The 57,671-nt window shown below is 68.6% G+C and carries 41 protein-coding genes and 1 pseudogene (2 of these 42 cut by a window edge); 22 read left to right on the forward strand and 20 right to left on the reverse strand.

Annotated features, from left to right (window positions below; genetic code table 11):
* The 3 genes in view from AC5Y7V_RS15635 to AC5Y7V_RS15645 are tightly spaced (at most 10 nt apart) and all read right to left on the reverse strand, a layout consistent with a single transcriptional unit that may run on beyond the window.
* A protein-coding gene (locus AC5Y7V_RS15635) for a 3-isopropylmalate dehydratase large subunit (protein WP_499880932.1) crosses the window boundary here: on the reverse strand, nt 1–518 show its beginning. The gene continues 730 nt to the left of window position 1, outside the view; the window shows 518 of its 1,248 coding nt (coding positions 1–518); the start codon lies at nt 516–518; the stop codon falls past the left edge of the window.
* Nucleotides 509–1,396 (reverse strand): isocitrate lyase/PEP mutase family protein, encoded by an 888-nt coding sequence (locus AC5Y7V_RS15640; RefSeq protein ID WP_499880933.1) that lies wholly within the window; start codon nt 1,394–1,396, stop codon nt 509–511. Before AC5Y7V_RS15640 ends, AC5Y7V_RS15635 begins: the two co-directional genes overlap by 10 nt.
* A gap of 10 nt (nt 1,397–1,406) precedes the next feature.
* Entirely contained in the window at nt 1,407–2,837 is a 1,431-nt protein-coding gene (locus tag AC5Y7V_RS15645) for an MmgE/PrpD family protein (protein ID WP_499880934.1), read from the reverse strand.
* Between the two features lie 70 nt (nt 2,838–2,907).
* Here AC5Y7V_RS15645 and AC5Y7V_RS15650 point away from each other — a divergent pair, with 70 nt between their 5' ends.
* Entirely contained in the window at nt 2,908–3,726 is an 819-nt protein-coding gene (locus AC5Y7V_RS15650) for a GntR family transcriptional regulator (protein ID WP_499880935.1), read from the forward strand.
* Here AC5Y7V_RS15650 and AC5Y7V_RS15655 read toward each other — a convergent pair.
* Together AC5Y7V_RS15655 and AC5Y7V_RS15660 are read right to left on the reverse strand one after the other, a co-directional pair.
* Nucleotides 3,723–4,340 (reverse strand): methyltransferase family protein, encoded by a 618-nt coding sequence (locus tag AC5Y7V_RS15655; RefSeq protein ID WP_499880936.1) that lies wholly within the window; start codon nt 4,338–4,340, stop codon nt 3,723–3,725. The two genes, AC5Y7V_RS15650 and AC5Y7V_RS15655, sit on opposite strands and share 4 nt — an antisense overlap.
* A 39-nt stretch (nt 4,341–4,379) precedes the next feature.
* Complete coding sequence (locus tag AC5Y7V_RS15660) at nt 4,380–5,279, reverse strand: ribokinase (protein ID WP_499880937.1); 900 nt, start codon at nt 5,277–5,279, stop codon at nt 4,380–4,382.
* 133 nt (nt 5,280–5,412) lie between these two features.
* Here AC5Y7V_RS15660 and AC5Y7V_RS15665 point away from each other — a divergent pair, with 133 nt between their 5' ends.
* The 10 genes from AC5Y7V_RS15665 (at nt 5,413) to AC5Y7V_RS15710 (ending at nt 16,044) form a co-directional block, all read left to right on the forward strand.
* A complete protein-coding gene (locus tag AC5Y7V_RS15665; RefSeq protein ID WP_499880938.1) occupies nt 5,413–7,632 on the forward strand; it encodes an adenylate/guanylate cyclase domain-containing protein in 2,220 nt (739 codons plus the stop codon).
* Nucleotides 7,632–9,035 (forward strand): mechanosensitive ion channel family protein, encoded by a 1,404-nt coding sequence (locus AC5Y7V_RS15670; protein ID WP_499880939.1) that lies wholly within the window; start codon nt 7,632–7,634, stop codon nt 9,033–9,035. The genes AC5Y7V_RS15665 and AC5Y7V_RS15670 overlap by 1 nt, the downstream gene beginning before the upstream one ends.
* A gap of 46 nt (nt 9,036–9,081) precedes the next feature.
* Entirely contained in the window at nt 9,082–10,329 is a 1,248-nt protein-coding gene (locus AC5Y7V_RS15675; RefSeq protein WP_499880940.1) for a glutamate-5-semialdehyde dehydrogenase, read from the forward strand.
* Nucleotides 10,330–10,357: 28 nt separating this feature from the next.
* Entirely contained in the window at nt 10,358–11,233 is an 876-nt protein-coding gene (locus AC5Y7V_RS15680; RefSeq protein WP_499880941.1) for an AAA family ATPase, read from the forward strand.
* On the forward strand, nt 11,233–12,678 hold the full coding sequence (locus AC5Y7V_RS15685; RefSeq protein WP_499880942.1) for a vWA domain-containing protein: 1,446 nt from the start codon (nt 11,233–11,235) through the stop codon (nt 12,676–12,678). Before AC5Y7V_RS15680 ends, AC5Y7V_RS15685 begins: the two co-directional genes overlap by 1 nt.
* 65 nt (nt 12,679–12,743) lie before the next feature.
* Nucleotides 12,744–13,403, forward strand: coding sequence for a nicotinate-nucleotide adenylyltransferase (gene nadD / locus AC5Y7V_RS15690; RefSeq protein ID WP_499880943.1), 660 nt, complete (start codon nt 12,744–12,746; stop codon nt 13,401–13,403).
* Nucleotides 13,400–13,807, forward strand: coding sequence for a ribosome silencing factor (gene rsfS, locus AC5Y7V_RS15695; protein WP_499880944.1), 408 nt, complete (start codon nt 13,400–13,402; stop codon nt 13,805–13,807). The genes nadD and rsfS overlap by 4 nt, the downstream gene beginning before the upstream one ends.
* Nucleotides 13,804–14,478 carry a glucosyl-3-phosphoglycerate phosphatase gene (gene gpgP / locus AC5Y7V_RS15700; protein ID WP_499880945.1) on the forward strand — a complete coding sequence of 225 codons (675 nt, stop codon included), beginning with the start codon at nt 13,804–13,806 and terminating at the stop codon, nt 14,476–14,478. The genes rsfS and gpgP overlap by 4 nt, the downstream gene beginning before the upstream one ends.
* The gene (gene octT, locus AC5Y7V_RS15705; protein WP_499880946.1) at nt 14,468–15,211 is read left to right on the forward strand and encodes a diglucosylglycerate octanoyltransferase; all 744 of its coding nucleotides are present in this window, start codon (nt 14,468–14,470) and stop codon (nt 15,209–15,211) included. The genes gpgP and octT overlap by 11 nt, the downstream gene beginning before the upstream one ends.
* The gene (locus tag AC5Y7V_RS15710) at nt 15,208–16,044 is read left to right on the forward strand and encodes a DegV family protein (protein WP_499880947.1); all 837 of its coding nucleotides are present in this window, start codon (nt 15,208–15,210) and stop codon (nt 16,042–16,044) included. Before octT ends, AC5Y7V_RS15710 begins: the two co-directional genes overlap by 4 nt.
* Here AC5Y7V_RS15710 and AC5Y7V_RS15715 read toward each other — a convergent pair.
* The 7 genes from AC5Y7V_RS15715 to AC5Y7V_RS15745 all read right to left on the reverse strand — a co-directional run bounded on the left by AC5Y7V_RS15715 (nt 16,027) and on the right by AC5Y7V_RS15745 (nt 28,178).
* Nucleotides 16,027–18,963 (reverse strand): MMPL/RND family transporter, encoded by a 2,937-nt coding sequence (locus tag AC5Y7V_RS15715; RefSeq protein ID WP_499880948.1) that lies wholly within the window; start codon nt 18,961–18,963, stop codon nt 16,027–16,029. The genes AC5Y7V_RS15710 and AC5Y7V_RS15715 overlap by 18 nt on opposite strands.
* Nucleotides 18,960–19,400, reverse strand: coding sequence for an MmpS family transport accessory protein (locus AC5Y7V_RS15720; protein ID WP_499880949.1), 441 nt, complete (start codon nt 19,398–19,400; stop codon nt 18,960–18,962). Before AC5Y7V_RS15720 ends, AC5Y7V_RS15715 begins: the two co-directional genes overlap by 4 nt.
* A gap of 141 nt (nt 19,401–19,541) precedes the next feature.
* On the reverse strand, nt 19,542–20,600 hold the full coding sequence (locus tag AC5Y7V_RS15725) for an NAD(P)H-dependent amine dehydrogenase family protein (RefSeq protein ID WP_499880950.1): 1,059 nt from the start codon (nt 20,598–20,600) through the stop codon (nt 19,542–19,544).
* Between the two features lie 95 nt (nt 20,601–20,695).
* The gene (locus AC5Y7V_RS15730) at nt 20,696–22,450 is read right to left on the reverse strand and encodes an AMP-binding protein (RefSeq protein ID WP_499880951.1); all 1,755 of its coding nucleotides are present in this window, start codon (nt 22,448–22,450) and stop codon (nt 20,696–20,698) included.
* Nucleotides 22,451–22,496: 46 nt separating this feature from the next.
* Entirely contained in the window at nt 22,497–23,624 is a 1,128-nt protein-coding gene (gene pe, locus AC5Y7V_RS15735; protein WP_499880952.1) for an acyltransferase PE, read from the reverse strand.
* A 53-nt stretch (nt 23,625–23,677) separates the two neighbouring features.
* A complete protein-coding gene (locus AC5Y7V_RS15740; RefSeq protein ID WP_499880953.1) occupies nt 23,678–26,689 on the reverse strand; it encodes an MMPL/RND family transporter in 3,012 nt (1,003 codons plus the stop codon).
* Nucleotides 26,690–26,756: 67 nt separating this feature from the next.
* Nucleotides 26,757–28,178 carry a condensation domain-containing protein gene (locus AC5Y7V_RS15745; protein ID WP_499881035.1) on the reverse strand — a complete coding sequence of 474 codons (1,422 nt, stop codon included), beginning with the start codon at nt 28,176–28,178 and terminating at the stop codon, nt 26,757–26,759.
* A 452-nt stretch (nt 28,179–28,630) separates the two neighbouring features.
* Here AC5Y7V_RS15745 and AC5Y7V_RS15750 point away from each other — a divergent pair, with 452 nt between their 5' ends.
* Nucleotides 28,631–39,808 (forward strand): SDR family NAD(P)-dependent oxidoreductase, encoded by an 11,178-nt coding sequence (locus tag AC5Y7V_RS15750; RefSeq protein WP_499880954.1) that lies wholly within the window; start codon nt 28,631–28,633, stop codon nt 39,806–39,808.
* A 10-nt stretch (nt 39,809–39,818) separates the two neighbouring features.
* Here AC5Y7V_RS15750 and AC5Y7V_RS15755 read toward each other — a convergent pair whose 3' ends face one another.
* Genes AC5Y7V_RS15755 through AC5Y7V_RS15765 form a run of 3 tightly spaced genes read right to left on the reverse strand, consistent with a single transcriptional unit; the run spans nt 39,819 to nt 42,519 of the window.
* Nucleotides 39,819–40,241 carry a PPOX class F420-dependent oxidoreductase gene (locus AC5Y7V_RS15755; protein ID WP_499880955.1) on the reverse strand — a complete coding sequence of 141 codons (423 nt, stop codon included), beginning with the start codon at nt 40,239–40,241 and terminating at the stop codon, nt 39,819–39,821.
* A 3-nt stretch (nt 40,242–40,244) separates the two neighbouring features.
* On the reverse strand, nt 40,245–41,351 hold the full coding sequence (locus AC5Y7V_RS15760) for an acyl-CoA dehydrogenase family protein (protein WP_499880956.1): 1,107 nt from the start codon (nt 41,349–41,351) through the stop codon (nt 40,245–40,247).
* Between the two features lie 7 nt (nt 41,352–41,358).
* Nucleotides 41,359–42,519 carry an acyl-CoA dehydrogenase family protein gene (locus AC5Y7V_RS15765; protein WP_499880957.1) on the reverse strand — a complete coding sequence of 387 codons (1,161 nt, stop codon included), beginning with the start codon at nt 42,517–42,519 and terminating at the stop codon, nt 41,359–41,361.
* A 154-nt stretch (nt 42,520–42,673) separates the two neighbouring features.
* Here AC5Y7V_RS15765 and AC5Y7V_RS15770 point away from each other — a divergent pair, with 154 nt between their 5' ends.
* The 3 genes from AC5Y7V_RS15770 (at nt 42,674) to holA (ending at nt 46,107) form a co-directional block, all read left to right on the forward strand.
* Nucleotides 42,674–43,546: a ComEA family DNA-binding protein gene (locus AC5Y7V_RS15770; RefSeq protein WP_499880958.1), complete on the forward strand. Its 873-nt coding sequence runs from the start codon at nt 42,674–42,676 to the stop codon at nt 43,544–43,546.
* 83 nt (nt 43,547–43,629) lie between these two features.
* Nucleotides 43,630–45,126, forward strand: a complete 1,497-nt coding sequence (locus tag AC5Y7V_RS15775) for a ComEC/Rec2 family competence protein (protein WP_499881036.1) — start codon at nt 43,630–43,632, stop codon at nt 45,124–45,126.
* Nucleotides 45,127–45,138: 12 nt separating this feature from the next.
* On the forward strand, nt 45,139–46,107 hold the full coding sequence (gene holA, locus AC5Y7V_RS15780; RefSeq protein WP_499880959.1) for a DNA polymerase III subunit delta: 969 nt from the start codon (nt 45,139–45,141) through the stop codon (nt 46,105–46,107).
* Nucleotides 46,108–46,131: 24 nt separating this feature from the next.
* Here holA and rpsT read toward each other — a convergent pair whose 3' ends face one another.
* Complete coding sequence (gene rpsT / locus AC5Y7V_RS15785; protein WP_066930353.1) at nt 46,132–46,392, reverse strand: 30S ribosomal protein S20; 261 nt, start codon at nt 46,390–46,392, stop codon at nt 46,132–46,134.
* Between the two features lie 154 nt (nt 46,393–46,546).
* On the opposite strand from rpsT, the gene AC5Y7V_RS15790 reads away from it, so the two are divergent.
* The 3 genes from AC5Y7V_RS15790 to AC5Y7V_RS15800 are packed head-to-tail and all read left to right on the forward strand — an operon-like array spanning nt 46,547 to nt 50,066.
* Nucleotides 46,547–48,250: a circularly permuted type 2 ATP-grasp protein gene (locus tag AC5Y7V_RS15790; protein ID WP_499880960.1), complete on the forward strand. Its 1,704-nt coding sequence runs from the start codon at nt 46,547–46,549 to the stop codon at nt 48,248–48,250.
* A complete protein-coding gene (locus AC5Y7V_RS15795) occupies nt 48,250–49,227 on the forward strand; it encodes an alpha-E domain-containing protein (RefSeq protein WP_499880961.1) in 978 nt (325 codons plus the stop codon). Before AC5Y7V_RS15790 ends, AC5Y7V_RS15795 begins: the two co-directional genes overlap by 1 nt.
* A complete protein-coding gene (locus tag AC5Y7V_RS15800) occupies nt 49,227–50,066 on the forward strand; it encodes a transglutaminase family protein (RefSeq protein WP_499880962.1) in 840 nt (279 codons plus the stop codon). Before AC5Y7V_RS15795 ends, AC5Y7V_RS15800 begins: the two co-directional genes overlap by 1 nt.
* A gap of 16 nt (nt 50,067–50,082) precedes the next feature.
* On the opposite strand, the gene AC5Y7V_RS15805 is transcribed toward AC5Y7V_RS15800, so the two are convergent.
* Nucleotides 50,083–51,582: a PE family protein gene (locus AC5Y7V_RS15805; protein WP_499880963.1), complete on the reverse strand. Its 1,500-nt coding sequence runs from the start codon at nt 51,580–51,582 to the stop codon at nt 50,083–50,085.
* Nucleotides 51,583–51,640: 58 nt separating this feature from the next.
* The gene (locus tag AC5Y7V_RS15810) at nt 51,641–52,135 is read right to left on the reverse strand and encodes a MarR family winged helix-turn-helix transcriptional regulator (protein ID WP_499880964.1); all 495 of its coding nucleotides are present in this window, start codon (nt 52,133–52,135) and stop codon (nt 51,641–51,643) included.
* A gap of 87 nt (nt 52,136–52,222) precedes the next feature.
* Between AC5Y7V_RS15810 and AC5Y7V_RS15815 the strand changes: the two genes are divergently transcribed.
* A complete protein-coding gene (locus AC5Y7V_RS15815) occupies nt 52,223–52,948 on the forward strand; it encodes a hypothetical protein (protein WP_499880965.1) in 726 nt (241 codons plus the stop codon).
* Here the strand turns inward: AC5Y7V_RS15815 and AC5Y7V_RS15820 are convergent.
* Nucleotides 52,932–53,774, reverse strand: a complete 843-nt coding sequence (locus tag AC5Y7V_RS15820) for a ribonuclease Z (protein WP_499880966.1) — start codon at nt 53,772–53,774, stop codon at nt 52,932–52,934. The genes AC5Y7V_RS15815 and AC5Y7V_RS15820 overlap by 17 nt on opposite strands.
* Nucleotides 53,775–53,948: 174 nt before the next feature.
* Here AC5Y7V_RS15820 and AC5Y7V_RS15825 point away from each other — a divergent pair, with 174 nt between their 5' ends.
* Nucleotides 53,949–54,377, forward strand: coding sequence for a CBS domain-containing protein (locus AC5Y7V_RS15825; protein ID WP_499881037.1), 429 nt, complete (start codon nt 53,949–53,951; stop codon nt 54,375–54,377).
* Between the two features lie 123 nt (nt 54,378–54,500).
* Here the strand turns inward: AC5Y7V_RS15825 and AC5Y7V_RS15830 are convergent, their stop codons facing one another.
* Nucleotides 54,501–55,079 carry a type II toxin-antitoxin system PemK/MazF family toxin gene (locus AC5Y7V_RS15830; protein WP_499880967.1) on the reverse strand — a complete coding sequence of 193 codons (579 nt, stop codon included), beginning with the start codon at nt 55,077–55,079 and terminating at the stop codon, nt 54,501–54,503.
* Between AC5Y7V_RS15830 and lepA the strand changes: the two are divergent.
* A pseudogene (lepA, locus tag AC5Y7V_RS15835) lies at nt 55,061–57,056 on the forward strand (translation elongation factor 4). The gene AC5Y7V_RS15830 and the pseudogene lepA sit on opposite strands and share 19 nt — an antisense overlap.
* 2 nt (nt 57,057–57,058) lie before the next feature.
* Nucleotides 57,059–57,671 carry the 5' portion of a sensor domain-containing protein gene (locus AC5Y7V_RS15840; RefSeq protein WP_499880968.1) on the forward strand. It continues 155 nt past the right edge of the window, so only the first 613 of its 768 coding nucleotides appear in the window; its start codon is at nt 57,059–57,061; its stop codon lies beyond the right edge, outside the window.

The raw sequence follows: 57,671 nt of genomic DNA on the forward strand, positions 1-57,671 counted from the left end.
ATGTCCTTGCCGCTCACCGTGTTCGGTTTGACGCCGTCGAGTTCGTAGCGGATCGTCGGCGCCACCTGAAACCACGTCGTGCCGGTGCACATGATCGAGTACACCTCGGCGGGGCCCAGGCCCCGCGCCGCGGTGTTGTAGGCGCCCGCGGCGCACGTGTGAGAGTCGGTGCAGGCCAGGATCTCTCCCGGGCGCGCCAGCCCGTTCTCGGCGATCACCTGGTGGCAGATGCCGTGCCGGCCCACATCATAAAAACGCTCGATGCCGAAGTCGGCGACGAACTTTCGGGCGTGCCCGCCGCCGGCGGCATCCTTGATCGTCGGCGCGGGAACGGCGTGGTCCATGACGACCGCCAGCTTGTCGGGGTCGTGGATCCGGTTGGGCGGTATCCACATGGTGGCGAACTGCAGGTCGATCAGGACGGTCATGTCGACGTCGACCACGACGGTGTCGCCCGGGGCCACCGAGTCCAGCCCGGCCTTGCGGGCGAAGATCTTTTCGACGACGGTCATGCCCATGAGCGGTCCTCGGTGTGTGCGTACTTGTCGTCGAGGGCGAGCCACTCCGCCATGCCGACCAGGTTGAAGAAGTCTCCGGGACTGTTCGGCAGATGGGCTGCGGCGTCCGCGCCGTTGAGTTCGCAAAGGCTTTGCAGCATGCCCAATGTCGCCTGAATCAGCAGATTGCTCGGATGGATGGCGATCGCGTAACCCAGCTCCTGCAGCCGCGAAGCGGACTGCAGCGGCGTCATGCCGCCCAGCACGAGATTGATCAGCAGGGGAGCCTCGACTTCGCGTGCGATGCGGTCGATCTCGTCGGCGTCCTGCGGCGCTTCGACGAAGATGATGTCGGCGCCAGCTTGCGCGTACCGGTTGGCGCGCTCGATCGCGGCGGCCAGGCCGAGCGGGGCGCGCGCGTCGGTGCGGGCCACCACCAGCAGGGCGTCATCGGACCGGGCGTCCAGGGCGGCGGCGAGCGTCTGCTCGAACACCGCGGCGTCGACGACCTGCTTGTCCGGCAAGTGACCGCACCGCTTGGGAAACACCTGGTCTTCCAGCTGGATAGCCGCCACTCCGGCCGCGTCGTAGGAGCGGACCGTGCGCACCACGTTCATGGGCGCGCCGTAGCCGGTGTCGGCGTCGGCAATCAGCGGAACGTCGCCCAGCGCGCCGGTGATCATCCGGACCCGGTCGGCCATTTCGGTCGCGGTGACCAGTCCGATGTCGGGCAGGCCAAAACCCGACGCCGCGACGCCGGCACCGGTCATGTAGGCAGCGACGTGGCCCGTCCGTTTGGTCAGCCGCGCGGAGATCCCGTCGAAAACGCCTGGTGCGACGATGAGTTCGCGCATGGCAAGCAGCTCTTTCAGCCGCCGGCGGGCCGATGTCGTGGCCATATCCGTCCTTTCAGTCCAGTGCCCCCGCGACGGGGGCGGCGAGTAGGTCGACCAACAGGCCGATGTCGTCGAGGTCGTCCAGCCCGATCACCGCGCGCTCGATCGCGTCGGCGCGCCCGCGGCCGGTGACCCGGTCGGCGAGCGCGTGGAACTTCGCCACCAGCTCGCCGTTGGTGACGGGTTCGTTGGGCGCGCCGTGCGGCAGGTCCACGCGGGCGCGATGCACGGCGCCGTCGCGAGTGGTCACCGCGACCTCGGTGCGGAACTTCTCGGTGATGCCGGCGTGGGCCAACGACTCGTCGAGGTGCACTGTCGTCGCGGCGATCAGCGACCAGATGTCATCGGAATCGAGGCGGGCAGGCGTGAATTGCTCCGGCAGGACGTCGCCGTCGAGCAGCGCCGCCGCGGTCGCGTATCCGATGTTCATCTGGGCGCCGATCGGGGTGAGCGGCCGCCGGGGCCGCCACCAACCGTGCTTGAAGATGGTCTCGCCGACGGTGATGTCGATCGTTGAAATGTCCTCCGGTGCAACCGAAGTGCGCAGCCGCCGGGCGGCGTCGATCGCGCCGTGCAGCCCGCCCATCGCGGCGTAGGACTTGACCATGATGACGGTGGTTTCCCAGCGCTGGCCGAGCTGCCCGGTGAGCAGCGAGGCGTCGGGATCGTGGCCCTCGCCGAAAACGCTGAGAAACCCGCCGTATTCGCGCTCGAACACCCGCTTGATGCCGGTATAGCCGGCCGCCGCTAGGCCCGCGGCGTAGAAGCCGTTGCGCGCCGCCAGGCCGTGATGCATGCGCTTGCTCATGGCCTCGTACTGCGCGGCCATCAACCCCGCGGACTGGGTGCCGGCCAGGCCGAGGGCGTCCTCCAGCTGCGCCGGCGACAGGCCGCGCAGCTTGCCGGATGCCACGGCCGCCGAGTGGGTCCCGAAGACCGAGCCGGAGTGCCAGCCGCGGTCCAGCATCTGGGTGCCGTGCAGCGTGTAGCCGACGCGGGGGCCGACCTCGAACCCGGCGATCGCCGCCAGCAGAAGGTCGGCGCCCCTCGTGCCCATCGGCCGCGCCGACGCCGTCGACAGCAGTGCCGGGATGAGCAGCGAGCAGCTGTGCAGCGGCGCCAGGGGATGGAAGTCGTCGAGCTCGAAGCCCTGGATGAAGGTGCCATTGAGGACCGCCGCCGCCGGCGGCCCGGCCGTGCGACCGGTGCCGATCACGGGGGTGTCGCCGGGGCCCTCCATGGCGAACACCGCCTCGGTGGCGACGCGAGACCAGGGCAATTGAGCCCCGACCAGTGCGCAACCGAGGCCGTCCAACATCAGGTGTTTGGCCCGCTCCACCACGCTCGGCGGGACGTCGTCGAGCGTGAGGTCGGCGACCCAGGTGGCCAGCCGGCCTGTCGGCCCCGCCGGATCGGTGGCGGGTTGCTGTTGCACCGCGGTCATCGTTTCTCCCCCGAGATGGCAAGTTGTTATATACATATAACAACTGATGCCCAGGCGCAAGTGAGGTGGTGTGGAAACATTGACGACCGTGCGGCAGAGCGGGGACAGGGTGGGACAGGTGTCCACCGCCGCGGGGGTGCCCTTGCATCGGCAGCTGTTCCTGGTGCTGCACGACGAGATCGACCGCGGCGCCATCGCCCCGGGCGAGGCGTTGCCCACCGAGCAGACGCTCTGCGATCAGTTCGGGGTGTCCCGCATCACGGTCCGCCGGGCGCTGGCGGACCTCGTTGCGCAGGGATACATCGAACGCAGGCACGGCGTCGGATCGTTTGTGCGCGAGCACAGTCCGTCGGACCTGCCGGCGGGCGGCTCGTACCTGGAAGGGCTGCGCCAGACCCAATTCGAAACCGAGGTCGACGTGGTCGAGGTCGGGACGCGGCGCCCGCCGCGGGCCATCGCCGAGGCGCTCCGGGCGTCCGGCGAGCTGCTGCAGATCGCGCGGGTGCGCCGGCAACGCCGCACCGGCGAGCCGTTGATGGTCACCGACGCCTGGCTGCCGGTGGATCTCGCCGGCGCCCTGACCGAGCCCGCGCTGCGCCAAGCGCCGCTGTATGAGTTGCTCTCGGATGCCGGGATCGTCGTGGATCGCATCCGGCACGAAATCACCGCCGAAATCGCCGGCCCGCGCAACGCGCGCCTGTTGGACACCGCGATCGGCGCCGCGCTGCTGCGCGTCAACCGGCTGGCGTTCGTGGCGGACGCGCCGCATCACCACTTGTCGGTGCTGTTATCGCCCAGCCGCAGCCGCGTGCTGCTCAGCCAGACGGCGGACGAATTGGAAACGGGCGATGGCTTGACAATCGCCCACGACGTGGCGGCGCCGCGCTAGCGAACGAGCCCGACCCCGGGGACGAACCGACCCACCCTGGCGGCGTAGGCGCGGTAGGCGTCACCGTGCGTCCGCAACAGGTACGGCTCCTCGACGCGACGGACCTGCAGCTCGATCGTTGCGACCAGCAAGATAAGACCCGCGAACGCAACAACATTGGGCGTCACCAGCACGATGCCGAAGCCGAAGGTGAACATCGCGGTGTAGATGGGGTTGCGGATCTGGCCGAACACGCCGGTGTGCAGCAGCGTCGTCGTCTCCCTCGGGTCCACCCCGATCCGCCAGGAATCACCCATCTCCAGTTGCGCGTACACCGTCGCGGCGATGCCGGCCGTCGCCACCACGATGCCCACGGTCTGGATCCAGGCCTCGTCGAGCCAGCCGACGGGTTCAACGACCCTGGCCTCCTGCACGATTGGGGCGCTGACCGCCACCGCGAGCGCGGCGACGAAGCCGACGCCGGCCAGGCGTTCCAACACGCCACCGGTACGGATGCCGCGAAAACCGGTCGAGCCGGTCCGCCGATACTGCAGCCAACTGCGCCAGCCGAATCCGAGGATTCCGAATATCGCGAAGAGCACCAAGGCCATGTCGGCGGCGGCTGTCGCCGGCATGCAAGCTCCCAAAACCGCAGGCATCGCAGCGAGGGTACATCAATCGGTTTGGTCAGGAAAAGCGTCCCGCACCGCGGTGTCGATCGCGGCTGCGCGCGGGGCGCAGTCACCGGCGCCGGGCACCAGGGTCGCCAGCGCGCCCGCGGCGCAGGCGCGCTGCAGCGCGGCCAATCGCCCTGCCCTCGAAGCCGGATGCGGGCAGTCGCCGCGCGGCCAACTCGCGGCCAGCACCCCGGCGAACACGTCGCCCGCGCCGGTGGTGTCAACGGCTTTGACCTTCGGCGCCGGTACGGCGAAATCGCCGTCTTCGCCGACGTAGTGCGCGCCGCGCGCCCCCAGGGTGATCACAAAGTGGGCCGGCCGCCACGGCCAGCATTCGGCCTCGGCTTCGTTGGCGATCACCACGTCCGTGGCGGCCGCCAGTTCGGCCAATTGGCCTTGGTCCTGCCCGGCCGGTGAGGCGTTGACGACGACCACCGCCCCCGCCGAGCGGGCTTTGCGCGCCGCCGCCGCGGCCGTCGGCACCGGAATCTCCAACTGCGTCAAGAGAACATCGCAGGTGCCGACCGCCCGGCAAGCGTCGGCCGGTGTCAGCCGCCCGTTGGCCCCCGGCGCGACGACGATGGTGTTCTCGGCCCCGGTGTCGACCACGACGACGGCGGTACCGCTCGGCCCCGAAACCTCGACCGACCCGTCGAGCCCAACACCGTTCGCCCGCAGGTGGGCCCGCAACCGCGCGCCGGCCGCGTCGTCGCCGAGCGCGCCGACGAACCGCACGCGCGCGCCCGCGCGGGCCGCCGCCACCGCCTGGTTGGCGCCCTTGCCGCCGGGAGCGGAGTTCAGCGACGAGGCCAACACCGTCTCGCCCGACCGCGGCAGGGCATCGACGTCGAACGTCAGGTCCATGTTCACGCTGCCGACCACGCAGACCCGCGCCATGACGGCGACGTTAGTCGGGCCGCTCCGGTATTTTGCGCTAATCGTTCGCGGCATTCGCCAATATCGTGATGTCCGCGCGTTAGTCTGCAGCGTGATCGGTATCAATCCGGTCGGAAGGAAGGGGGAAAGGCGAATGACGTTGACCGAGCCGAAAATGGCCGAACCGGCGTCTGAAAACACGCCGGAAACCGCCCCTGAATCCGTGTCGCCCGAAAAGCCGCGCCGGGGTGCGCGCCGGCCGCTGGTGTGGCACCGCTTCCGCTTCGGCATCCAGTCCAAGATCCTCATCGCGATGCTCCTCTCGGGCATCCTCGGTGTGTCCGTGATCGGGCTGATCGGCGCGATATCAGGCCGCAACGCGCTGCGGCAGGTCGAGTCCGAGCGGCTGATCGAGTTGCGCGAGTCGCAGAAGAGGCAGGTCCAGGCGCTGTTCCGGGAAGTGACGAATTCCCTGATCGTCTACAGCAGCGGATTCAGCATCAACGAGGCCACCGCGGCGTTGACGGCGGGCTTCAACCAATTGGGAAATTCGACGATCACCCCCGCCCAACAGCAGGAGCTCGTCAACTACTACCAGAACCAGATGATCGCGCCGATCAAACGGATCAACGGCAACGAGATCGACCTCAACGCGGTGCTGCCGACTTCCCCGTCGCAGAAATACATTCAGGCGTATTACACCGCGCCGCCGAGGCCGACGCCCGACTCGTTGCCCGTCGAGGACGCGGGTGACGGCAGCGCATGGTCGGCGGCCAACGCGCGCTTCGATTTCTACATGCGCTCCATCGTCACCCGCTTCGATTATCGCGACGCGCTGTTGCTCGACATGCAGGGCAACGTCGTCTACTCCGTCCGGAAGGGCCCCGACCTAGGGACCAACATCCTCACCGGGCCCTATCGCGAATCGAAGTTGCATGACGCGTACGACAAGGCGCTGCGCTCCAACGACGTGGACTTCGTCTGGATCACCGACTTTCAGCCCTATCAGCCGGCACTCGACGCGCCCACGGCGTGGGTGGTCTCGCCGGTCGGCATGAACGGCAAGATGGACGGTGTCATGGCCCTTCCGGTGCCGATCGCGAAGATCAACAACATCATGACCGCCAACAGGCACTGGCAAGCCGCCGGCATGGGCGCCGCGACCGAGACCTATCTGGCCGGCGCCGACGGCCTGATGCGTTCGGACTCACGGGAATTCCTGGAAAACCCACAGCAATACAAGCGAGACGCCATCGACGCCGGCACGGCGCCCGACGTCGTCGAAAGGGCGATCCGGCTGGGCGGCACGACGCTGGTGCAGCCGGTCGACACCGCGGGTCTTCGCGCCGCCAAGCGCGGGGAGAGCGGCACGATGAGCTCCGTCGACTACACCGGCAACAAGGAATTGGAGGCCTATGCCCCACTGGACATTCCCAATTCCGACCTGCACTGGTCGATCCTGGCCACGCGGGACGACTCGGACGCATTTGCGCGGCTGGGCAGGTTCAGCAAGACACTCGTGATTGCGGTCACCGCGCTGGTGTTCGTGATCAGCGTCGCCTCGATGGTGATCGCCGGGACGGCGATGCGGCCGGTCCGGCGCCTGGAGGAGGGCACGCGAAAGATCAGCTCCGGCGACTACGACGTCAACATTCCGGTCATGGCGCGCGACGAAATCGGCGACCTCACAGCGGCTTTCAATGAGATGAGCCGCAACCTCGCGATCAAGGAAGAGCTGCTCAACGAGCAGCGCAACGAAAACAACCGCCTGCTGCTGGCGCTGATGCCGGAGTCGATCGTCCAGCGGTACCGCGAGGGCGAGGCGACCATCGCCCAGAAGCACCAGGACGTCGCCATCATCTTCGCCGACATCGCCGGGCTGGACGAGCTCTCCAACGACCTGCCGGGCGACGAGCTGGTGGGGATCGTCGACGAGCTGTTCCGGCAGTTCGATTCCGCCGCGGAAACCCTTGGCGTCGAACGGATCCGCACCTTCCACAACGGCTACCTCGCCACCTGCGGGGTGATCACCCCGCGATTGGACAGCATTCACCGGACCGTCGACTTCGCCATCGAGATGCGCCGCATCATCGAGCGGTTCAACAGCCAGACCGGCCACGAGTTGGGCCTTCGGGTCGGGATCAACACCGGCAACGTCATCAGCGGGCTGGTGGGCCGATCGAGCCTCGTCTACGACATGTGGGGCGCCGCGGTCAGCCTCGCCTCCCAGATGCACAGGGGCGCAACGCAACCCGGCATCTATGTCAGCGCTCCGGTGTACGAGGCGATGCGTGACGTGCGGCAGTTCACGCCCGCCGGCACCATTTCGGTGGGCGGAACCGATCAGCCCATGTACAGGTTGTCGGAGCGGTGATGAACACCTGGAGCTCCTCCTGGTTCTACTGGGCGATCGGGATCGCGATCGGTTTCCCGGTCGGGCTGATCTTTCTGACCGAACTGCACCACACGCTGGTCCGCCGAAATAGCCGCGTGGCCAGGCAGGTTGGCCTGCTGCGCAATTACCTGCTGCCCCTGGTCGCGCTCTTGTTGCTGCTCGTCAAGGCGTCGCAGATTCCCGCCGGGGAGGTGCCGGTGCGGCTCCTCACCACGGTGTTCGGCTTCCTGGTGCTGGTGCTGATGCTGTCCGGCCTCAACGCCACGGTGTTCGAAGGCGCGCCCGAAGAGAGCTGGCGGGCGCGCATGCCCGCCATCTTCCTCGACGTCGCGCGGTTCGCGCTGATCGGCGTCGGGCTGGTGCTGATCCTGTCGTACATCTGGGGCGTGCGGGTCGGCGGCCTGTTCACCGCGCTGGGCGTCACCTCGGTCGTCATCGGCCTGATGTTGCAGAACTCCGTCGGCCAGATCGTGTCGGGCTTGTTCATGCTCTTCGAGCAGCCGTTCCGGATCAACGACTGGCTGGACACCGGGACCGCGAAGGGACGCGTCGTCGAGGTGAACTGGCGGGCGGTCCACATCGACACCGGCAGCGGAATGCGGGTGACGCCGAACTCGGTGCTGGCCACCACGGCGTTCACCAACCTGAGTCGCCCGGCGGGCACCCACAAACTGACGATGACGACTACGTTTTCGCCCGCCGACCCGCCCGATCAAGTTTGCGCAATGCTGTCGCGGGTTGCCCTCGGGCTGCCGCAGCTCAAGGCGGATAGCGCGCCCCGGTCGGTGCCCCTCGGCGCCGGCGAATACCGCACCTCCATCGGGCTGACCTCACCCGCCGACGACGGCGCCGCGAAAGCAACCTTCCTGCGCTGGATCTGGTACGCCGCACGGCGCGAGGGCCTGCACCTGGACAACAGCGACGACGACTACTCGACCCCGGAACGGGTGGAGAAAGCGCTGCGCACCGTGGTGGCGCCGGCATTGCGGCTGAACGCCGACGAACAGCGGTCGCTGCATTCCTGCGCGAAACTCGTCCGATACGGTGCCGACGAGACCGTGGAATACGCCGGTCAGATTCCGAGCGGCATGACGTTTCTGGTCGAGGGCCGCGTGCAGCTGACCGCGCTGGCCGACGATGGATCGATCATCCCGATCAGCACGCTGCTCGAGGGTTCGTTCCTGGGGTTGACCGCACTGACCCGGCAGCCGAACATGGCGAGCGCGTACGCGCTCGACGAGGTGACCGCGCTGGAGATCGATCGCGAACACGTCGAGCACCTGGTGATGCGTGAACCGTTGCTGCTACAGAACTTCGGCCACATCCTCGACGAGCGGCAGAGCAAAGTGCGGCAGGCGCGGCGGGGCGAGCGGGTTGCCTGAGGCTCCCGCTCTGACCTGGCCCGCAACGGACCGTTACCCTTAATAAATGAGTCTGCAAGCCCCAACGCGCCCTGACTTGCGCCGGGAGGTCCACGACGCCGCGCGCCGCGCCCGGGTCGCCGCCCGCGCGCTGGCGTTGTTGCCGACCGTCGCCAAGGACGCGGCGCTGCAGTCGGCGGCCGACGCGATCGGCGCCCACACCGAGCGGATCCTGGCGGCCAACGCCGAAGACCTCGACGCCGCCCGGGCCGCCGGCACGCCGGCCGCGATGCTCGACCGGTTGGCCCTGGACCGCAAGCGCGTCGACGGAATCGCCGCCGGCCTGCGCCAGGTCGCCGGGTTGCCGGACCCGGTCGGGGAGGTGCTGCGGGGCTACACCCTGCCCAACGGGCTGCACCTGCGCCAGCAGCGGGTTCCGCTCGGCGTGGTCGGCATGATCTACGAGGGCCGGCCCAACGTCACCGTCGACGCGTTCGGGCTGGCGCTCAAGTCCGGCAACGCGGTGCTGCTGCGCGGCAGCTCGTCGGCCGCGAAGTCCAACCAGGCGCTCGTCGACGTGTTGCGCGGGTCGCTGATCAGCGAGGACCTGCCCGCCGACGCGGTTCAGCTGCTCTCAGCCGCCGATCGATCCACGGTCACCCACCTCATCCAGGCGCGCGGCCTGGTCGACGTGGTGATCCCGCGCGGGGGAGCGAGCCTGATCGACGCGGTCGTGCGCGACGCCCGGGTCCCGACCATCGAGACCGGAGTCGGCAACTGCCACGTGTACGTGCACGAGTCCGCCGACCTGGACGTGGCGGAACGGATCCTGCTGAACTCCAAGACCCGTCGGCCCAGCGTCTGCAACGCCGCCGAGACGCTGCTGGTCGATTCCGCGATCGCCGGGGCAGCCATGCCCAGGCTGGTCGGCGCCCTGCAGGACGCCGGGGTGACGGTGCATCTCGACGCGGATGAATCCGACCTGCGCCGCGAATACCTGTCGATGGACATCGCGGTGGCCGTCGTCGACGACGTCGACGCTGCGATCGCCCACATCAACGAGTACGGCACCGGGCACACCGAGGCGATCGTGACAACGAATATGGCCGCGGCGCAACGCTTTAGCGACGGAGTCGACGCTGCCGCGGTGATGATCAACGCCTCGACGGCGTTCACCGACGGCGAGCAGTTCGGTTTCGGCGCCGAGATCGGCATCTCCACGCAGAAGCTGCATGCGCGCGGCCCGATGGGATTGCCGGAACTGACCTCGACCAAGTGGATCGCGTGGGGAGACGGGCAGACCCGCCCGGCCTGACGCCCAAAGCCATAGGAGAACTGAGATCGTGAGTGTGCCCGCCCGGCCGGCGCCGCTGTTCGCCGACATCGACGACGTCTCGCGGCGGTTGGCCGAGACCGGCTACCTGCCCGACACCGCGACCGCGACGGCCGTGTTCCTGGCCGACCGGCTCGGCAAGCCGCTGCTGGTGGAGGGGCCGGCCGGCGTCGGCAAGACCGAGCTGGCGCGCGCCATCGCCCAAGCCACCGGCTCGGGGCTGGTGCGCCTGCAGTGCTACGAGGGCGTCGACGAGGCCCGTGCGCTCTACGAGTGGAACCACGCCAAGCAGATCCTGCGGATCCAGGCCGGCTCGGGCGACTGGGACCAGACCAAGGACGACGTGTTCAGCGAGGAATTCCTGCTGCAGCGTCCGCTGCTGACCGCCATCCGGCGCACCGACCCGACCGTGCTGCTGATCGACGAGACCGACAAGGCCGACATCGAGATCGAGGGCCTGCTGCTCGAGGTGCTGTCCGACTTCGCGGTGACCGTGCCCGAACTGGGCACCATCACCGCCGAGCGGACACCGCTCGTGGTGCTGACCTCCAACGCCACCCGCGAACTGTCCGAGGCGCTCAAGCGCCGCTGCCTGTTCCTGCACATCGACTTCCCGAGCCCCGAGCTGGAGCGGCGCATCCTGTTGTCCCGGGTCCCCGAGCTGCCCGCCCACCTGGCCGAGGAATTGGTGCGCATCATCGGCGTGCTGCGCGGGATGCAGCTGAAGAAGGTGCCGTCCATCGCCGAGACCATCGACTGGGGCCGCACCCTGCTCGCGCTGGGCCTGGACACCATCGACGACGCCGTCGTCGCCCAGACGCTCGGCGTGGTCCTCAAGCATCAATCCGATCAGCAGCGCGCCGCGGGAGAACTGAGGCTCAACTGATGGCCGCCCGCCGCACCCGTCCCAGCCGCCCGCTGGCCCCGCACGGGCTGCCGGGCCATCTGGTCGGCTTCGTGGAAGCGCTTCGCGCGCAGGGTATTTCGGTAGGTCCCTCAGAGACGGTGGACGCCGGGCGGGTGATGGCGACCCTCGGCCTGGCCGATCGTGAGGTGCTGCGGGAAGGGATCGCCTGCGCCGTGCTGCGCCGCCCCGATCACCGCGAGACCTACGACGCCATGTTCGACCTGTGGTTCCCCGCCGCGCTGGGTTCACGGGCGGTGGTCACCGACGAGGAGGCCGGCGAGGCGCAAGCCGACGCCCTTCCGCCCGACGACGTCGAGGCGATGCGCCAGATGCTGCTGGACCTGCTCACCGAAAACCCCGACCTGGCCGACATGGACGAGCGCCTCGTCGCGATGATCGCGCGGATCGTGGAGGCCTACGGCAAATACAGTTCCAGCCGGGGCCCGTCGTTCTCGTCGTATCAGGCGCTCAAGGCGATGGCGCTGGACGAGTTGGAGGGCAAGCTGCTGGCCGGCCTGCTCGCCCCATACGGTGACGAGCCCACGCCCACCCAGGAACAGATCGCCAAAGCGCTCGCGGCCCAGCGGATCACGCAGCTGCGCAAGATGGTCGACGCCGAAACCAAGCGGCGCACCGCCGAGCAGCTCGGCCGCGACCACGTCCAGATGTACGGCATCCCACAGCTTTCGGAGAACGTCGAGTTCCTGCGCGCATCCGGTGAACAGCTGCGCCAGATGCAACGGGTGGTGGCGCCGCTGGCCCGTACCCTGGCGACCCGGCTGGCCGCGCGCCGGCGGCGCTCCCGGGCGGGGACCATCGACCTGCGCAAGACGCTGCGCAAGTCCATGTCCACCGGCGGGGTGCCGATCGACGTGGTGCTGGCCAAACCCCGCCCGGCCCGGCCGGAACTGGTTGTGCTGTGCGACGTTTCGGGTTCGGTCGCCGGGTTCAGCCACTTCACCCTGCTGCTGGTGCACGCCCTCCGGCAGCAGTTCTCCCGGGTGCGCGTGTTCGCGTTCATCGACACGACCGACGAGGTGACCCACATGTTCGGCCCGGAGGCCGACCTGGCCGTCGCGATCCAGCGGATCACCCGCGAGGCCGGGGTGTACAGCCGCGACGGGCACTCCGACTACGGCAACGCGTTCGTCTCATTCCTGCAGGCGCACCCGAACGCGCTGTCGCCGCGCAGCTCGCTGCTGGTGCTTGGCGACGGGCGCACCAACTACCGCGACCCGGCGATCGACGTGCTCGTCGACATGGTGACCGCCAGCCGCCACGCGCACTGGCTCAACCCCGAACCCAAGCATCTGTGGGGCAGCGGCGACTCGGCGGTGCCGCGCTACCAAGAGGTCATCACGATGCACGAATGCCGGTCCGCCAAGCAGCTGGCGGCGGTGATCGACCAGCTGCTGCCGGTGTGACCGCGCGTCGGCCCGGTGAGCTGGGGAATCAGCGCCGCGCCTGAGCTCAAGTAAGCTGGCAAACCGTGCAAAAGCAGCTTCGCCGGCTCGGGGTGATGGGCGGGACGTTCGATCCCATCCATTACGGCCACCTGGTGGCCGCCAGCGAGGTCGCCGACCTGTTCGACCTTGACCAGGTGGTCTTCGTGCCCAGCGGTCAGCCGTGGCAGAAGAGCCGGCACGTCTCCGCCGCCGAGGACCGCTACCTGATGACGGTGATCGCCACCGCGTCCAATCCGCGGTTTTCGGTGAGCCGGGTCGACATCGACCGCGCCGGGCCCACCTACACCCGGGACACGCTGGCCGACCTGCACGCGCTCAACCCCGAATCGCAGCTGTACTTCATCACGGGCGCCGACGCGCTCGAGTCGATCCTCTCGTGGCAAGGATGGGAGGAGCTGTTCGGGTTGGCGCGCTTCATCGGCGTCAGCCGGCCCGGATACGAGCTGCGCCGCGAACACGTCACCGGCGTTCTGGGCGAGCTGACCGAGGACGCGCTGACCCTCGTCGAGGTCCCGGCGCTGGCGATCTCGTCGACCGACTGCCGCCGCCGTGCCGAGGAGGGCCGCCCGTTGTGGTACCTGATGCCCGACGGTGTCGTGCAATACGTTTCGAAGCGCCGGCTGTACCGCACGGCCGAAGGGGCCGGGCGCCCACCGACATTCGTGGCAGGGAACAACACATGAGCGCCACCCCGGAAGCCATCGACATGGCCACCGTGGCGGCCGCCGCGGCCGCCTCGAAGCTGGCCGACGACGTGCTCGTGATCGACGTCTCGGGCCAGCTGGTGATCACGGACTGCTTCGTCATCGCCTCGGCGTCCAACGAGCGGCAGGTCAACGCGATCGTCGACGAGGTCGAGGAGAAAATGCGCAAGGCGGGCTACCGCCCGGCGCGGCGCGAGGGCGCCCGGGAAGGGCGCTGGACGCTGCTCGACTACCGCGACATCGTCGTGCACATCCAGCACCAGGACGACCGCAACTTCTATGCGCTGGACCGGCTGTGGGGCGATTGCCCGGTGGTGCCGGTGAACCTGGAGGACCGGCGCGAGGACGCGGACGATTCAGACGACGCGGCGAGCGCGCGATGAGGATCCGCCGCCTGGTGATGCTCCGGCACGGCCAAACCGACTTCAACGCGGGCAGCCGGATGCAGGGGCAGCTGGACTCCGCGCTCACCGAACTCGGTCGCGCCCAGGCGGTCGCCGCCGCCGAAGTGCTGGGCAAGCTGCCGCCGCTGCTGATCGTTTCGTCGGACCTGCATCGCGCCTACGACACCGCGGTCACGCTCGGGGAGCGGACCGGGTTGAGGGTCCGGGTGGACCCCCGGTTGCGCGAGACCCATTTGGGCGACTGGCAGGGGCTGACACACACCGAGGTCGACGCGCAGGCCCCCGGCGCGCGGCTGGCGTGGCACGACGACGCCAGGTGGGCGCCGCACGGCGGGGAAAGCCGCGTCGACGTGGCCGCGCGAAGCGTGCCGGTGGTCGCCGAGCTGGTGGCCGGCGAGCCGGAATGGGGCGACCCCGACGGGCCGGACCGACCCGTCGTGCTGGTTGCGCACGGGGGTCTGATCGCCGCCCTGTCCGCGGCGTTGCTCAAGCTGCCGGTCGACAACTGGCCGATTCTGGGCGGCATGGGCAACGCCAGTTGGGTTCAACTGAGTGGGCATGCCGGTGACTCGGACGTCGATTTCGGCAGCATCCGGTGGCGCCTGGACGTGTGGAACGCTTCTGCTCAGGTCGCCAACGATGTCCTCTGACGCGCGCCCCAGGCCCACCCTGTTGGTGTTCGCCGATTCCCTGTCCTACTACGGGCCGACCGGGGGCCTGCCCGCCGACGATCCCCGCATCTGGCCCAATATCGTTGCCACGCAACTGGGTTGGGATGTGGAGCTGATCGGGCGCATCGGCTGGACCTGTCGCGACCTCTGGTGGGCGGCGACGCAGGACCCGCGGGCCTGGGCGGCGCTGCCCCGGGCGGGCGCGGTGATCTTCGCGACCGGCGGGATGGATTCGCTGCCGTCGGTGCTGCCGACCGCGGTGCGCGAGCTGATCCGCTACGTGCGGCCGCCGTGGCTGCGGCGCTGGGTCCGCGACGGCTACGCGTGGCTGCAGCCCCGGCTCTCGCCGGTGGCCCGTCCGGCGCTGCCGCCGCACCTGAGCGCCGAATACCTCGAACAGACCCGCGGCGCAATCGATTTCAACCGCCCCGGCATCCCGATCGTGGCCTCGCTGCCGTCGGTGCACATCGCCGAGACGTACGGCAAGGCCCACCATGGCCGCGAGGGGACGGTGGCCGCGATCACCGAATGGGCGCAGCAACACGACGTCCCCCTGGTGGATCTCAAAGCCGCTGTCGCAGAACAGGTCATGAGTGGGCGCGGCAACCCCGACGGCATCCATTGGAACTTCGAAGCCCACCAGGCGGTCGCGGAGCTGATGCTCAAGGCCCTGGCCGAAGCCGGCGTTCCCCAAGAGAAGCCGCGCTCGTGACCGTCGTGGTGGTCACCGACGCGTCGTCGCGCCTGCCCGCCGAGCTGCTCGAAAAGTGGTCCATCCGCGTGGTTCCGTTGCACATCCTGCTCGACGGCCGCGACCTGCGCGACGGCGTGGACGACATCCCCGACGACATCTACCAGCAGCACGCGACCACCGCGGCGGCCACCCCGGCCGAACTGGCCAACGCCTATCAGCAGGCGCTGACCGACAGCGGGGGCGACGGCGTGGTGGCGGTGCACCTTTCCGCGGCGCTGTCCGGAACCTACGGCGCTGCCCAACGCACCGCGGCCGACCTGGACGCGAACGTGCGCGTCATCGACTCGCGGTCGGCCGCGATGGGCACCGGGTTCGTGGCGCTGGCCGCCGCGCGCGCCGCGGCCGACGGCGGCGACCTGTCCGTCGTCGCGGGCGCCGCGACTTCGGCGGTGTCGCGCGGCCACGCGTTCGTGGTGGTGCACCGGCTCGACAACCTGCGCCGCAGCGGGCGGATCGGCGGGGCCAAGGCGTGGCTGGGCACCGCGCTGGCGCTCAAGCCGCTGCTGCGCATCGACGACGGCAAACTCGTTCTCGCCCAACGGGTCCGGACCGTGACCGCCGCGACCGCGGCGATGATCGACCGGGTGTGCGAGGTCGTCGGCGAGAGCCCCGCGGCCCTGGCGGTGCAACACGTGGCCAACCCCGAGGGCGCGAACGAGGTGGCGGCGGCGCTGGCGCGGCGGCTACCGGCGTGCGAGCCGGCGATCGTCAGCCCGCTGGGGCCGGTGCTGGGGCTACACGTCGGCCCGGGGGCCGTTGCGGTGTGCCTGGACCTAGCTCCGGGCGGCTGACGCCGCCGGTGCCGTGACGGCGCGGGGACGGCCGTAATCACCGCGCGGGTGAACGAGGAGCGGCCACCAGAACCAGCGACCGAGCAGGGTGGCGATCGACGGCATCAGCAGCGTGCGCACGATCAGCGTGTCGAGCAGCAGGCCGATGCACACCGTGGACCCGAACTGCCCCAGCACCCGCAGGTCGCTGCCGAGCATGGACGCCATGGTGAAGGCGAACACCAGCCCCGCGGCGGTCACCACCCCACCGGTGCCGGCCATCGATCGGATGATCCCCGTCTTGAGCCCGTGATGGATCTCTTCTTTGAACCGCGACACCAGCAGCAGGTTGTAGTCGGACCCGACGGCCAGCAGGATGATGACCGACAGCGCCATCACGATCCAGTGGATTCTGATGCCGAACAGGTCCTGCCAAATCAGCACCGACAGCCCGAATGACGCGGCGATCGAACTGGCCGCGGTGCCGACGATCACCAGCGCGGCCACCACGCTGCGGGTGAGCAGCAGCATGATCATGAAGATCAGCGTCAGGGCCGACACCACGGCGATCATCAGGTCGTATTTCTCGCCGTCGGCCATGTCCCGGAACGTCGCGGCGGTTCCGCCGAGATACACCCGGGCATCCGACAGCGAGGACTGTTTCAACGCCTCCTGCGCGGCGGTGCGTTCGGCGTCGACTCGTGCGATGCCCTCCGGACTCATCGGATCGCCCTGATGGGTGATGAAGAACCGGGCCGACTTACCGTCCGGCGACAGGAACATGCGAAGGCCCGTCTGGAAATCGGGGTTGTCGAAGGCCTCCGGCGGCAGGTAGAAGAAGTCGTCGTTCTTGGACTGATCGAAGCTTTGCCCCATCACGATGGCGGTGTTGCTCATCGCTTCCATCTGATCGATCATCGCCTTGAACGTCTGGTAGAGCGTCAGCGTGATGCCCCTGGTGTTCTTCAGGGTCGAGATCAGTACGGGGAACAGCGCATTCAGGTCGTGGGTGGCCTTGGCGGTGTGTGCGATATCGGCGGTGAGGTAGTGGAACTGCTCGGCGAGCTGATCGAAGCCGTCGAAGGTGTCGAAGAGGGACCGTATGCCGATGCACAACGGGATGTCGTAGCAGTGCCGCTCCCAGTAGAAGTAGCTCCGTACCGGCCGGAAGGTGTCGTCGAAATCCGCGATGTGGTCACGCAACTTGTCGGTGATCTCCGACGTCACCTGGGTGGTCTTTGCGCTGTCGTCGGCGGCGTTGGCCAGGTCCAGCGACACCTCGTACTGGCGTTGGGTGGTGTCGATCTGGGTCTGCAGGTCGTCGGCCATCCTGAGGATGTCGGCGATGCGGTCCTTTAGGAAGCTCATGTTCTGCATCGTCGTCTGGCTCTGGATGCTGTTCTGGAACGGAATCGAGCTGTGCTGGATCGGGATTCCCAGCGGCCGGGTGATGTCCTGGACCATGGCGATGCCCTGCGTGCGCATCTCGTTCTTCGCCACCCGGTCCAGCACCAGCATGTCGGCCGGGTTTCGCATGTCGTGGTCGGACTCGACCATCAACAGGTCGGGGTTCATCCGCGCCTCGGAGAAATGCCGGTTGGCGGCCTCCTGCCCCTGGTTCGACGGGGCCGACAGCGGCAGGTAATGGCGGTCGTTGTAGCTGGTGTGGAAGCTCGGCAGGGCGATCATGCCAACCAGCACGATCGCGGCGCTGACAGCCAAAATCGGTGCGGGCCAACGCACTACGGCGGTGCCCACCCGCCGCCAGAGCCGGCCACGCTTGGCCTGCTTTTCGAAGAGGTGGATGCGGCTGCCGATGAAGACCACCGCGGGGCCCAGCGTGAGCCCGGCCGCGACCACCACCAGCATGCCGATCGCCACGGGCGCGCCCATGGTGTTGAACCACGGCAGCCGCGAAAAACTCAGGCAATAGGTCGCGCCGGCGATCGTCAGGCCCGAACCCAGGACCACGGGGGCGACGCCCTTGAATGTGGTGTAGTACGCGCTTTCTCGATCCTCGCCGGCGGCCAGTGCTTCTTGATAGCGGCCGACGAGGAAGATGCCGTAGTCCGTCCCGGCGGCGATCGCCAGCATGGTGAGGATGTTGGCGGCGAAGGTCGTGAGCCCGAATGCGTTGTGATAGGCCAGAACCGCGACGACCCCCCGCGCACACGCCAGGGCCACGAAGGTCATGAACAGCTGCACGAGTGTGGTGACGATGGACCGGTAGACCAGCAGCAACATGATCGCGATGGCGCCCAGCGTGAACAGCGTGATCTTGGCCAGGCTGGCGTTGCCGATGATGTGCATGTCGTCGGACAGCGCGGCGGGACCGGTGACGTAGGCCTTCACGCCGGGTGGCGCCTTGTTCTCGCCGATCACCTTGCGGACCGCGTCCACCGACTCGTTGGCCTGCGTGGTGCCTTGATTACCGGCGAGGTTTATCTGCACATAGGCGGCCTTGGCGTCGGCGCTCTGGGCGCCGGCCGCGGTCAGCCGGTCTCCCCAGAAGTCCTGGATGTGCTGGATGTGCTTGGAATCCTGCCGCAGTTGGCGAATGACGTTGTCGTAGTAGCGGTGCGCGTCGGCGCCCAGGGGTTGTTGGCCTTCCAGGACGATCATGACGGTGCTGTTGGAATCGAATTCGCGGAAGTTGTGCCCCATCCGCATCATGGCCTTCATGGACGGAGCGTCCAGTGGCGCCATCGGCGCCGAATGCGCTTCGCCGACGACTTCGAGTTTGGGAACGATCGTGTTCACGAGCACCGTCACGAACACCCAGGCGAGGATGATCGGTATCGCGAAGATGCGGATCGCGTGGGGAAGATAAGGGCGGTGGCCGCGATCCGCCATGCTGGGCTTCTTGGTCGTGATCGGGCCCGTGGCTTCGTCGTCTTCGGCGCTTCTGGCGCCGGAATCGGACTTGTGGATGTCGGTCATGCGGACTTCACCAGGCAGAAGGTCTGGGCGTTATGGCCGTCGGAATTCTGGTTGTCGCGGACGACGCCGTCGACGGTGATCTTGCAGCTGATCCGGCTGCCGTCGCTTTGCGCCATGACGTTGGCGCTCACCGACGGAAGCGTGGTGGAGATGGTGGTCGACCAGGGCAGCGGCGCGTTGTTGATCTGGTGGGTGTTGGCGTTCTCGTCCCAGTAGTTGATGTTCGCGGTGGACCCCGGCGGGCCGGAGATTTCGTAGACGACGACCTTCGGATTGAATTGCACGATCTCGATCCCCCTGCCCGCATTCGCGTTGAGGTCCTGGGACCCAAAAATCTTGTGCAGCCGCGAGACCACCAAGGCCGAGACGGCGAGCACGACCACCAACACCACAGGGATCCACGCTCGCCTGAGCGCCTGGGCTAGGGCCTTCACCACCTTGACCGCCTTCCGCTCGCTCCCGCGGCCACCGCCGCCGACAACGCCGGTTGCCGATACATTGCTCAGCTAAGCATCGTAAACCTTAGTGCACGGAACCGTTCCTCCCGGGGGCGGGATTTGTGACGGCCGACACCTGGGCTAGCGCGCCAGCCGGCCCGTGACCGGCGGCAGGTCGGCGAGCGTGACTATCCCGGGCCTGGCAGCGACGACGGCCGGGACCGCGTTGGTGACCGGCATCGCGGTGTAGATCATTCCCAGGCCCATGAAGCCGGGCTCCGTCCAATCCTTCGGCGGCAGGCAGTGCAGGACGGTGCGCATGTTGGGCAGGCCGAAAACCTGGATGACGTGGCCGTGCTCGAGCGGTTTGGGCGGGACGACGTGGCTGCCCATGGTCCAGTTGAATCCGACGCTGACGACGTTGCGGTCGCCTTCCCAGCCGCGGTGGTAGCCGTAGACGCTGCCGACCGTTCCCGCGGGGATCTTCATGAAGCCCAGATCGGAGTCGGCGGTGGCCGCGGTGAACGTGACGTCGAACGTCATCTTGTCCAGTTTGGCGCCGATCGCGTCGGCCATCATCGCCGCCGATTCCGCGAAGACCTCGCTTTCCCGGCGCACGTTCTCCGCCAGTCCCGGGGTGTCGGGGTCTTGCGAGAACCCCATCGCCGTTTGGGTTTCCGCCGACTCGTAGGTCGAGCAGTCCACCGACTCGGTGATGCGGATCTCGTCGACGCGCTCGCACGACGCGGACAGCACCATCCCGACCATGTTGGTCATCCCGGGGTGCGCTCCGCTGCCGAAGATCGTGGAACCGCCCCGTTCGCAGGCGTCCTGGATGCGCCCGCGGTCCTGGGGCGTCTGCTTGGCGCCGGTGATCCAGGCGGCGCTGGTGCACACGTTGACGCCGGCCTCCAGCAGCCGCACCAGTTCGTCCACGTTCGGCCACAGCGGGTTGTAGCAACACGCGTCCGGCCGGAGCGCCAGCAGCGCATCGATGTCATTGGTGGCCGTGATCCCGGTCGGCTCGGGCCACCCGGACAGCTCGGCGGCGTCCACGCCGACCTTTTCGGCTCCGTGCGCGTACACCCCGACCAGTTCCATGTCCGGCCGGCCGATGATCGCGTGCAGCGACCGCCGCCCGATGTTGCCTGTCGTCCACTGGATCACACGAAACGGACGGTCTGCGCTGGTCGGGCTCATCGGGGGCTCCTTTGCCGGTGCGAGTGGACTCATTATGTTCACCCCGTCCCACACGCGCGGCGGCCGGGCGTCCCAATCACCAGCCCGGCCGACTCTCACGCGGGTTCGGTGTAGGCGTCCAACCGGGTGAACTGGTCCCGCCGGTACTGCTCGGCACAGGCCGCGCGCCGGATCTTGCCGCTCGTCGTGGTGGGAATCGAGCCGGGCGGCACCAGAACCAGGTCCCCGACGTTCAGGCCGTGCTCATTGGATATCGCCGACGTGACATCGCTTTTGACCCCGCTGAGCCAGTTGGTCGCGTCCCCGGCGTCGCCGCGTTTTTTGAGCTCGACGATCGTGACCAGCTTCTCGGTGCTGTTCAGCGGGACCGCAATCGCCGCGACCCGGCCACGCGTGATCTCCTGGACCGTCGCCTCGATGTCCTCGGGATAGTGATTGCGCCCGTGGATGATCAGCAGATCCTTGATGCGGCCGACGATGAACAGCGCGCCCTCGAAGATGAAACCCTGGTCGCCGGTTTTCAGCCAGGGTCCGCCGGGGGTGCCCGGCGACGGGTCGACGAGCGTTCCCCCGAAGCAGCGCTGCTCCGCGGGCGGTTTGCCCCAGTAGCCGTCGGCGACATTGGGACCGTGCACCCAGATCTCGCCGACCGTGCCCGCATCGCACTCCCGGTTCGTGTCGGAATCGACGATCCGCAGCGACGGCGAGTGCGGCACTTTGTATTTGACCAGCGCCGTGCCGGTCCCGGTCGCACACCGCCGGGCGCGGCCCGCGGACAGCTCCCCGACATCGAAGCGGACCGCATCCGAGGATTCGCTCCAGGTGCCGGCCGTCACGAAGACGGTCGCCTCCGCCAGACCGTACGAGGGACGCATCATATGGTCCCGAAAATTGAAGTGGGCGAACCGATCGACGAAGCGGTGCAAAGTGGCCGGCTCGACGCGCTCGGCTCCGCTGATGATCCCCAGCACGTCGCCGAGGTCGAGCCCGGCCAGGTCGGCATCGGTCGTCTTGCGGGCGGCCAAATCGAAGGCGAAGTTGGGCGCCGCCGACCACGCATGAGGATTCTCGGCCAGTGATCGCATCCATCGGGCCGGCCTCTCCAGAAACGAAACCGGACTGGTCAGTTCGCCGCGATAGCCGCCGAGGATCGGTGCGCAGATTCCGAGCACCAGGCCCATGTCGTGGTAGAAGGGCAACCACGAAACGATCGTGAGATCAGAAGGGGCTTTGGAATCGGCGAAGAAGCTGCGCATCAGCTGCTCGAAATTCACCTGCAGATTGCGGTGCGAGACCATGACCCCGGTGGGCGCCCGGGTCGAACCCGAGCTGTACTGCAGGTACGCGATGCTCGGCAAATCCGCTGCAGGGACTCCTGTTCCGCCGTCGGCGTCCAGGTTGGCCGGTCGGATCGCATCGATTTCCACGATCTTCGGAACCACGTCGAGGCGTGCCTGGTCGACGTATCCGGCGACGTCTTCCGCGACCGCGGACGTGGTGAGAACCACCGACGGCGACGTGTCGGCCAGGACCGCGCTGACCCGTTCGTGACTGGCGCCGCGATGGGGCAACAGGAGCGGGACGGCGATCTGCCCGGCCTGCATGGATCCCAGGAACGCCGTCACGTAGCCGAAACTTTGGGGCGCCAGGATGACCGCCCTGTCGCCGGCGGACCCATGCACGCTGAGTTCGCGCGCCACATCCAGAGTTCGGCGGGATAGTTGCGACCACGTGAGGCTCTCGGGAACGCCCGCCCAGTCGTCGGCGTAGTCGGTAAAGGTGAACGCCACGTCGTGGGGCCGCAGGCTGGCCCGTCCGTGCAACATGGACAGAATTGTTGATTGAGACATAGGGCTACTTCACGTCCGTACTAGTTGTCGACTCCGTTGGATGGAGTCAGTGGTCGGCCGGTCCCGCGTGCGACAGCACGGACATGGCGCCGGCGAGGATCTGCGAGAACGGGTCGGCGCCGCCGCCGAACGTCGCCTGGTTGGCCGGCGCGGTGACCTCCGCCGGATCGAAGCCGTGCACCGGGTCGACCTGAATCGGAGCGGTCGACGGGTCGTCGTTTCGCGAATAGCCGGCGTTCACGCGGGGCATCAGGATCGCGTCGAGCTTGTTGAGCGTGTCCTCCGGGATCCCGATGTATTTCAGCGGCATCACCAGCGGAAGGTGCTTCTCCGGCACCATGATCGTCGTGTCTTTCGCGCCCCGGGAGTTGATGGTGGTTCGGATGTTCTGCGGCGGCACCATGCTCCGGTTCGTGAAGGCCACCGCGGTGTGACCGGTGGCCAGACCCATCAGCGTGTTGGCGAAGGCGAACAGGTTGTCGGGCCGGTCGGGGAAGTCCGCGATCGAGTCGTACGCGGCCACGAACCTGTTGGTGTCGTACTGGCTCTCGTAGGTCGGCGGCATGGTGTAGTCGAGCGCCGGAACGGTGCTGCCGACCGGGAAAACGGCGGTCAGAAAACTCTGACCGAAGGCGTGATGCCCGATCGGGTCGCCGAATGTGGCGAAGTTCAGCGTGTCCGGCGGGGGAGCGGCCGGGTCAGTCGCCAGCCGCGCCTGGGCGCCGTCGACCACGAACCCGCCCTCGGACAGGCCGATCGCCGTGCCCGGGCGGCCGTTTTTGATCGCGGCAACAAGGTTGTCCACTCCAGCGTCGACCGACTCGCCGACGCTGGGGCCGTCCAGACCCAGACCCGGGATGATCTCGTCGCCGGCCTTGCCGATTCCGGGGAAGAGCCGCCCCAGCACGTGGCCCTGAACCTGCCCCGCCGGGTAGTTGACGATTTCGCGCTGCTGGCCGGGAAACCATTGGGCGCCTTCCTGGCGGATGTACTCGTCGTAGGGGATGCCGAGAACGTGAGCGCCGCCGAGGGCGTACGCGGTCTGGTCGCCCGGGGCCCCCGGTGTCGGCGGTCCGCCGATGGGCGTCTCGTCGGCCGATGCCGCCCCGACGCCGAAATACACTGTGGCGCCCACAGTTACCAGTGCGGTAGCTCTTGCGAGTGTTTTGTTCATTCCTGCCCCCGACCGCTCTGCTTCCCTAGTTTCACATACATGACGCGCGCCTGCTAACCGGTTTGCGGCTTTGCGCGCGCGATCGCCGCCCGCCGCACCGTCATCCGCGACGGCCACCAGTTCGCCCGCCCGAACAGCGCCGCGATGGCGGGAACCGTGATGGTGCGGACCAGGAAGGTGTCCAGCAAAATACCCACACCGATCACGAAACCGCCTTGGACCACGGTGCCGATGCTCGAGAACAACAGCCCGCACATCGAGGCGGCGAAGATCAGACCCGCGGCGGTGATCACACCGCCCGTCGAACTCAGGGTGCGAATTATGCCGTAACGCACGCTGTTCGGGGACTCGTCACGCATTCGCGAGACGAGCAGCATGTTGTAGTCGGCGCCCACCGAGACCAGCACCACGAATGCCAGCGGGGGCACGCTCCAGTGCAATTGCTGACCCAGCATGAACTGAAAGAACACCACGCCGATGCCCACCGCCGACAAATACGAAACGACCACGGACGCAACCAGATAGAGCGGCGCGACGATCGCCCGTAGCAGCGCGACCAGAGTCAGGAGCACGACCAGGAGGGTCACCGCGATGATGAAGCGGATGTCGTGCTGGTAGTAGTCGCGCGTGTCCTTCAGGCCGACGGTGTATCCCGCCATCGAAATCTTGGCGTCCGCCAGGGCGGTATTCGGTTGAGCTCCCCGGGCGGTCGCACTGATCGTGTTGACCTGATCCATGGCTTCGGTGCTGAACGGGTTGAGCTTGGTCTGAACCAGATACCGCACCGAGTGGCCGTCCGGCGAGATGAAAACCTTGGCGGCCTCCTGGAACTCTTTGAGATGCAGCAGCTGGGACGGGATATTGAACCCGGCCATCGCCGGTTGCGCCGCGTCGTGTTTCAGCGACAGCAAGAACGTCGCCGATTCACTGAGCCCGGCGCCCAGCTTCTTGACCTGCTCGACGAGTTGCGCCACCGCGTCGGCCACCTGCCGGCTCCCACCGGCGAACCGGTCCGCGCCGTTTTGCAGGGTGTTCAGGTTCGACTGCAGGCCACCGGGCTGATCCACCCCCATCGAGCGCAACACGTTGGTGAGCTTCGTGACCGCGTTGCGCAGCCGGTCCGTCGATGCCTTCAGGGTCTGTTTGTCCGGATACGCCTGCAGTTGGTGGGACAGGTCGTTGATCGCGTCGAGGTCGGCCTGGTCGCGTGACCCGACCAGCTGCTCAAACGTCCCTCGGGTTGCGCTGCACGACGGGTCGGCGTCGCAGACGGGGTTGCCCTGCAGCGCCGCCAGCACCGGGCCTATCCAGGCGAACATGTTCTTGGCGGCCGAGAAATTCCAGCCCATGGCGTTGGTGAGCGAGTTGACGTGGTCGACGAGTTGGGCCGCGACGTCGACCTGTTTGACCAGCGCGTCGCCGCTGTACTGGTTCTTTGTCGCGGCAAAGGCGTTTTCCAGTTCCTGCACGCCGGCGGCGAGCTGGCCGACCTGGCCGCGGACCTGGCTGAGGCTGTCGGCCAGCGTGCCGGCCCCCTCGACCAGCCGGTTGAGGTCGTTGGTGTGCTCGTTGATCAGGGTGGACCCGCCCGCCAGAAAGCTGCCGATCGCGCCCGCCTGATAGGTGGCCCGGAATTGTTCCGGCACGTTCCCGGTGGGACGGGTGATGCCGCTGATCGCGGCGATATTCGGCAGTTGGCTGACGCGGTCCGCCATCTGTTCCAGGTCCGCGAGGGCCTGCGGCGTCCGAAGATCGTGCGGCGACTGGACGAGGATGTACTCCGGAATGGATTGATTCACCGGGAAATGGCGATCCAGCGCGGCATACCCGATGGAGCTCGGCGCCGACGGCCGCAGGGCCTTGCGGTCGTCGTAGTTATAGCGCACCAAGCCGGCGCAGCTGGCCAGGATGATCAGCACCAACACGCTCGCGACCAGGTGGGCCCTCGGCCGGCGCACGATGCGGATGCCCGAGCGCCGCCAGAACCGGGCGGTCAGCTCGCGCCGCGGCTTGACCCAGCCGCGTGGCCCGGCGAGCACCAGAATCGCCGGCAGCAACGTCATCGCCGCGAGGAATGCCACGCCGATCCCGATCGCCGACGACACGCCGACCGTTTCGAACACTCCCATCCGCGCGAAGCTGATCAGCAAAAACGTGAGTCCCACGGTGGTGGCGGACGCGGTGATCACCTTGCCGATCGAGATCATCGCCCGCCTGACCGCTTGATCGAAATCCGCACCCGTCCGCAGATAGTCGTGATAGCGGCTGGTGAGAAAGACCGCGTAGTCCGTTCCGGCGCCGGCCATGATCGCGCTCAGAAACACGATGGACTGGTTCGACACGCCCGAGCCGGTCAGCTGCGAGTAGCCCGCCACCAGCGCCTGGGCGATCACCAGCGACAAGCCGATCGTGATCAACGGCAGCAGCATGGTGACCGCGCTGCGGTACACCACCAGCAGGACGATCAGCACCAGAACGGAGATCGCCAACTCGATCGGAAGCCGATCCCGGTTGCCCGCGACCGTGAGGTCGGCGACGGTGGCCGCCGGGCCGGTGAGGTTCGCGGTGAGGTGCGTCCCGGCGGGAGCCTGTGCCAGCGCGTGTTTGACGACGTCGCCGATCCGGTTGAACGCGGCATAGGACTGCGGGGTGCCCAACTCGCCCGCGACGCCGACCGGCAGCACCCAGGCCTTATGGTCCTGGCTGGTCACGACCGAACGCAGGGGCGGCGTGCTGATGAAATCCTGCAGCATCACGACATCTCGCGGGTCCGCGCGCAGGGCGTCCACCACTTTGCGGTATCCGGCCTCGTCGTCGGGGCTGAGCCCCTTGTCGTCGGTCAGCACCACCAGCAGGAGGTCCTCGGAGGCTGATTCGTGGAACGCCTCGGTCATCTTTCGCGCGGTGACGCTCGACGGTGCATCGGAGGGCAGGATCGCGAGCGGATGCTTCTGGGCCATCTCACCCAGGGACGGGAGGGTCAGTGGCAGGGCGACCGCAATCGCGACCCAGAGCCCGATCACCGCCCAGGGCCACCGCACCACGAAATCGGCTAGCCGTCGCATATTGGCCTCACCTCAAACCACAAAATTTCCCGCTCGAGCCATCTAAGGGTCATTGAACTACCCCGCGCTAGGCGACGCGTCCCCAATGGCCGCTGTCGGCGACCCGCGCGCACACGGACCTCATCGCTTCCATGTAGCGGGTAACCGATTTCTGGGCGATCGGATTGTCGGGGTACATGATCGCCATCGCCGTGCCCTCCCCGTACCGAAAGACATAAATGGTCAGTTGGTAGGAATAGCGGCCGTCGGAATAGATTCCCAAATTGTTCGCGTAACCCAGGTCGGCCGCGGCCAGGACGGCGTTGAGCGGTGCGGCTCCGCCGTGCAAGAAGTTCGAGACCGGAAAGTTCGGCTCCGGCCAGTGCAACCACGGCGCCAATTCCAGGACGCGGTAATACGGCACCTTCGCCAGGTCCAGGCCCGAATCGAAAGAGGCCTGCGCCGCCCAGGCGGCGTCGGCGAACGAGGCCGCGGCTATCGGCACGGTGATGGGGACCAGGCCGGTGAACCAACCCTGCGTCATGAAATTGTCCGTGGTCCGGCGGGTGTCCCTGGGGGTCAGGCCGTAGTAGGTGAGTGCCCCGGTGAATTCGTGCTCTACCAGGGCGAAGCAGGCGAACAGGCCGCCGATGAAGCGCGCCCCGACCCCCGTGCAGGCCGATTCGAACCGCTCCGTCTGCTCCGGGTCCATCAGGAATTCGGAGAGCAACTCACTGTTGCTCGGCTCCGAAGGATCGCCCAGCGGAAGCGGAAATTCGGGAAAGCCGCCGTTGTTGTTCTCGGCGAAGTCGATCCAGGCGCGCACCTGCGGCGAATCCAGGGTCAAACCCGCCGCGTACTGGCGCTCGCGCGCGCAGAAATCGTTGAAGCTACCGGCCTCGGGCAGCGCGAGGGGTTCGCCGCCGCCGCTCAACGCCGCGTACATTCCGTTGGCCTCGAGCATGGTCGTGCCGATCAACGTCGCGTCCCCGTGGACGTGGTCCATTGCGACAAAGAAAGTGAAATGATCGTCGTTCCGAACGATTCCGAAGGTGAAGCAGCCCCACTCCAGCGGATTCGGAATGGCCACGAGGTGCGTGCGTATTTCGTCAACCGTCATTGCGCCGTGGTCGATCGGCGTGAATTCGATATCGGCGGGATCGGTGAGGGTGTGCCTGATGAATTCGCCATTCTCGGCGGGCTCGAACCAGCTGCGGAACGTGTCATGCCGGCGCAGGTACGCGTTGACGGCGTGGTCCATGGCGGAAATGTCGCACTGGCCGGGTACCTCACAGGTGGCGATGATCTGCCGCGAAAAGTCGAGCCCGGCGGCGGTCCGCTCGTGATAGTTGCGCAGATGCTGGCCCTGCATGTAGCTGACCGGCACCGAACTGACCGGCGCCTGGCGGGCCTTCTCCAGGGACGCGGCGGTCGGATGCCAGGAGATGACCGACCCCGCGGTCGGCGTCCAATCGCCGAGCGAGCCGATCCTGATTTTCCCGATGCGCAATATGTTCTCCCCGAGTTTCACGGCGGCACTTCGGCCCCGCCGGTAGCGAGACCCAAGATAGCCTCTCCGGCAGCCACAGTCCCCGACATGCGCAGATCCGCGCACAACAGCTCACCGGTCGGCTCGCCGTGGTGATCGAACGCCCCTTGGGAACGGCCGCGCCGGGCCCGGTGGAAACCCGCACCCGAGGACATGTGCGCGTCGCGCCACCGCGAATCAGCCGGCGCTTGTAATACTGGTCGGCGTAGTGGATTCGGCTGCGGCAACCCGGCCCGGATGTGTAGATTCGCGATGACAGTCGCTGTAAGGCAGTACCCGGGGGGGTTCTGCCAGCTCTGGTCCTGGGTGTGTGCAGTGAGCGGCCTAGGACGTGGTTCGAGGAGACCACGGCTCCGGCGCCGCAAGGGCCCGCGGGCATCAAATTTTCCGGTCGAAACGGGGAGGACAACCGCATGACATCCGTCGAAGACCCGATGGAGCGGTCGTTGGCTTCTGAGGGTTTCGCGATCGTGGGTTACGCGGCGCGTTTTCCGGGTGCGGCGGATGCGGACGAATTCTGGCGGGTGCTGGCCGAGGGCCGGGATGCGATATCGGAGGTGCCCCAGGACCGGTGGGATGTCGACGAATTCTTCGACCCGGATCCCGATGTGCCCGGCAAGGTCGTCACCCGTCGGGCGGGTTTCGTCGATGACGTAACGGGGTTCGACGCGCCGTTCTTCGGGATGTCGGCGCGCGAGGTCAGGTTGCTGGACCCGCAGCATCGGCTCCTGCTGGAGACGGCGTGGCGGGCGGTGGAGCATTCCGGCACCGCGCCAACGGCTTTGGCAAACACCCAGACCGGTGTGTTCATGGGTCTGTCCACCCACGACTATCTCGGAATGATGTCCCACGACCTGACTTCCACTGAGATTGAGGCATACCTGGCGATCGGGACGTCGTCTGCTGCAGGGGCGGGTCGGATCAGTTATCGGTTGGGGCTGCAGGGTCCGTCGTTCACAGTCGACACGGCGTGCAGTTCGTCGCTGGTGGCCATCCATCAGGCATGCCAAGCGCTTCGCTTACGGGAGTGTGACCTCGCGCTGGCCGGCGGCGTTAACGTCCTACTCAGTCCGGCAACCATGATCACGTTCTCCAGCGCGCACATGCTCGCGCCCGACGGCAGGTGCAAGACCTTCGACGCGGCCGCGGACGGCTACGTGCGCGGCGAGGGTTGTGGCGTCATCGTCGTCAAGCGGCTCGAGGACGCGATCCGAGACGGTGACCGGATCAGGGCCGTCATCCGGGGCAGCGCGATCAATCAGGACGGCGCGTCGGGCGGTTTGACGGTGCCGAACGGCATTGCCCAGCAAAGGGTTATCGCCGAGGCGTGCAAGCGCGCCGGCATCGCACCCGGCGACGTCGGATACCTGGAGGCGCACGGGACCGGGACGTCGCTGGGCGACCCGATCGAAGCGCAGGCCGCGGGCGCGGTGTTCGGCGAGGGCCGCGACGCCGGCAGGCCGCTGTTGCTCGGTTCGGTCAAGACGAACATCGGTCACCTGGAGGCCGCCGCGGGGATCGCGGGCGTGATCAAGGTCATCCTGTCGCTCGAGCACGAGTTGCTGCCGCAGCACCTGCACTTCCGCAACCCGTCGCCGCACATTCCGTGGGAACGGCTGCCCGTCCAGGTCGTGCGGGAGGCCACCGCCTGGGAGCGCGACCGCGGGCCGCGCATCGCGGGAGTCAGCTCGTTCGGCTTCGCCGGGACCAACGCGCACATCCTCATCGAGGAAGCTCCGCTGACGCCCGAGGCGGATCGGGTCGCGGTGGCACCGGGTCCGGGCGACCAACGGTTCAACGTGCTTGCGCTGTCGGCGCGCACGCCCGCCGCGCTGGTGCAGATCGCCGATCAATACCGCAGCTGGTTGGGCGAGCACCCAGAGGCCTCGTTGACCGACGTGTGCTTCACCGCCGGCGTGGGCCGGGCGCACTTCGAGCATCGGGCCGCGTTGGTGATCAACTCGAAGGAGTCCGCCGGCGAGCTGCTCGGCGCGCTGGCCGATGACCGCCCGGCGCCCGGCCTGCTGCGCGGGATATCCGACGGCACGCCGAAGACGGCGTGGCTGTTCACCGGTCAAGGCAGCCAGTACCCGGGCATGGCCCGCGAGCTGTTCGACACCGAGCCGGTGTTCGCCGAGACGGTGACCCGCTGCGCGGAGGTGGTCGCGGACGTCCTCGAAAAGCCGCTGCTGGATGTGATTTTCGATCTGGACGGCCCGGATAACGAAGAGACGCTGCGGCAGACCTCCTACGCCCAGCCGGCCTTGTTCGCGGTGGAGATGGGCCTGGCCCGGCTCTGGCAGTCCTGGGGTTTCGAACCCGACGTGGTGCTGGGCCACAGCGTGGGCCAGTACGCGGCGGCCTGCGTCGCGGGCGTGCTCAGCCTTCAGGACGGCGCGCTGCTGATGGCCGAGCGCGGCCGCCTTTTCGGAAGCTTGCCCGCGGGCGGTCGCATGGTCGCGGTGTTCACCGCCGCCGAACGGGTCGAGGGCCTCACCGACGAGTTCCCGAGCCTCTCGGTTGCCGCCTACAACGGCGCCAACACCGTGCTTTCGGGACCCGCACCGGATCTGGAGCAGGCGGTGGCCGGGCTGGCGGCCGACGGTGTCCGGTGTGACTGGTTGGACACCAGCCACGCCTTCCACTCCTCGCTGCTGGATCCGATCCTCGACGACTTCGGGGCGTACGCGAACCGGTTCGAATTCAGCCCGCCGCAACGGATTTTGGTGTGCAACCGCACCGGCGCCGCGATCGGCAGGAGTGTGAAACTCGATGGCTCCTATTGGCGTCGTCACGCGCGCCAGCCGGTGGAATTCGCCAAGAGCGTGCGCACCCTGGCCGAACTGAATTGCAGGGTATTGCTGGAGATCGGCCCGCAACCGGTGCTCACCGCCGCGGCCCTGCGGGCGTGGCCCGATCCGGGCACCGCGCCGCGGGCGATCGCCTCGCTGCGGCGCAACGTCGCCGACCACCGCCAGCTCAGCGAAGCCCTCGCAGGCGCCTATGTGCTGGGCCACCTCCCCGACTTCGGCGCTGTCATGGGCCCGGCGCGCAAGGTCGACCTGCCGCCTTACCCGTTCCAGCATCGCGAGTACTGGTATCGCGACGATCGGGAGCGCCGGCAACAGAACACCGCCGTGAGCACCGAGACCGTCCGGCTTCTCGAGGACGGCCGCATCGAGGAACTCGCTCAACTCCTCGACGGCGCGAACGGCGATCAGCAGACCGTGAACGTGCTGACAAAGCTTGCTGCACAACACAACCAGCAGCGTGAGACCCGGTCGATCGTGGACGACCGCTACGAGGTTCGCTGGGAGAAAGCCACCGCCGGAGTGTCACGGGCCTTGAACGGGGAAGCCGAGGAGCGATCGGAATGGCTCCTCATCGGCAATGACGCCGAGGCGGTTCGGCCATTGGTCGACGCGTTGAGCGCACGTGGCCATCGGCATCGGGTTCTCGGCTTGCCGGTGTCCGACGCCGACGAGGAACAGCTCGTGGCCGCGTTGCGCGCCGCGGAGGCGGACGAATCGACGTCGCACATCCTGCACGTCGCGGCGCTCGACTCCGATGCCGCACCGTCGGCGCGGTCGCTGCTGCGGATGCAACACCGAATCCTGGGCGGCACCCGGCGGCTCTTCCGCGCCGCGGTATCCGCCGAACTGCGCCGGCCCATCTGGGTGGTGACCCGTGGCGCGCAACGAGTCACCGATGCGGACACCGTGTCACCGGACCAGAGCTGCCTCTGGGGATTCGGTCGGGCCGCCGCGCTGGAGCATCCGCAGGCGTGGGGCGGACTGGCGGACCTGTCGCCGGGCCGGGAAAACGAAGCCGACGAATGGTCGCGGCTGATCGACCAATTGACGGCGGCGCCGCGCGACACGGCCGTCCGGGAAGACCAAGTCGCGCTGCGTGATCAAGCGGTCTATGTTCCCCGGTTGGTTCGGCGGGGCGGGCAGGCGGGCGCCGCACCGCTGGCGCTGCGCGACGACGCGACCTATCTGGTGACCGGGGGACTGGGTTCGGTCGGACTGGAAATCGCCGCATACCTGGCCGCGCACGGCGCCCGGCATTTGGTGCTGACCGGTCGGCGCGCGCCCACCGATGCCGCCCAACGGCGCATCGACGCCATCGGCGAACAGCACGGCTGCGACGTCCGGGTCATCGCGGCCGACGTCGCCGACGCGCACGCCGTCGCGCGCCTGCTGGCCACCGTGCAGGCCGAACTGCCGCCGGTGGCCGGCATCGTGCACGCCGCGGGCGAGATCGGGACCACGCCGCTGCGCGCCCTGGACGACGCCGAGGTCGATCGCGTGTTCGCCGGGAAGGTTTGGGGCGCTTGGAATTTGAGCGAAGCCGCCCTGGACACCTTCGGCCTGCAGCTGGACTTCTTCGTGAGCACCTCATCGATCGCCTCGGTGTGGGGCGGGTTCGGTCAGACCGCCTATGGCGCGGCCAACGCCTTCCTCGACGGGCAGGCCTGGCGGCTGCGCGAGCACGGTGTTCCCGCGGTCAGCGTGAATTTCGGTCCCTGGTCGGCGGGCATGGCCGACGAGCAGGCCCGCGCCCAACTGGATCGGCGCGGGGTCCGGACGTTGGGGCCCTCCGATGCCCTGGCGGGGATGGCCGAGCTCATGGCGGCTTCTTCCGCGCACGGGACGGCCAACGGGGTGGTGGCCCGGATCGACTGGGCCCGCTTCCTGCCGCTCTACCAGCAGGCGGGGCGGCGGTCGTTAATGGCGGAGCTGGAGCGCGAGGTGCCGGCTTCCGTGCAGGCGGCCACGCTGTCCGGGCCGTCCGGGACGACTCGACTCGTCGAGCGGCTCACCAACGCGCCGGTGCAGCAGCGCAAAAAGCTTGTCGTGGATTACCTGCGCGAGGCCGTGGCGGAGGTGACGCGAGTCGACGCCTCGGAGATCCGCGAGGACGCCGGGTTCTTCGATCTCGGCATGGACTCGCTGATGGCCATCGAATTGCGGCAGCGCCTCGAGCAAGGAGTGGGCAAGGAGATACCGGCGACCCTGGCGATGGACCACCCACGCCTGGTCGACGTGGCCGACTACCTGCTGGGCGACGTGCTCGGTCTCGGCGAGCAGGCGGACGCCAAGCCGCGTCCGGCGCCGGTCGTGACGACCCGCACGGATGAGCCGATCGCGATCGTTGCGGTGGCGTGCCGTTTTCCCGGCGCGCCGAATCCCGAAGCGTTCTGGGAGGTGTTGTCCGGCGGCGTCGACGCGATCCGGGAAATTCCGGAGGACCGATTCGACATCGACGAGTTCTACGACCCGGACCCCGAGACGCCGGGCAAGATCTACAGCCGCTTCGGCGGATTCATCGACGAGATCGATGGATTCGACCCGGAATTCTTCGGCATTTCCCCGCGCGAGGCCGTGTGGATCGATCCGCAGCAGCGGCTCATGCTGGAAACGGTCTGGGAGGGCCTCGAGAGGGCGGGGTACGCGCCGTCCGCCTTGCGCGGCAGCCGCAGCGGCATCTTCGTCGGGGTGGGCGCCAACGAGTACTCGCACCTGCTATCCGCCGAGTCGGTCGAGAAGCTCGAGCCCCAGTTCATCACCGGCAATGCGCTGAACGCCATTTCGGGCCGGGTCGCGTTCGCGCTCGGACTGGAGGGACCGGCGGTCGCGGTCGACACCGCGTGCAGCTCGTCGCTGGTGGCCGTCCACCAGGCCTGCCAGGCACTGCATTCCGGTGACTGCGATCTGGCGCTGGCCGGTGGGGTGAACGTCTTGCTGAGTCCGGTGACGATCATCGCCGCATCGCGCGCCAGGATGCTTTCCCCCGTCGGGCGATGCAAGACCTTCGACGCCTCCGCCGACGGCTATGTGCGCAGCGAGGGCTGCGGGATTCTGGTGCTCAAGAGGCTCAGCGACGCGGTGCGCGACGGTGACCGTGTTTGCGCCGTCATCCCCAGCAGCGCGGTCAATCAGGACGGCGCATCCAGCGGTCTGACGGTGCCTAATGGTGGTGCGCAGCAACGGCTTATCGGCATGGCGCTGTCCCGCGCCGGTCTCGTAGGCGGGGACGTCGACTACCTCGAGGCCCACGGGACCGGCACCGCGCTGGGCGACCCGATCGAGGTGCAGGCGGCGGGTGCCGTGTTCGGCGCCGGCCGTGACGCGGACCGGCCATTGCTGATCGGGTCGGTGAAGACCAACATCGGCCACCTCGAGTCGGCATCGGGGGTCGCCGGCCTGATCAAGGTCGTGCTGTCGCTGCAGCACGAAACGCTGCCACAGAGCCTGCATTTCGAGACACCGTCGCCGCACATCCCGTGGGATTCGCTGCCGGTGCGGGTCGTCGACAGGGCCATTCCGTGGCAGGCCAACGGAAAACCGCGTCGCGCCGGTGTCAGCTCCTTCGGGTTCACCGGCACCAACGCGCACGTGGTGATCGAAGAGGCGCCACCGCTTGCCGCGACCGCCGACGAGTACTCGACGGGCGACATCTTCCGCGACGACACCGCATCGTCGGAATCGGACGCTCAGGAGGAACCGGTCGAGGTGCTGCCGCTGTCCGCGCGGTCACCGGAGGCGCTGGTGGCGTTGGTCCAGCGATACGGGGATTGGCTGAACGCCCACCCCAAGGTCGACATCGCCGACGTGTGCTTCACGGCGGGGGCCGGGCGCTCGCATTTCGAGCACCGGGCCGCGCTGGTCGTCGATTCGGTGCAGGGCGCCCGCGAGGTGCTGGCCGAGTTGGCCGAGAACCGGATGCGACCCGGAGTGGTGCGCGGCGAGTGCACGGACAAGCCGACGACGGCCTGGTTGTTCACCGGGCAGGGCAGCCAGTACCCGGGGATGGCACGCGAATTGTTCGACGCGGAACCGGTTTTCGCGGAAACGGTGACCCGATGCGCGGACGCGGTCGACGGGATGCTGCCGCGCCCCTTGCTGGAGGTGCTGTTCGCGACAGACCGGGAAACCGGTGGCGAGGCCGGGAAGATGCTGCGGCACACCTCTTTTGCGCAGCCCGCGCTTTTCGCCGTCGAGATGGGCCTGGCCCGGCTGTGGCAGTCCTGGGGCATCGAGCCCGACGTGGTGCTGGGGCACAGCGTGGGCCAGTACGCGGCGGCATGTGTGGCCGGGGTTTTCGGCCTCGAGGACGGGGCACGGCTGATCGCCGAGCGCGGCCGGCTGTTCGGCAGCCTGCCCGAGGGTGGGCGAATGGTGGCGGTGTTCGCCGACGCCAAATACGTCGAGGAGATCGCCGGCGACTTCCCGCGGGTGTCGGTGGCCGCCTACAACGGCCCGAACACGGTGCTCTCGGGACCCGGCGAGGACCTGGAGCAGGTCTTCGCCCGGTGCGGCGGTGACGGGATCCGGTGCAGCTGGCTGGAAACCAGCCACGCGTTCCACTCGGAGCTGCTCGAGCCGGTACTCGGCGAGTTCGAGTCGTACGCGGCGCGGATGGAGTTCGCCGTGCCGACGTTGCCGCTCGTGTGCAACCGCACCGGGGCCGTGCTCACGGCGGACACCCCGCTGGACGCGCAATATTGGCGGCGGCATTCCCGACAGCCGGTGCAGTTCGCCGAAAGCGTGCGCACCGTCGCGGCGCTGGGCTGCTCGGTGTTGATGGAAATCGGCCCGCAACCGGTCCTGACCGGGGCCGCGGTGCAGGTCTGGCCGGAGCACCTGGCGGCCCCGCGTGCGATCGTTTCGCTGCGCAAGGGCATCGGCGACCGGCGCCAGATCGCCGAAGCGGTGGCCGCGGCCTACGTCAGCGGCCACCGGCCCAATTTCGCCGCGCTGCATCGTCAATCCCACCGCAGGCTCGAACTGCCCACCTATCCGTTCCAGCGCCGTCACTTCTGGCCCAAGACGTCCGGGATCGCCGGCCTCGACGGACCGGGTGCCGGTGTGTCCGGAATCCTGGGTAGCGCAAAAGATCTCGCGTCCGGTGACTGCGTCTACACGAGTCGGCTGTCGGTCAAGTCGCAGCCGTGGCTTTCCGATCACGTCATCTACGGGACCGTCGTCGTTCCCGGTGCGACCTACGCGGCGATGGCTCTCGCCGCCGTCGGGACGCCGGCGCACGTAAAGGATGTCTTCTTCTACGAGCCGATCATCCTGCCCGAGAAGGCTTCTCGCGAGGTGCAGCTGACCCTGCATCCGCTGGACGCAGGCGGCTGGAGCTTCCGCGTGGACAGCCGCCCGTATGGCGTCAGCGATGCCGAATGGTCGCTGAACGCCGACGGCACGGTCGTCACCGGTGTTGCCGATTTCGAGGCGGGGTCCCCGGAGTCCCCGGAAGCCCCGGAATCCATCGACGCGGTGATCGAGCGGATGAACCGCATGCGTCCGCAGCAGCTCTTCGAGACCTTCGCCGACATGGAGCTGGCCTGGGGGCCCAGCTGGTCCGGTTCGCTGAAGTCGTTGTGGCTCGGTGAGGGCGAGGCGATCGGCGATATCAGCGTGGGCGAAGAACTCACCGAGCACCTCGGAACCGAGCCGATGCATCCGGTGCTGATGGACCTCTGCACCGGCGTCGCGTTCCCGGCGTTCCCGGCGCTTCTCGCCGCCGAGCAGGGCGTGAGCGATCTGTTCCTGCCGCTGCGGTACGGCGCGGTGGAGTTGCGGGAGAAGATGCCCCGGCGGTTTTACTGCCGCGCGAAGTGGCACACCAGCGGCCTCGACAGCGAAACCCAGGTCTTCGATCTCGACTTCGTCGACCGGGATGGCCGCCGCCTCGGTGGGATTCGCGAGTTCACGGTCAAACGCGCGCCCAGGGAGGCGTTGTTGCGCGGGCTCGGCGGCGACGCCACCCGGCTGCTGTACACCCTCGGCTGGCACGAGGTGCCGGCCCCGCCGTCGAACGACGACACCGAGGGCGTCCGAAATGTGAACGGCACCTGGCTGGTTGCCGGCTTCGATGAACTGGCGGCCGAGCTGGCGGGCTGCATCGCTTTTGATCCGACCACCGATCCGGAGCCCGTGGGGCGGCTGTTGGCCCAGGCGAAAGAGCGCGGTATGCCGTTCGCCGGGATCGTCTGGCGCAGCGCAGGACCGAGTGCGGAAGAGTCGGACGCCCAATCCGCGGAGCGCCTGGAGGCGGAGATCGCCCAGCTGCTCAGCGTCGTGCACACCGTGCAGGCCGACGGGACGGTCAAACTTCCGGGCGGCCTGTGGATTGTCACCGAACGCGCCGTGGCCACCGAATCCGGCGAGCCCGTCGACCCGGTGCAGGCGGCCCTGTGGGGCCTCGGGCGCACCATCGTCAACGAGGAACCGGCCCTGCGCTGCAGGCTGGTCGATTGCGACGGGTCAGAGCAGGCCGTGCACGCGCTGGCAGGTCTGCTCGGCACGCCGATCGAGGAGCCCGAACTCGCGGTGCGGCAAGGCAAATTCTTGGCGTCCCGGCTGCTGCAATGGTCGCGCAGCGGTCATCTCGCGATGCCGCGGGCAACCGATTACGTCCTGGCGCCCACCGAACGCGGCGCCATCGACAACCTGCGACTGACCGAGGCGGAAGTTCCGCCGCCGGACGACGGCTATGTGCAGGTCCGCGTGGAGGCCGCCGGGTTGAATTTCCGGGACGTGCTCAACGTGCTGGGCCTCTACCCGGGTGATCCGGGCCCGATCGGCGGCGACTTCGCCGGTGTCGTCACCCAATTGGGCGGCGGCGTCACCGGACTCGAGGTCGGGCTCAAGGTTGGTCAGCGCGTGTTTGGCTTCATGCAGGGCGCCTTCGCCAGCCGGTTCAACGTGCCGGCCCAGCTGCTGGCGCCGATACCCGACGGGCTGAGCGCGGTGGACGCGGCGACGATTCCCGCCGCGGCGCTGACGGCGCGGCTCGCGTTCGACTGGGCGCAGCTGAAGCCCGGTGACCGTGTCCTCATCCACGCCGCCAGCGGCGGTGTCGGATTGGCCGCAATCCAGATGGCGCAGCAGCACGGCGCGACCGTCTTCGCGACCGCCAGCACCTACAAGCGCGCGACGCTGCGCAAGCTGGGCGTGGAGCACGTCTACGACTCGCGCAGCACGGATTTCGCCGACCAAATCCTCGCCGACACCGGCGGCGCGGGCGTCGACGTGGTGCTCAACAGCCTGACCAACGAGGGGTTCGTCGAGGCGACCGTGCGGGCCACCGCTCAGGGCGGCCGGTTCGCCGAGATCGCCAAGCGCGACATCTGGTCCCCGGAGCATATGGCGGCGGCCCGCCCCGACATCGCCTACGAGATCGTCGCGCTGGACACGGTTACCTTCCAGGAGCCCGAACGCATCCGTGGCCTGCTCGGCGAGGTGTCCCAGGGGTTGGCCGGCGGCGAGTGGACACCACTGCCCGCCGAGATCTACCCGCTGACGGAGGCGAAGACGGCGTTCCGCCGCATGCAGCAGGCGCGCCACATCGGCAAAATCGTGGTGCAGATGCCCAAACCGCTTCAGCCGCGGGGCGATCGGAGCTACCTGATCACCGGTGGGCTCGGCGCGATCGGCCTGCACACGGCGGCCTATCTGGCCCAGCTCGGTGCCGGGGACATCGTGTTGACCAGCCGGCGCGCACCCGACGCGGACGCGCAACGCGCGATCGACGACATCACCGAGCGCTACCGGTGTCGCGTCCACGTCTTCGCGGCCGACGTCGGCGACGAGACGCAAGTCGAAAGCCTGCTGGAGCGGATCCGCACGGAGTTGCCTCCGCTCGCGGGGGTCGCGCACTTCGCGGGCGTCCTCGACGACGCGCTGCTGTCCCAGCAGAGTCTGGAGCGCTTCCACACGGCGTTGGCGCCCAAGGCTTTCGGCGCCTGCTACCTGGACAGGTTGACCAGAGACGACGATCTCGACTTCTTCATCGTGTCCTCCTCGGTGGCCAGCCTGCTCGGCTCGCCCGGCCAGGCCAACTACTCGACCGCCAACGCGATGCTCGACGGCCTGGTCGCGCAACGAAAGGCGCACGGCCTGCCGGCGACCGGCGTCAACCTAGGCCCCTGGGGCAAGGGGGGCATGGCGTCGTCGGAGGCTGCCCGCGCCAATCTCGGTGCGCAAGGCCTGATTCCGTTGGAACCCACGGCCGCCCTCAATGCGCTCGCCGAGGCCGTCGCCAGCGGGACCGGGCAGGCGACCGTGATCAAGGCCAACTGGCAGCGCGCCGCCAAGCTGCTGGGCGCTGCCCGGCCGCCGATACTCGACCTGGTGTTGCCGAGCGCCGTCACGGAGGCGACCGGCGACAGCGAGTTGCTGCGGCAGCTGCAGGAAATACCGGTGGCCCAGCGCGCCGGCTTCATTACCGAATTCCTGCAGCGCGAGGTGCAAGGCTTCCTGCGGCTCGCCCAGCCGCCGGCCGCGACCAGCCGGTTCCTGGACCTCGGCACGGATTCACTGATGGCGGTCGAGCTGCGCAACCGGCTGTACAGCCAGTTCGGTGGGGCGTTCACGATCAACGCCACCGCGGTATTCGACTATCCGACGATCGGCGGGCTCGCCGAGTACCTCGCCGGTCAGCTGCCGGATTCGGAACCGGAGCCGGCCCCGGCCCCGGAGGACGCGGAATCGCCGGCAGCGGAGGCGGAATCGCCTGCGGCGGAGCCGGAATCGCCTGCGGCGGAGGCGGAATCGCCTGCGGCGGAGCCGAGTTGACGCCCGCGCGTCAGTCGGCGATATCGAATCCGGAGATGACCTTGGTGGGGCGCACCCGAACCACCAGTTCGCCCGGAACGGCGTTGCGGCGGCCGAACTCGTCGGCGCGCTCGGCACCCATGTAGCGCGCGCCCGTCCGCGTCGCGATGTCCAGCACGTCGGGCTGATGCTCGCTCACCGAGGCCACGCCCTGCACCTGGACGAACGAATACGGCGGATGCGGATCGTCGACACAGATCGCGACCCGCGAATCCCTGGCCAGTGCACGGCCTTTCGAGGTGTCTCGGCCGGTGGTGAACGCCAGCTGACCGTCTTCGACGACGAACCAGACCGGCGCGACCAGCGGCCGCCCGTCGGCGGCGACGTACCCGAGCATCCCGGTGCGGGTGCCGGCTGACAGGAACTCGACAACCCGTTCGGAGAGCTCGGCCATGCGCTAGAGCCGGGCCAGGTCGTAGTCGCCGAGATGGTCGATCAGGTTGTGCAGGTGGTCGTTCGAGGTGCCCAGCGTGTGCTCGATCGCGGTGAGCCGGGCCGCGTAGTGGCTGACGGGGTATTCCGCGGTCACGCCGATTCCGCCGTGCATCTGGATTGACTCCTGCGCGATGTGCCGCCCCGACCGGCCGATCTGCACCTTGGCGCGCGACGCGATCAGCGGGTCGAGGTTGCCGTCGGCGATCGACATCGCGGCGTAGAAGCTCATGCTGCGCGCCACCTCCAGCGACACGTACATGTCGGCGGCCCGCTGGGTCAGCGCCTGGAACTTGTTGAGCGTCACGCCGAACTGCTTGCGGGTCTTGAGGTAGTCGGTGGTCAGGCGGAGCGCTTCCTCCATCGCGCCGACGGCTTCGGAGCACAGGGCCGACTGGATGCGGATGACGGCGTCGCGGATGGCGAGCGACGCGTCCCCGCCCCGGCCGAGCGGTTCGGCGGCGGCGCCGTCGAGATCGACCTGCGCGCCGCGCTGCCCGTCGAACGTCCGGTAGGGGCGCCTCGTCACAGCGCCGGCGTCGACCAGGAACAGGCCGGTGCCGCCGTCGGGCAATGCGGCGCTGACCACCAACGCGTCGGCGCAGTCACCGGCGAGCACCGGGTTCTTGCGCCCGCTCAACGTCCATGAATCGCCTTGCCGCGCAGCGGCAGTGGTGACCGTGGCCGACGGGGTGCGGTGGCCCGGCTCCAGGTGGGCGAACGCCAGCAGGCGTTGGCCGGCCGCGACCTCGTCGAGCTGTTGGCGCTGCGCGTCGCTGCCCAGCTCGGCGATCAGCGCGCCCGGTGCGAGCGCGGCGTGCAGGATCGGTTCGGGGGCCAGCCGGCGCCCGACCTCGGTGAGCACCACCATGATCTCGATCTGGCCGGCCTCCTCCGGCTCGAACCCGAGACCGAGGATCCCGGTGTCGGCGAGCTGGCTCCACACATCCCGGCTCCAGCCGAGGTCGGACCCGATCACCTTGTTGCGGCTCTCCGGGTCGTAGGTGCGCGAGAGCAGGTCGCGGGTGGTGTCGCGAAGCAGGCCCTGCTCGTCGGTCAACTGAAAGTCCATGGCTGCCTCACAATCCGAGAATGGTGGACGCGATGATGTTGCGCTGCACCTCGCTGCTGCCGCCGTAGATCGACGTTTTGCGGTAGTTGAGGTAGTGCGGCGCGCTGTGTTGCGCCCAGGACGGCGAGGAGATGTCTTCACCGTCGGCGGGCAGCGCGTCCGGGCCCGCGACCTCGACCAGCAGCTCGGTCGCGATCTGCTGCAACTGGCTGCCGCGCAGCTTGAGCACCGACGACGCCGGGTTGGGCTGGCCGTCGGCGGAATCCGAAACCACTCGCGACTGCGTGAGTTCCAGTGCCAGGACCTCGTTTTCGGCCTCGGCGAGCCGCGCCGCGAACAGGGGATCGTTTAGCACCCCGGTTTTCGCGGCGTGCTTTTTCACCTCGGCGAGGCGCACTTTGGTGCGCCCCACGCCGGCGATGCCGGTGCGTTCGTTGCCGAGCAGGAATTTCGCGTACGACCAGCCCTGATTCTCTTGTCCCACAAGCTGATCGACGGGCACCCGAACGTCGGAGAAGAACAGCTCGTTGACCTCCTGGCCGCCGTCGATCGTCTTGATCGGGCGCAGTGTGATGCCCGGCGTCTTCATGTCGAAGAGCAGAAACGAGATGCCGGCCTGCCGCTTGGGCGCCTGCGGGTCGGTGCGCACCAGGCAGAAGATCCAGTCGGCGTACTGGCCGAGGGTGGTCCAGGTCTTCTGGCCGTTGACGATGTAGTGGTCGCCGTCCCGGACCGCGGTGGTGCGCAGCGACGCGAGGTCAGAGCCGGCCTCGGGCTCGGAGAAGCCCTGACACCACCAGATGTCGAGGCTGGCCGTCGGCGGCAGGAAGCGTTGTTTGATCTCCTCGGAACCGAATTCGGCGATCACCGGGCCGACCATCTTGGTGTTGAAGTTCAGCGGCTCGGGGACGCACGCCAGTTGCATTTCGTCGGCCCAGATCTGGTGCTGGGTGGGCGTCCAGTCCTTGCCGCCCCATTCGACGGGCCAACTCGGCACCGCCAGACCGTGCTCGTGCAGGATCTTGTGGCTGGTGACGATGTCTTCGCGGCGCACCGAGGCCGCGCCCTGGCGCACCCGGTCCCTCAGCTCTTCGGGGATCTGGGTGGTGTAGAAGGTGCGAAGCTCGTCGCGGAACGCGGCTTCCTCCGGTGTGAGCGCCAGTTGCATGGCCGCCTCCTTTGGTCGAGGTGAACGTCGCGACTCTCCCATCTTTACCCATCCCGTTCGGTGGTTGTGCACAGCCTCGGATTGGTCCACATCCCCGCGGCGCGACGCCGCCGCGCGGGGCCGTGGTGGCGGTCGGCGCGCCTACGGTCGGCGCATGCGAACAGAACTGCCCGGCGAGCGACTGCAGCGGCGCCTCGGCGCCGACCCGGAGACCGATTCGGCAGCCGAGCCCGCCGACGGATCGTCGGACCAAGAGGCCGCGGACTTGGGCGAATCAGAGGACCCGAACTCGCTGTTGCCGCGCTGGATTCCCGATTCGGCCGACCACCGGGGCTGGGTGGCGAAGATGCGGGCCGACCCCGGGCGCACCGGTGCCATCGCCTTGGCGGTGGTGGCCGCGCTCGCGGTGCTCGTGACGGTGTTCACCCTGCTGCGCGACAGGCCGGCGCCGGTGATGTCGGCCAAGCTGCCACCGGTGGAGAAGGCCGCCACCGCGAGCCCCAGGTCGTCGGCCAGCCCGGGCGCCGCGCAGCCCGCCGCTCCCGACCGGCCGGTGGTGGTCAGCGTGGTCGGGCTGGTGCACACCCCCGGGCTGGTCACCCTGGCGCCCGGCGCCCGCGTCGCCGACGCGCTGCAGGCCGCCGGGGGACCGGTGAACGGCGCCGACACCATCGGGCTGAACATGGCCCGCCCGGTCGGCGACGGCGAGCAGATAGTGGTCGGGCTCGCTCCCGTCGCGGGGCAGCGGGCGGCACTGGGCAGCTCGGTGTCCGCCGGGACGGCGGCGCCCGGGGCGCCGGGGCCGGCTTCGGGGACGGTGAAGCCGAAGGCCGGCGAGGTGCTCGACCTGAACACCGCGACGCAGGAGCAGCTGGACGCGCTGCCCGGGGTCGGGCCGGTCACCGCCGCTGCGATCGTGGCCTGGCGGCAGGCGAACGGGAAATTCGCCAGCGTCGACCAGCTCGCCGATGTCGATGGCATCGGCCCGGCGCGGCTGGAAAAACTGCGCCCGCTGGTTCGTGTCTGACGGCGGTGCGCGACGCGGCCCCCGCCGGCCCGGCCTCGGCGCGCCTCGATGTGCGCCTGGTCCCGGCCGCGCTGACCGCCTGGATGGTCACCGCCGCCGGGATCTGGTGGCCGCTCGCACGCGCGGTCGCGTCGTGCTGTGTCGTGCTGCTCGTCGTGGCGGCGGGGCTGACGTGCTACGCGGCGCGCGGGTCGGCCCGAGCCCGTTCGCTGCGGACGCTGGCCGCCGGCGTGGTGGCGGTCGGCGTGGTGGGCACCGGGTATGGGCTGGCGATCGCGCTGCGCACCGACGCGGTCGCTCGCCACCCGATCGCGGCGGCGTTCGGCACGGCCGCGCCGGTCACGGTCAGCCCCACCGAGAGCGCGCTGCCCCTGGGCCCGGGCCGGCTGATGTTTCGCGCCAGCCTGCAGCGCCTGCGCGACGACAAGATGTCCGGCCGGGTGGTCGTTTTCGCCCGGGCATCGGACTTCGGCGATCTCACGGTGGGCCGGCCGATGCGGTTCACCGCGCGCATCAGCCGTCCGGGGCGCCGTGACCTGACGGTCGCGGTGCTCAACGCGTCGGGCCGGCCGACGATGGGCACCGCCGGCGCCGTGCAGCGCGCCGCCCACGGGGTGCGCGGCCGGCTCGCCGTCGCCGCCCGCGAGACCCTGACCGCCGACGAGGCCGCGATGCTGCCCGCCCTGGTTCTCGGCGACACCTCGGGCGTCACCGGCCAGACGAGCCGCGACTTTCGGGCGGCCGGCATGACGCACCTGACCGCGGTCTCGGGGGCGAACGTCACGATCGTGTGCGGGGCGGTGCTGTTCTCGGCGCGGTTGATCGGCCCGCGCGCCGCCGTCTGCCTCGCCGCGGTGGCGCTGGTGGCGTTCGTCGTCGTCGTACAGCCGACGGCAAGCGTGCTGCGGGCCGCCGTGATGGCCGCCATCGCGCTGACGGGCGTGCTGTCGTCGCGCCGGCGGCAGGCGATTCCGGCCCTGTCGGCGGCGGTGCTGATATTGCTGGCGGTCGCTCCGCAGCTCGCCGTCGACGTGGGCTTCGGGTTGTCCGTGCTGGCGACGGCCGCGCTGATCGTCGTCGCGCCGGCCTGGTCGCGGCGCCTGGTCGACAGGGGCTGGCCCAAGCCGCTGGCCGACGCGCTGGCCGTCGCGTGCGCCGCGCACCTGGTGACCGCCCCGCTCGTCGCCGGCATCTCGGGCCGGGTCAGCCTGGTCGCCGTGGCGGCCAACCTCGCGGTCGCGCCCATGATCGCGCCGATCACGGTGCTCGGCAGCGCGGCGGCGCTGCTGTGCGGGGTGTGGCCCGCCGGCGCGCAGCAGCTCATCCGTTTCACCGGGCCCGAAATGTGGTGGGTCCTGCACGTGGCGAGGTGGTCGGCCGGCGCGCCCGCGGCGACGCTGCCCGTGCCGGCGGGTGCGCCCGGCGTGGCGCTGGTCGCCGCGGGCACGGTGGCGCTGCTTCTGGTGGCCCGGCTGCTCTGGCGGTGGCGCTGGTTTCGCCGAGCTCTCGGATGGGCGGGGGGAGGGGTCGCCGCGTGCGCCTTGGCCTGGACGCTGTCGTCACTCGTCGCTGGGTCGTGACACGATCGTGGGGTGAGCGATGTTGCGCACCTTCATCTGGTGTTGGGGGAAGAGGAACTGCTGGTCGAGCGGGCGGTGGCCGATGTACTGCGGTCGGCGCGCGAGCGCGCCGGCACCGATGACGTCCCGGTGAGCCGCATGCGGGCCGGCGACGTCGGCACCTACGAACTCGCCGAGCTGTTGAGCCCGTCGCTGTTCGCCGACGAGCGCATCGTCGTGCTGGAGGCGGCCGCCGAAGCGGGCAAAGAAGCGGCCGCGGTCATCGCCGCGGGCGCCGCCGACGTTCCGGCGGGCACGGTGCTGGTGGTGGTGCACTCGGGCGGCGGGCGCGCCAAGGCGCTGGCCACCGAGCTGCAGTCGCTTGGCGCCGAGGTGCACCCCTGCGCCCGGATCGCCAAGCTCAGCGAGCGCATCGACTTCATCCGCAAGGAGTTCCGCGCGCTGCGGGTCAAGGTCGACGAGGAGACGGTGACGGCCCTGCTGGACGCCGTCGGCTCCGACGTGCGCGAGCTGGCCGCCGCCTGTTCACAACTGGTCGCCGACACCGCCGGTGACGTCAACGCCGCCGCGGTGCGCCGCTACCACAGCGGGAAGGCGGAGGTGAAGGGCTTCGACATCGCCGACAAGGCGGTCACCGGCGACGTCGCCGGAGCCACCGAGGCGCTGCGGTGGGCGATGATGCGCGGCGAGCCGCTGGTGGTGCTGGCCGACGCGCTGGCCGAGGCCGTGCACACCATCGGCCGGGTGGGGCCGCTGTCCGGCGACCCCTACCGCCTGGCGTCGCAGCTGGGCATGCCGCCGTGGCGCGTGCAGAAAGCCCAGAAGCAGGCCCGGCGCTGGACGCGCGAGACGGTTGCGGTCGCGATGAAAGTGGTGGCGGAGCTCAACGCCAACGTGAAGGGGGCCGTCGCCGACGCGGACTACGCGTTGGAATCGGCGGTCAGGCAGGTCGCCGAATTGGTGGCCGATCGGGGCCACTAGGAGGCCACGAAGCTGCCCCGGTGCTCAGATCTTGTTGAGGGCCCGCGCCAGCGCCGACTTCTTGTTGGCGGCCTGGTTCTTGTGGATCACGCCCTTGCTGGCCGCCTTGTCAAGCTTGCGGTTGGTCGAGACCAGCAGCTCAGCGGCCTTCTCTTTGTCGCCGCCGTCGGCGGCCTCCCGGAACGCGCGAACGGCGGTACGCAGCGAGGACTTCACCGACTTGTTGCGAAGCCGGGCGCGCTCGTTGGTCTTGATGCGCTTCTGCTGCGACTTGATGTTGGCCACGCGTGAGTTCCTTCTACGAATCGGTGTTTGCGGTGCTTTTCGGGGGGCGCCCCACACCCAATAGCGACTGCCCAGGTTATCAGTCGGTTACGTTTTCTCCCAAAACGGGAACCCGTGGGCTGCCAGAACGCCGATGTGAGGCAGCATCTGAAAAGTGAGTCTTCAACTGGACAAAACCAGGCGTGGATCGCGAGGTGCCAAGCGTTCTGTGGCGCGCTACGAGCGGATTTTCGGCGGCTACAACCTGACGTCGGACGCCTACGCGCTGGCTTTCGACGAGATGTTCGACGCCCAGGGCAATGTCCGCGGCCCGTACAAGGGCATCTATGCCGAGCTCGCGCCGTCGGACGCCTCCGACCTCGAAGCCCGCTCCGAAGCGCTGGCCCGTGCCTTCATCGACCAGGGCATCACCTTCTCGCTTTCCGGCCAGGAGCGGCCGTTCCCACTTGACCTGGTGCCGCGGGTGATCTCGGCCGCCGAATGGGCCAGGCTCGAGCGCGGCATCATCCAGCGCGTCAGGGCCCTCGAGATGTACCTCGACGACATCTATGGCGATCAGGAGATCCTGAACGACGGCGTCATCCCGCGCCGGCTGATCACGTCCTGCGAACACTTTCACCGACAGGCATCCGGCATCGTCCCGCCCAACGGCGTGCGCATCCACGTAGCCGGCATCGACTTGATCAAGGACGAGAAGGGCACCTGGCGGGTACTCGAGGACAACCTGCGCTCGCCGTCGGGGGTGTCCTACGTGATGGAAAACCGGCGCACCATGGCCCGCGTCTTCCCCAACCTGTTCGCCAGTCACCGGGTGCGCGCGGTCGACGACTACGCCGCACACCTACTGCGGGCGCTGCGCAACTCCGCGGCCACCAACGAGGCCGACCCGACCGTCGTAGTGCTGACCCCTGGCGTCTACAACTCGGCCTACTTCGAGCATTCGTTGCTGGCCCGCCAGATGGGCGTCGAACTGGTCGAGGGCCGCGACCTGTTTTGTCGGGACAACCAGGTCTACATGCGCACCACCGAGGGCGAAACCCAGGTCGACGTCATCTACCGGCGCATCGACGACATCTTCCTGGACCCGCTGCAGTTCCGGGCCGACTCGGTGCTCGGGGTCGCCGGTCTGGTCAACGCCGCGCGCGCCGGCAACGTCGTCATCTCCAGCGCGATCGGCAATGGCGTCGGGGACGACAAGCTCGTCTACACCTACGTGCCGACGATGATCGAGTACTACCTGGGTGAGAAACCGTTGCTGGCCAATGTGGAGACCTTCCGTTGCTGGCTAGCCGACGAACGCGAGGAGGTGCTCGAGCGGGTCGACGAGTTGGTCATCAAGCCGGTCGAGGGGTCCGGCGGGTACGGCATCGTGTTCGGGCCGGACGCCTCCGAGAAGGAGCTGGCCGCCGTCGCGAAGAAGATCCGCGACGATCCGCGCAGCTGGATCGCGCAGCCGATGATGGAGCTGTCGACGGTGCCGACGCAGATCGACAGCTCCCTGGCTCCGCGCTACGTCGACCTGCGTCCGTTCGCGGTCAACGACGGCGACGACGTCTGGGTGCTCCCGGGCGGTCTGACCCGGGTGGCGCTACAGGAGGGCTCGCGGGTGGTGAACTCCAGCCAGGGGGGCGGCTCGAAAGACACATGGGTGCTGGCGTCGTCGCGCGCATCGGCGGCCGACCGCGAGCTGGGGGCCGCCGAGGTGGTGCGTTCGCTGCCGAAATCCAAGGCGGATGTTGACAATTCGACCCAGCAGCAGTCGAACGGCGACCATCCCGGCGAGTCCGAGCCGCCGAAGAAGAAGCAGAAGCAGAAGCGGCAACAAGAGCAACACCAGCAGCGAGGGGTGGTCCACTGATGTTGGCCCGCAACGCCGAAGCGCTCTACTGGATCGGTCGCTACGTTGAGCGGGCCGACGACACCGCACGCATTCTGGACGTCGCGCTGCATCAACTACTGGAGGATTCGAGCGTTGATCCCGACCACGCATCACGGGTGTTGTTGCGGGTGCTCGGCGTCGAGCCCCCCGATGACGAATTGGATGTCTGGTCGCTGACCGATCTGGTGGCCTACAGCACCAACGACCGTGGTGGCACGTCGATCGTCGAGGCGATCACGGCGGCGCGTGAGAACGCGAAGTCGGCGCGGGAAGTGACATCCATCGAGATCTGGGAGTGTCTCAACACCACCTACAACGCCTTACCCGAACGCGAACGTGCCGCCAAACGTCTTGGCCCGCATGAATTTCTGTCATTTATCGAGGGCCGCGCGGCGATGTTCGCCGGCCTGGCCGACTCCACCCTGTCCCGTGACGACGGATACCGTTTCATGGTGTTGGGCCGCGCGATCGAGCGCGTCGACATGACGGTGCGGTTGCTGCTGTCACGGGTGGGGGACAGCGCGTCCTCGCCGGCCTGGGTGACGCTGTTGCGTTCGGCCGGCGCGCACGACACGTACCTGCGCACCTACCGCGGCGCGCTCGACGCCGGTCGAGTGGTCGAGTTCATGTTGCTGGACCGACTGTTCCCTCGATCGGTGTTCTACTCGCTGAGGCTGGCCGAACACAGCATCGAAGAGTTGGTGCACAACCCACAGAGTCGGGTGGGGGCCACCGTCGAAGCGCAGCGACTGCTCGGACAGGCGCGCAGCGAACTGGAATTCATGCCGCCGGGGGTATTACTCGACACGCTCGAGACCCGGCTGGCTGCCCTGCAGAAGACGTGCTACGACGTCGGAGAGGCTTTGTCGCAGCAGTACTTTCATGTCACACCATGGGTGGCTTGGTCGGATGCCGGTCACAGTGCTGAGCTGGTTGCCCGCAACGGAGACACCTGATGTGGCGGCTCCGGGTGGTGCATACCACAGGATTTGCTTACCAATCGGCGGTCACGGCGTCTTACAACGAGGCTCGGCTGACGCCGCAATCGGACACCCGGCAAAACGTCATCCTCAACCGGGTGGAAACCATCCCGGCGACCCGCTCCTATCGCTTCACCGACTACTGGGGCACCGCCGTCACGGCATTCGACCTACATGCGCCGCACACCGATCTGACGGTCACGTCTTCTTCGGTCGTGGAAACCGAGCGGCCGGAGCGGCCCGAAACCGACGTCGGCTGGGACGACCTGGAATCCGAGGCGGTGATCGATCGCTTCGACGAATTTCTGACTCCGACCGACCGCACCCCGGACCCCAAGCGGCTGAGGCCCATCTACAAACGGCTCGCGAAAGGGCACGAGCCCGCCGAGGCGGTAGTCGCCGCGGCCAAGTTTGTGCATGAGGAGCTGGACTATCTGCCGGGCACCACCAGCGTGCACTCGTCAGGCCTTGAGGCGCTGCACGCCGGCCAGGGTGTCTGCCAAGATTTCGTTCACCTTTCCCTGATCCTGTTGCGCGGCATGGGGATTCCCGCGCGCTACGTGTCCGGATATCTGCATCCGAAAAATGACGCCGTCGTCGGCGACACCGTGGACGGTCGCAGCCACGCCTGGCTGCAAGCCTGGATCGGCTCCTGGTGGAACTACGACCCTACCAATGAGAGCGAGATCAACGAGCAATACGTCAGCGTGGGCGTCGGCCGCGACTACGCCGACGTGTCCCCACTGAAGGGCATCTACTCCGGCGAAGGCGCGACCGACCTCGACGTCGTCGTGGAGGTCACCCGGCTGGCCTAGCCCGACGCGGAGACCGCTAGCCGTGCGGGCCGGGCAGGCCCAACAGCTTGCCGCCCGCGCCGCCGACTCCGCCGGAACCGCCGTCGAGGCCGGTGCCGCCGGCGCCGCCGAAACCGATCAGCTGAGCGTTGCCGCCACTACCGCCGGATCCGCCCAACGGCGTGGTCGCGGCGCCGCCGTTACCGCCGCGACCGCCATTGCCCAATAGCAGTGCGCCGGACCCGCCGTTGCCGCCGACGCCACCCGGCCCGGTGGCCGCAAAGCCGGCCCCGCCGGCGCCCGCGTTGCCGCCGTTGCCGATCAAGCCGATCGCGGCGCCGCCGTCACCGCCGTGCCCACCCACTGTGTGCGTGGTGGTGCCCGCTCCGCCGCCACCACCGAAGCCGCCGTCGCCGTAGATGAACCCGCCCCGACCCCCCACGCCACCGTCGCCGCCGCCGCCCCCGCCGACTCCGCCGGCGCCGCCGTGGCCCAGCAGCGCAGCGGATCCGCCATTGGCGCCGGCACCGCCCTGCAGGAGGCCGAATCCGCCACCGCCGCCCGCACCGCCGTTGCCGAATACCCCGCCGGCCCCGCCGGCCCCGCCACCCCCGCCACTACTACCGAAGGTCATGCCGTTGCCGCCGGTTCCGCCGGGCCCGCCGTCGCCGAACAGCATGGCGCGGCCGCCGTGGCCGGCCAGCCCGCCGTCGAGGAGGCCGGCGCCGCCGTTGCCGCCGGCGCCGCCGGGGCCGTACAGCAGTCCACCAGGCGCGCCGTTGCCACCGTCGCCGCCAATGCCGCCGAAGTTGCTGTCCAATCCGCCGACGCCGCCCGCCCCGCCGGCGCCGAGCAGCAGGGCCTGCCCGCCGAACCCGCCCCTGCCGCCCGCGTGGCCGCCGGGGGCGCTTCCCCCGGTGCCCCCGGGGCCGCCGGGCCCGCCGTTGCCGAACAGCCACCCGCCGGTGCCGCCGACGCCCCCGGTGCCGCCGAACCCGTTGATGACGTCGCCGGACCCGCCTCGGCCGCCGGCACCCCCGTTGCCGATCAGTCCGGCGGGCCCGCCGTTACCGCCGGTCGCGAGCGCGGCAGTGCTGTCGCCGCCGCGGCCGCCGTTGCCGAACAAGAGGCCACCGGCCCCGCCGGGTTGCCCGATCCCGCCGACGGTCCCCCCGTCGGCGCCATTGCCGATCAGCGGGCGTCCCAGCAACGCCTCGGTGGGCGCGTTGATCAGGCCGAGCAGGGTCTGCTGGACGTTTGCGGCCTCGGCGCTGGCGTAGGCGCCGCCGGCCGCGGTCAGGTTTTGTACGAATTGGTCGTGAAACGCCGTCACCTGGGCGCTCAGGGCCTGGTAGCTCTGTCCGTGCGATCCGAACAGGGCGGCGACGGCCACGGATATCTCGTCCGCGGCGGCGGCCTCCACGGCAGTCGTCTGGGTCGCCGCGAGCGCGTTGGCCTGCCTGATCGCCGAACCGACGCCGGCCATATCGGCGGCGCCCTCCAGCATTGCTTGTGGCCCTGCGACTACAAACGACATCCGGCACCTCGCGCCGTCGTGGATGTACTGGCGAAGCGCATCCTATCGCTATCCAGGGTCAACCGGTTGGGTTTGCCAGTCGACCGATCGCTTTGTAGCCGGGGTGCACATGCGGCGCCAGCCCCTGCTGCTGTGCCACCGCCGCGAGCAACTCCCGCAGCGTGCCGTATTGCTTCGCGTCGAGCGTGGCGGCGAACCGGAGCTCGTGCTGGCGTGCGAGCTCGGAGAGCTTGCGCATCAACCTTTTTCCGGCGGCGGTGAGGTAAACGGCGTGCAACCGGCGGTCGTCGGGATTGCGGCGCCGCTCGACGTAGCCGCGTTTCTCCAGTTCGTCGACGTAGACGACGACCCGGCTGGGCAGCATCCCCAACTGGGCGCTGAGCGCCTGCTGGCTGCGGCCGGGTTCCGCGGCGATGGCGCGCAGGATTCCTGCGTGCGGCGGCGTCAACTCGAGGGTGGCCACCTGTTCGGCGAACAGCGTCGCGGCGTGATGGCCCAGCTGAGCCAGCAGGAAGGCCACGCCGTCGGGACGGTCGCCGGGAACGGATGCCACCGGGCCATCATAGCGTTCGCGAATGATTCTTAATGTGAATCATTCACGGGCTTGTGGACTAGCTGAACCCGGCATATCGTTCATCGCATGAACGATTCACGAGCAGATGGAAATCGGCCGGTCGCCGGCCGCCGGCGGCAGGGCGGACCACCGCTGGCGTTGCTTGCCGTCGTGAGTGTCGGATTGCTGTTCGGCGGCCTCGCGATCGGGGTCGCGCTAGGCGGGGTGATGCCGTTGCCCTACGGCCCAGCGGCCCCGGTCATCGCGTACATCCGAGCCCAGCCGGTCGCGGTGCAAGTCATGGCCACGGCCGCGTTCGGATCGTCTGTGCCGCTGGCGATCTACGCGGCAACGGCGAGCGCCCGGTTGCGGCAACTCGGGGTCACCGCCCCCGGTGCGACGATCGCCCTCGCCGGCGGGACGCTGGCCGCGGGTGCCCTGGGCCTGACCGGGTTGCTCGGCTGGACGCTGTCACGGCCGGACGTCAGCGCCGACGCCGCGCTGGTCCGCGCCGTCTACTTCCTGGTGTTCCTGGTCGGCGGCCCGGGCCACATCGTGGCGCTGGGGCTGCTGGTGGCGGGCATGGCGGTGCCCAGCCTCGTCTTGGGATTGACGCCGCGCCCGCTGGCCTGGGCCGGCCTGGCGATCGCGGCCCTGGCCGAAGCGGCGGCGTTGGTCTTGGTCTGGCCGCCGCTCGCGGTGATCCTGCCGATCGCGCGGGTCTCGGCGCTGGCGTGGCTGGTGGTCGCAGGCGCGCTATTGCCGTTGCACCGCAGCGATATTCGTCGAACGGTGGCTACGGCCGCGGGTTGACCTCGACCCGATGCAGGTCGTCGCCGAGTTCGATGCGCCCGCCGAATTTGGTGGCGGCCAGCGCGCGCCACTGTTCCTCCTGCCCGGGCACCGGCGCCGGCACGTAGTGCGTCATCACCAGGGTGCCCACGCCCGCGCGCTCGGCGGTCGTCGCCGCCTCCTCCACCGAGGAGTGGTAATCGCAGATGTCTTGTATCCGCTGTTGCGGGATGTTGACGACGATGTCCTTGCGGATCACGGTGTGCACCAATGCGTCTGCGCCGCTTGCCAGTTCGTCCAGGCCCGCGCACGGGACCGTGTCTCCGGCCAGCACCACCGACGTGCCGCCGGATTCGATGCGGAAGCCGATGGTCGGCGCCACCGGCCGGTGGTCGGTCGGCGCGACCCGGATCGACACCCCGTCGCGGTCGAACACCGGGCCCTCGGTGCATTCGTGCACCTCGACCGCCGGCGGCGCGTTCAGGTCGGCGTGATGCGCGATCCGGTAACCGATGTCGTGGCCGAACGCCTTGAGCGTCGCCGCCACGGTCTCGGCGGTGCCGGGCGGCCCGATAATCGGCAGCGGCGCGGGATCGGGCGCAAAGGTGGTGATCCAACGGGTGATCAGGAGGTCGCCGAGCTCGCCGATGTGGTCGCTGTGCAGGTGGGTGAGCAGCAGCGCGGACAACCCGGCGGCGCCCACGCCGACGGCGGCCGCGCGCTGCAGCACCCCACGCCCGCAATCCACCAGGAACACCTGCCCGCCGGCCCGCACCAGGGTCGACGGCCCGGCGCGGTTCGGGTCGGGGATGGGGCTTCCGGTGCCCAGCAGGGTGATCTCGATCATGGCCCCATCCTCGCAAGCCGCACAGGGCGGCAGGCGCATTTGACCGATGCGAGTTTGGGCCGGGAATCGGAGGGTATGGGAGCCCGCGGTTGCCGCTTTTCGTGTTGGCTTTCCCGCCGGGCGAGTTAGCCGTAGCCTGATGTGAAGCGGATCACAACCGGGCTGGAGGCCTTGATGCGGATTGCGGATGTCTTGCGGAACAAGGGCGCGGCGGTGGTGACGATCAACCCCGACGCGACCGTCAAGGAGCTGCTCGCCGGCCTCGCCGACCAAAACATCGGCGCCATGGTGGTGGTCGGCGACGAGGGCGTCGTCGGCATCGTCTCGGAGCGCGACGTCGTTCGCCAACTGCACACCCACGGCGCCAGCGTGCTATCGCGGCCCGTCTCGAAAATCATGACCGCCAACGTCGCCAGCTGCACGAAATCCGACACGGTCGATTCGTTGAGCGTGCTGATGACCAAGAACCGGGTGCGCCACGTGCCGGTGCTGGACGGCAAGAAGCTGATCGGCATCGTCAGCATCGGTGACGTCGTGAAGACCCGCATGGAGGAACTCGAGGCCGAGCAGCAGCAGCTGCAGTCCTACATCACGCAGGGCTGACTGCCCGGCTCCTCAGCCGGCCGCGTTGCGGCCCGCATCGTCGCCGGGCGGGGCTGACTGCCCGGCTCCTCAGCCGGCCGCGTTGCGGCCCGCATCGTCGCCGGGCGGGGCTGACGGCCCGGCCTAGCTCCAGGCGTAGTCCGCCCGTAGCCGGGCGGCGATGACGTCGAAGATCTCGCGATCCAGGATCGCGCCCTCGCGGCGAATGCCCTCCTCGGGCACGTCGAGCACCCGGTCCAGGCGGACCCAGCTTTCCCGGCCCTCGTAATCCCAGGCGCCGGCCCCGATCCCGACCCAGTCGCGGTCACCGGCGTGCCGCTCCTGGCTGGAGACCATCAGCCCCAGCAGGACGCGGCGGTCGCGGCCGACGACCAGCACCGGCCGGTCCTTGCCGCGGGTGGGGTCGTCCTCGTAGACCACCCACGTCCACACGATCTCGCCGGGATCGGCGCGGCCATCGAGGTTCGGGGCGTACACGAGCTTTCGCGCCCGGTGGGCGGTGGGAAAGCTGGTGCGGGTCACCGGCCGCCCCGCCGCGATCTCGGCCGGTGACTGTGGTGCGGCCGCGGCGATGACGGTCGCGGTGAGCTTCACGGCGTGCTGCAGCTCCCGCGCGACGACCTGGGCGGTCTGCGCATAGATCACCGCGTTGCGGGCGAACCGCTGGATGGTCCTCCACTGGGATTTGCGGGGAGACGCCATATTCGCAGCATAGACGCGGGCGGACGGCCGCGAATGTGTCCAACTAGGTCCCGGCCGCCCCGCACGGATACCCTGGACACACCGCTCAAGCGGTCTCAAGCGGGCCCAGACCAGGAGATTCCCATCAGCAGTTTCGCCGACAAGACCTTCACCCCGCCGGCGCAGATTCGGAATTTCTGCATCATCGCTCACATCGACCACGGCAAGTCGACGCTGGCGGACCGGATGCTTCAGCTCACCGGCGTCGTCGACGAGCGGTCGATGCGCGCCCAGTACCTCGACCGGATGGACATCGAGCGGGAGCGCGGCATCACCATCAAGGCGCAGAACGTGCGGCTGCCCTGGCAGGTCGGGGACCAAGATTACGTCCTGCACCTGATCGACACCCCGGGCCACGTCGACTTCACCTACGAGGTGTCGCGCGCGCTGGAGGCCTGCGAGGGGGCGGTCCTGCTGGTGGACGCCGCCCAGGGCATCGAGGCCCAGACGCTGGCGAACCTGTACCTGGCGCTGGACCGCGACCTGCACATCATCCCGGTGCTCAACAAGATCGACCTGCCGGCCGCCGACCCCGACCGCTACGCCGGCGAGATCGCCCACATCATCGGCTGCGAGCCCGCAGACGTGCTGCGGGTGTCGGGCAAGACCGGGGAGGGCGTCGCCGACCTGCTCGATCACGTCGTGCGTGAGGTCCCGCCGCCGCAGGGCGACGCCGACGCGCCCACCCGGGCCATGATCTTCGACTCCGTCTACGACATCTACCGCGGCGTGGTGACGTACGTGCGGGTGGTGGACGGCAAGATCACCCCGCGGGAGCGCATCGCGATGATGTCCACCGGCGCCACCCACGAACTGCTCGAGGTCGGCATCGTCTCGCCCGAGCCCAAGCCCAGCGAGGGCCTGGGGGTGGGGGAGGTGGGCTATCTCATCACCGGGGTGAAGGACGTCCGGCAGTCCAAGGTCGGCGACACGGTGACGACGGCGCGGCACGGCGCCACCGAGGCGCTGACGGGCTACCGCGAACCCAAGCCGATGGTCTACTCGGGGCTGTATCCCGTCGACGGCTCGGACTACCCGGATCTGCGCGACGCCCTGGACCGGTTGCAGCTCAACGACGCCGCGCTGACCTACGAGCCGGAGACGTCGGTGGCGCTCGGGTTCGGTTTCCGCTGCGGCTTCCTGGGCCTGCTGCACATGGAGATCACCCGCGAGCGCCTGGAGCGCGAATTCGACCTGGACCTGATCTCGACGTCGCCGAACGTCGTCTACCGCGTGGTCAAAGAGGACCGGGGCGACGAGGTCGCTGAAATCCGGGTGACCAACCCGTCGGACTGGCCGGAGGGCAAGATCCGCATCGTCTACGAACCCGTCGTGAAGACCACCATCATCGCGCCCAGCGAGTTCATCGGCACCATCATGGAGCTGTGCCAGTCGCGGCGCGGCGAGCTGGGCGGCATGGATTACCTGTCGCCCGAGCGGGTGGAACTGCGTTACACCATGCCGCTCGGCGAGATCATCTTCGACTTCTTCGATTCCCTGAAGTCGCGCACCCGCGGCTACGCCAGCCTCGACTACGAGGAGGCGGGCGAGCAGGAGGCCGAACTGGTCAAGGTCGACATCCTGCTGCAGGGCGAGGCCGTCGACGCGTTCAGCGCGATCGTGCACAAGGATTCGGCGTACGCATACGGCAACAAGATGACCACCAAGCTCAAGGAGCTGATCCCGCGCCAGCAGTTCGAGGTGCCGGTGCAGGCGGCGATCGGGTCGAAAATCATTGCCCGCGAGAATATCCGGGCGATCCGCAAGGACGTGCTGTCCAAGTGCTACGGCGGTGACATCACCCGCAAGCGCAAACTTCTGGAGAAGCAGAAGGAAGGCAAGAAGCGGATGAAGACGATCGGCCGGGTCGAGGTGCCGCAGGAGGCGTTCGTCGCCGCGCTGTCCACCGACGCCGCCGGGGACAAGGGTAAGAAGTAGCCGTGCGAATAGTTGGGCCCGCGACGGCCTTGATGTTGGTCGCCGCGTTGGCGGCGGGCTGCGGCGGGGTCGTGGATGGCACGGCCAAGCCGGCGCCGAATCTGAAGCCGCGACCGCTTTCCGGCGACACCGTCAGGCGAGTGTTGCTCGACGGTGACGCCTTGTCCCGGATGCTCAACCAGCCCTTCGCCACCCGCAAGCCGGTCGAGTTCGGCGGTCCCGACGCGCTGAGCCAGAAGGACGAATCGGTGTCGCCGGCCAATTGCCTCGGCGTCACGGCGATGCTGCAGAAAAGCGTCTACCAATCCGCGGACGTCAAAGACGTTGCGTCGCAGTCGTGGTGGAACAACGGCGATCCGGCGCAAGTGATCAGCGTCATCGAGGGTGTGGTCGCCCTACCTTCTGCCGCGCAAGCCCAGGCCCTGTTCGCGCAGTTCTCCCAGCAGTGGCAGCAGTGCAACGGCACCACGACGACGGAGCAGAACGGCCCCATCAGCACCACGATCGTCATCAGCGACGTTCGCGTGCCGGATGCCTCCAAAACCATTGTCGCGGCGACCAACACCGCGACGTCGGTGCTGCCCAACATGCCACCGCTGCGGCCCACGCCGCAGG

The organism is Mycobacterium sp. NGS34 (assembly GCF_059812845.1).

Excerpts from the sequence above, each read along its gene's own strand:
- AC5Y7V_RS15640 (WP_499880933.1), bottom strand. The coding sequence starts at position 1,396 with ATGGCCACGACATCGGCCCGCCGGCGGCTGAAAGAGCTGCTTGCCATG.
- AC5Y7V_RS15645 (WP_499880934.1), bottom strand. The coding sequence starts at position 2,837 with ATGACCGCGGTGCAACAGCAACCCGCCACCGATCCGGCGGGGCCGACA.
- AC5Y7V_RS15655 (WP_499880936.1), bottom strand. The coding sequence starts at position 4,340 with ATGCCGGCGACAGCCGCCGCCGACATGGCCTTGGTGCTCTTCGCGATA.
- AC5Y7V_RS15660 (WP_499880937.1), bottom strand. The coding sequence starts at position 5,279 with ATGGCGCGGGTCTGCGTGGTCGGCAGCGTGAACATGGACCTGACGTTC.
- AC5Y7V_RS15665 (WP_499880938.1), top strand. The coding sequence starts at position 5,413 with ATGACGTTGACCGAGCCGAAAATGGCCGAACCGGCGTCTGAAAACACG.
- AC5Y7V_RS15670 (WP_499880939.1), top strand. The coding sequence starts at position 7,632 with ATGAACACCTGGAGCTCCTCCTGGTTCTACTGGGCGATCGGGATCGCG.
- AC5Y7V_RS15675 (WP_499880940.1), top strand. The coding sequence starts at position 9,082 with ATGAGTCTGCAAGCCCCAACGCGCCCTGACTTGCGCCGGGAGGTCCAC.
- AC5Y7V_RS15685 (WP_499880942.1), top strand. The coding sequence starts at position 11,233 with ATGGCCGCCCGCCGCACCCGTCCCAGCCGCCCGCTGGCCCCGCACGGG.
- rsfS (WP_499880944.1), top strand. The coding sequence starts at position 13,400 with ATGAGCGCCACCCCGGAAGCCATCGACATGGCCACCGTGGCGGCCGCC.
- gpgP (WP_499880945.1), top strand. The coding sequence starts at position 13,804 with ATGAGGATCCGCCGCCTGGTGATGCTCCGGCACGGCCAAACCGACTTC.
- octT (WP_499880946.1), top strand. The coding sequence starts at position 14,468 with ATGTCCTCTGACGCGCGCCCCAGGCCCACCCTGTTGGTGTTCGCCGAT.
- AC5Y7V_RS15715 (WP_499880948.1), bottom strand. The coding sequence starts at position 18,963 with ATGACCGACATCCACAAGTCCGATTCCGGCGCCAGAAGCGCCGAAGAC.
- AC5Y7V_RS15725 (WP_499880950.1), bottom strand. The coding sequence starts at position 20,600 with ATGAGCCCGACCAGCGCAGACCGTCCGTTTCGTGTGATCCAGTGGACG.
- AC5Y7V_RS15730 (WP_499880951.1), bottom strand. The coding sequence starts at position 22,450 with ATGTCTCAATCAACAATTCTGTCCATGTTGCACGGACGGGCCAGCCTG.
- pe (WP_499880952.1), bottom strand. The coding sequence starts at position 23,624 with ATGAACAAAACACTCGCAAGAGCTACCGCACTGGTAACTGTGGGCGCC.
- AC5Y7V_RS15740 (WP_499880953.1), bottom strand. The coding sequence starts at position 26,689 with ATGCGACGGCTAGCCGATTTCGTGGTGCGGTGGCCCTGGGCGGTGATC.
- AC5Y7V_RS15750 (WP_499880954.1), top strand. The coding sequence starts at position 28,631 with ATGACATCCGTCGAAGACCCGATGGAGCGGTCGTTGGCTTCTGAGGGT.
- AC5Y7V_RS15755 (WP_499880955.1), bottom strand. The coding sequence starts at position 40,241 with ATGGCCGAGCTCTCCGAACGGGTTGTCGAGTTCCTGTCAGCCGGCACC.
- AC5Y7V_RS15760 (WP_499880956.1), bottom strand. The coding sequence starts at position 41,351 with ATGGACTTTCAGTTGACCGACGAGCAGGGCCTGCTTCGCGACACCACC.
- AC5Y7V_RS15765 (WP_499880957.1), bottom strand. The coding sequence starts at position 42,519 with ATGCAACTGGCGCTCACACCGGAGGAAGCCGCGTTCCGCGACGAGCTT.
- AC5Y7V_RS15770 (WP_499880958.1), top strand. The coding sequence starts at position 42,674 with ATGCGAACAGAACTGCCCGGCGAGCGACTGCAGCGGCGCCTCGGCGCC.
- AC5Y7V_RS15775 (WP_499881036.1), top strand. The coding sequence starts at position 43,630 with ATGGTCACCGCCGCCGGGATCTGGTGGCCGCTCGCACGCGCGGTCGCG.
- AC5Y7V_RS15795 (WP_499880961.1), top strand. The coding sequence starts at position 48,250 with ATGTTGGCCCGCAACGCCGAAGCGCTCTACTGGATCGGTCGCTACGTT.
- AC5Y7V_RS15800 (WP_499880962.1), top strand. The coding sequence starts at position 49,227 with ATGTGGCGGCTCCGGGTGGTGCATACCACAGGATTTGCTTACCAATCG.
- AC5Y7V_RS15805 (WP_499880963.1), bottom strand. The coding sequence starts at position 51,582 with ATGTCGTTTGTAGTCGCAGGGCCACAAGCAATGCTGGAGGGCGCCGCC.
- AC5Y7V_RS15815 (WP_499880965.1), top strand. The coding sequence starts at position 52,223 with ATGAACGATTCACGAGCAGATGGAAATCGGCCGGTCGCCGGCCGCCGG.
- AC5Y7V_RS15820 (WP_499880966.1), bottom strand. The coding sequence starts at position 53,774 with ATGATCGAGATCACCCTGCTGGGCACCGGAAGCCCCATCCCCGACCCG.
- AC5Y7V_RS15825 (WP_499881037.1), top strand. The coding sequence starts at position 53,949 with ATGCGGATTGCGGATGTCTTGCGGAACAAGGGCGCGGCGGTGGTGACG.
- AC5Y7V_RS15830 (WP_499880967.1), bottom strand. The coding sequence starts at position 55,079 with ATGGCGTCTCCCCGCAAATCCCAGTGGAGGACCATCCAGCGGTTCGCC.